Source organism: Embleya sp. NPDC056575 (assembly GCF_042793325.1).
GTDB lineage: Bacteria > Actinomycetota > Actinomycetes > Streptomycetales > Streptomycetaceae > Embleya.
In genome coordinates this window covers 184,316-241,986 of sequence record NZ_JBHTVA010000003.1, presented here as the reverse complement: position 1 = coordinate 241,986, position 57,671 = coordinate 184,316, and the positions used below count along the sequence as shown (strand labels likewise).

General features: G+C 70.2%; 47 protein-coding genes and 3 pseudogenes (1 of these 50 cut by a window edge). 20 read left to right on the top strand and 30 right to left on the bottom strand.

Going from position 1 to position 57,671, the window contains the following annotated elements; all coding sequences use genetic code 11:
* Positions 1 to 89: the beginning of a hypothetical protein gene (locus ACFRCG_RS03600; RefSeq protein ID WP_380028348.1), read on the bottom strand. 625 nt of this gene lie to the left of the window's left edge; the window shows 89 of its 714 coding nt (coding positions 1–89); its start codon is at positions 87 to 89; the stop codon falls past the left edge of the window.
* Positions 90 to 618: 529 nt separating this feature from the next.
* Here ACFRCG_RS03600 and ACFRCG_RS03595 point away from each other — a divergent pair.
* Positions 619 to 1,095, top strand: coding sequence for a hypothetical protein (locus ACFRCG_RS03595; protein WP_380028346.1), 477 nt, complete (start codon positions 619 to 621; stop codon positions 1,093 to 1,095).
* 156 nt (positions 1,096 to 1,251) lie between these two features.
* Here ACFRCG_RS03595 and ACFRCG_RS03590 read toward each other — a convergent pair whose 3' ends face one another.
* A complete protein-coding gene (locus ACFRCG_RS03590) occupies positions 1,252 to 1,779 on the bottom strand; it encodes a hypothetical protein (RefSeq protein WP_380028344.1) in 528 nt (175 codons plus the stop codon).
* An 819-nt stretch (positions 1,780 to 2,598) separates the two neighbouring features.
* On the opposite strand from ACFRCG_RS03590, the gene ACFRCG_RS03585 reads away from it, so the two are divergent.
* Positions 2,599 to 3,480, top strand: a complete 882-nt coding sequence (locus tag ACFRCG_RS03585; protein ID WP_380028342.1) for a hypothetical protein — start codon at positions 2,599 to 2,601, stop codon at positions 3,478 to 3,480.
* A 983-nt stretch (positions 3,481 to 4,463) separates the two neighbouring features.
* Here the strand turns inward: ACFRCG_RS03585 and ACFRCG_RS03580 are convergent.
* Positions 4,464 to 4,811 (bottom strand): hypothetical protein, encoded by a 348-nt coding sequence (locus tag ACFRCG_RS03580; RefSeq protein WP_380028340.1) that lies wholly within the window; start codon positions 4,809 to 4,811, stop codon positions 4,464 to 4,466.
* A gap of 715 nt (positions 4,812 to 5,526) precedes the next feature.
* Between ACFRCG_RS03580 and ACFRCG_RS03575 the strand changes: the two genes are divergently transcribed.
* Positions 5,527 to 5,838 (top strand): hypothetical protein, encoded by a 312-nt coding sequence (locus ACFRCG_RS03575; protein ID WP_380028338.1) that lies wholly within the window; start codon positions 5,527 to 5,529, stop codon positions 5,836 to 5,838.
* A gap of 134 nt (positions 5,839 to 5,972) precedes the next feature.
* Positions 5,973 to 6,593 (top strand): hypothetical protein, encoded by a 621-nt coding sequence (locus ACFRCG_RS03570; protein WP_380028336.1) that lies wholly within the window; start codon positions 5,973 to 5,975, stop codon positions 6,591 to 6,593.
* A 94-nt stretch (positions 6,594 to 6,687) separates the two neighbouring features.
* Here the strand turns inward: ACFRCG_RS03570 and ACFRCG_RS03565 are convergent, their stop codons facing one another.
* Both ACFRCG_RS03565 and ACFRCG_RS03560 read right to left on the bottom strand, forming a co-directional pair.
* On the bottom strand, positions 6,688 to 7,275 hold the full coding sequence (locus ACFRCG_RS03565; RefSeq protein WP_380028333.1) for an SMI1/KNR4 family protein: 588 nt from the start codon (positions 7,273 to 7,275) through the stop codon (positions 6,688 to 6,690).
* Between the two features lie 377 nt (positions 7,276 to 7,652).
* The gene (locus ACFRCG_RS03560; protein ID WP_380028331.1) at positions 7,653 to 8,090 is read right to left on the bottom strand and encodes a hypothetical protein; all 438 of its coding nucleotides are present in this window, start codon (positions 8,088 to 8,090) and stop codon (positions 7,653 to 7,655) included.
* 1,121 nt (positions 8,091 to 9,211) lie between these two features.
* Here ACFRCG_RS03560 and ACFRCG_RS03555 point away from each other — a divergent pair.
* On the top strand, positions 9,212 to 9,748 hold the full coding sequence (locus ACFRCG_RS03555) for a hypothetical protein (RefSeq protein ID WP_380028329.1): 537 nt from the start codon (positions 9,212 to 9,214) through the stop codon (positions 9,746 to 9,748).
* Positions 9,749 to 10,004: 256 nt separating this feature from the next.
* On the top strand, positions 10,005 to 10,922 hold the full coding sequence (locus tag ACFRCG_RS03550; protein ID WP_380028327.1) for a hypothetical protein: 918 nt from the start codon (positions 10,005 to 10,007) through the stop codon (positions 10,920 to 10,922).
* 953 nt (positions 10,923 to 11,875) lie between these two features.
* On the opposite strand, the gene ACFRCG_RS03545 is transcribed toward ACFRCG_RS03550, so the two are convergent.
* The 9 genes from ACFRCG_RS03545 to ACFRCG_RS03505 all read right to left on the bottom strand — a co-directional run bounded on the left by ACFRCG_RS03545 (position 11,876) and on the right by ACFRCG_RS03505 (position 21,215).
* Positions 11,876 to 12,763: an aminoglycoside phosphotransferase family protein gene (locus ACFRCG_RS03545; RefSeq protein WP_380028325.1), complete on the bottom strand. Its 888-nt coding sequence runs from the start codon at positions 12,761 to 12,763 to the stop codon at positions 11,876 to 11,878.
* A gap of 1,106 nt (positions 12,764 to 13,869) precedes the next feature.
* Complete coding sequence (locus ACFRCG_RS03540; RefSeq protein WP_380028323.1) at positions 13,870 to 14,241, bottom strand: hypothetical protein; 372 nt, start codon at positions 14,239 to 14,241, stop codon at positions 13,870 to 13,872.
* 661 nt (positions 14,242 to 14,902) lie between these two features.
* Entirely contained in the window at positions 14,903 to 15,769 is an 867-nt protein-coding gene (locus tag ACFRCG_RS03535; RefSeq protein ID WP_380028321.1) for a hypothetical protein, read from the bottom strand.
* Between the two features lie 664 nt (positions 15,770 to 16,433).
* Complete coding sequence (locus ACFRCG_RS03530; protein WP_380028319.1) at positions 16,434 to 16,973, bottom strand: S26 family signal peptidase; 540 nt, start codon at positions 16,971 to 16,973, stop codon at positions 16,434 to 16,436.
* On the bottom strand, positions 16,970 to 18,877 hold the full coding sequence (locus tag ACFRCG_RS03525) for an ABC transporter ATP-binding protein (RefSeq protein WP_380028317.1): 1,908 nt from the start codon (positions 18,875 to 18,877) through the stop codon (positions 16,970 to 16,972). The genes ACFRCG_RS03530 and ACFRCG_RS03525 overlap by 4 nt, the downstream gene beginning before the upstream one ends.
* Positions 18,874 to 19,419 (bottom strand): TlpA disulfide reductase family protein, encoded by a 546-nt coding sequence (locus ACFRCG_RS03520; RefSeq protein WP_126640962.1) that lies wholly within the window; start codon positions 19,417 to 19,419, stop codon positions 18,874 to 18,876. Before ACFRCG_RS03520 ends, ACFRCG_RS03525 begins: the two co-directional genes overlap by 4 nt.
* A gap of 18 nt (positions 19,420 to 19,437) precedes the next feature.
* On the bottom strand, positions 19,438 to 19,998 hold the full coding sequence (locus ACFRCG_RS03515) for a MauE/DoxX family redox-associated membrane protein (RefSeq protein ID WP_380028315.1): 561 nt from the start codon (positions 19,996 to 19,998) through the stop codon (positions 19,438 to 19,440).
* Positions 19,999 to 20,155: 157 nt separating this feature from the next.
* Positions 20,156 to 20,344: a hypothetical protein gene (locus ACFRCG_RS03510; RefSeq protein ID WP_380028313.1), complete on the bottom strand. Its 189-nt coding sequence runs from the start codon at positions 20,342 to 20,344 to the stop codon at positions 20,156 to 20,158.
* A 100-nt stretch (positions 20,345 to 20,444) separates the two neighbouring features.
* Entirely contained in the window at positions 20,445 to 21,215 is a 771-nt protein-coding gene (locus ACFRCG_RS03505) for a helix-turn-helix domain-containing protein (protein WP_380028311.1), read from the bottom strand.
* Between the two features lie 1,599 nt (positions 21,216 to 22,814).
* Here ACFRCG_RS03505 and ACFRCG_RS03500 point away from each other — a divergent pair.
* The 3 genes from ACFRCG_RS03500 to ACFRCG_RS03490 all read left to right on the top strand — a co-directional run bounded on the left by ACFRCG_RS03500 (position 22,815) and on the right by ACFRCG_RS03490 (position 25,301).
* Positions 22,815 to 23,786 carry a helix-turn-helix domain-containing protein gene (locus ACFRCG_RS03500; protein WP_380028309.1) on the top strand — a complete coding sequence of 324 codons (972 nt, stop codon included), beginning with the start codon at positions 22,815 to 22,817 and terminating at the stop codon, positions 23,784 to 23,786.
* Positions 23,783 to 24,685, top strand: coding sequence for a helix-turn-helix domain-containing protein (locus ACFRCG_RS03495; protein WP_380028307.1), 903 nt, complete (start codon positions 23,783 to 23,785; stop codon positions 24,683 to 24,685). Before ACFRCG_RS03500 ends, ACFRCG_RS03495 begins: the two co-directional genes overlap by 4 nt.
* 79 nt (positions 24,686 to 24,764) lie before the next feature.
* Positions 24,765 to 25,301: a hypothetical protein gene (locus ACFRCG_RS03490; RefSeq protein WP_380028305.1), complete on the top strand. Its 537-nt coding sequence runs from the start codon at positions 24,765 to 24,767 to the stop codon at positions 25,299 to 25,301.
* 371 nt (positions 25,302 to 25,672) lie between these two features.
* Here ACFRCG_RS03490 and ACFRCG_RS03485 read toward each other — a convergent pair whose 3' ends face one another.
* Positions 25,673 to 26,083, bottom strand: a complete 411-nt coding sequence (locus tag ACFRCG_RS03485) for a hypothetical protein (RefSeq protein ID WP_380028303.1) — start codon at positions 26,081 to 26,083, stop codon at positions 25,673 to 25,675.
* A gap of 1,074 nt (positions 26,084 to 27,157) precedes the next feature.
* Here ACFRCG_RS03485 and ACFRCG_RS03480 point away from each other — a divergent pair.
* On the top strand, positions 27,158 to 27,730 hold the full coding sequence (locus ACFRCG_RS03480; RefSeq protein ID WP_380028301.1) for a hypothetical protein: 573 nt from the start codon (positions 27,158 to 27,160) through the stop codon (positions 27,728 to 27,730).
* On the top strand, positions 27,727 to 30,579 hold the full coding sequence (locus ACFRCG_RS03475; protein ID WP_380028299.1) for a M48 family metalloprotease: 2,853 nt from the start codon (positions 27,727 to 27,729) through the stop codon (positions 30,577 to 30,579). Before ACFRCG_RS03480 ends, ACFRCG_RS03475 begins: the two co-directional genes overlap by 4 nt.
* Before the next feature lie 418 nt (positions 30,580 to 30,997).
* Here the strand turns inward: ACFRCG_RS03475 and ACFRCG_RS03470 are convergent, their stop codons facing one another.
* The 3 genes from ACFRCG_RS03470 to ACFRCG_RS03460 form a co-directional block, all read right to left on the bottom strand.
* The gene (locus ACFRCG_RS03470; RefSeq protein ID WP_380028297.1) at positions 30,998 to 32,197 is read right to left on the bottom strand and encodes a methyltransferase domain-containing protein; all 1,200 of its coding nucleotides are present in this window, start codon (positions 32,195 to 32,197) and stop codon (positions 30,998 to 31,000) included.
* Complete coding sequence (gene tgmB, locus ACFRCG_RS03465; protein ID WP_380028448.1) at positions 32,194 to 33,117, bottom strand: ATP-grasp ribosomal peptide maturase; 924 nt, start codon at positions 33,115 to 33,117, stop codon at positions 32,194 to 32,196. The genes ACFRCG_RS03470 and tgmB overlap by 4 nt, the downstream gene beginning before the upstream one ends.
* A gap of 869 nt (positions 33,118 to 33,986) precedes the next feature.
* Positions 33,987 to 34,808, bottom strand: coding sequence for a hypothetical protein (locus ACFRCG_RS03460; RefSeq protein WP_380028295.1), 822 nt, complete (start codon positions 34,806 to 34,808; stop codon positions 33,987 to 33,989).
* Positions 34,809 to 35,063: 255 nt separating this feature from the next.
* On the opposite strand from ACFRCG_RS03460, the gene ACFRCG_RS03455 reads away from it, so the two are divergent.
* Positions 35,064 to 35,555 (top strand): YfbM family protein, encoded by a 492-nt coding sequence (locus ACFRCG_RS03455; protein ID WP_380028446.1) that lies wholly within the window; start codon positions 35,064 to 35,066, stop codon positions 35,553 to 35,555.
* Here the strand turns inward: ACFRCG_RS03455 and ACFRCG_RS03450 are convergent.
* Positions 35,528 to 35,812, bottom strand: coding sequence for a hypothetical protein (locus tag ACFRCG_RS03450; protein WP_380028293.1), 285 nt, complete (start codon positions 35,810 to 35,812; stop codon positions 35,528 to 35,530). The two genes, ACFRCG_RS03455 and ACFRCG_RS03450, sit on opposite strands and share 28 nt — an antisense overlap.
* A gap of 207 nt (positions 35,813 to 36,019) precedes the next feature.
* Here ACFRCG_RS03450 and ACFRCG_RS03445 point away from each other — a divergent pair, with 207 nt between their 5' ends.
* Positions 36,020 to 36,382, top strand: coding sequence for a hypothetical protein (locus ACFRCG_RS03445; RefSeq protein ID WP_380028291.1), 363 nt, complete (start codon positions 36,020 to 36,022; stop codon positions 36,380 to 36,382).
* A gap of 812 nt (positions 36,383 to 37,194) precedes the next feature.
* Here ACFRCG_RS03445 and ACFRCG_RS03440 read toward each other — a convergent pair.
* Both ACFRCG_RS03440 and ACFRCG_RS03435 read right to left on the bottom strand, forming a co-directional pair.
* On the bottom strand, positions 37,195 to 38,016 hold the full coding sequence (locus ACFRCG_RS03440; RefSeq protein ID WP_380028289.1) for a hypothetical protein: 822 nt from the start codon (positions 38,014 to 38,016) through the stop codon (positions 37,195 to 37,197).
* 893 nt (positions 38,017 to 38,909) lie between these two features.
* On the bottom strand, positions 38,910 to 39,338 hold the full coding sequence (locus ACFRCG_RS03435; protein ID WP_380028287.1) for a hypothetical protein: 429 nt from the start codon (positions 39,336 to 39,338) through the stop codon (positions 38,910 to 38,912).
* A gap of 578 nt (positions 39,339 to 39,916) precedes the next feature.
* On the opposite strand from ACFRCG_RS03435, the gene ACFRCG_RS03430 reads away from it, so the two are divergent.
* Both ACFRCG_RS03430 and ACFRCG_RS03425 read left to right on the top strand, forming a co-directional pair.
* Entirely contained in the window at positions 39,917 to 40,258 is a 342-nt protein-coding gene (locus ACFRCG_RS03430; protein WP_380028285.1) for a hypothetical protein, read from the top strand.
* The gene (locus ACFRCG_RS03425; protein WP_380028283.1) at positions 40,242 to 40,451 is read left to right on the top strand and encodes a helicase associated domain-containing protein; all 210 of its coding nucleotides are present in this window, start codon (positions 40,242 to 40,244) and stop codon (positions 40,449 to 40,451) included. The genes ACFRCG_RS03430 and ACFRCG_RS03425 overlap by 17 nt, the downstream gene beginning before the upstream one ends.
* Positions 40,452 to 40,963: 512 nt before the next feature.
* Here ACFRCG_RS03425 and ACFRCG_RS03420 read toward each other — a convergent pair.
* Positions 40,964 to 41,290, bottom strand: a complete 327-nt coding sequence (locus ACFRCG_RS03420) for a hypothetical protein (RefSeq protein WP_380028281.1) — start codon at positions 41,288 to 41,290, stop codon at positions 40,964 to 40,966.
* A 997-nt stretch (positions 41,291 to 42,287) separates the two neighbouring features.
* Here ACFRCG_RS03420 and ACFRCG_RS03415 point away from each other — a divergent pair.
* A complete protein-coding gene (locus ACFRCG_RS03415) occupies positions 42,288 to 42,572 on the top strand; it encodes a hypothetical protein (RefSeq protein ID WP_380028279.1) in 285 nt (94 codons plus the stop codon).
* Between the two features lie 731 nt (positions 42,573 to 43,303).
* On the opposite strand, the gene ACFRCG_RS03410 is transcribed toward ACFRCG_RS03415, so the two are convergent.
* Positions 43,304 to 43,939: a hypothetical protein gene (locus ACFRCG_RS03410; RefSeq protein WP_380028277.1), complete on the bottom strand. Its 636-nt coding sequence runs from the start codon at positions 43,937 to 43,939 to the stop codon at positions 43,304 to 43,306.
* 579 nt (positions 43,940 to 44,518) lie between these two features.
* Here ACFRCG_RS03410 and ACFRCG_RS03405 point away from each other — a divergent pair.
* Both ACFRCG_RS03405 and ACFRCG_RS03400 read left to right on the top strand, forming a co-directional pair.
* Positions 44,519 to 45,157: pseudogene (locus tag ACFRCG_RS03405) on the top strand (pentapeptide repeat-containing protein); the annotation flags it as partial.
* A gap of 391 nt (positions 45,158 to 45,548) precedes the next feature.
* Positions 45,549 to 46,400 carry a hypothetical protein gene (locus tag ACFRCG_RS03400; RefSeq protein ID WP_380028275.1) on the top strand — a complete coding sequence of 284 codons (852 nt, stop codon included), beginning with the start codon at positions 45,549 to 45,551 and terminating at the stop codon, positions 46,398 to 46,400.
* On the opposite strand, the gene ACFRCG_RS03395 is transcribed toward ACFRCG_RS03400, so the two are convergent.
* Genes ACFRCG_RS03395 through aspT form a run of 3 tightly spaced genes read right to left on the bottom strand, consistent with a single transcriptional unit; the run spans position 46,397 to position 51,526 of the window.
* Positions 46,397 to 48,079 carry a bifunctional aspartate transaminase/aspartate 4-decarboxylase gene (locus ACFRCG_RS03395; RefSeq protein WP_380028273.1) on the bottom strand — a complete coding sequence of 561 codons (1,683 nt, stop codon included), beginning with the start codon at positions 48,077 to 48,079 and terminating at the stop codon, positions 46,397 to 46,399. The genes ACFRCG_RS03400 and ACFRCG_RS03395 overlap by 4 nt on opposite strands.
* 20 nt (positions 48,080 to 48,099) lie before the next feature.
* Complete coding sequence (locus ACFRCG_RS03390) at positions 48,100 to 49,800, bottom strand: aspartate:alanine exchanger family transporter (RefSeq protein WP_380028271.1); 1,701 nt, start codon at positions 49,798 to 49,800, stop codon at positions 48,100 to 48,102.
* Between the two features lie 43 nt (positions 49,801 to 49,843).
* The gene (gene aspT, locus ACFRCG_RS03385) at positions 49,844 to 51,526 is read right to left on the bottom strand and encodes an aspartate-alanine antiporter (protein WP_380028269.1); all 1,683 of its coding nucleotides are present in this window, start codon (positions 51,524 to 51,526) and stop codon (positions 49,844 to 49,846) included.
* A 496-nt stretch (positions 51,527 to 52,022) separates the two neighbouring features.
* Between aspT and ACFRCG_RS03380 the strand changes: the two are divergent.
* Positions 52,023 to 52,520 (top strand): annotated as a pseudogene (locus ACFRCG_RS03380) (L-threonylcarbamoyladenylate synthase); the annotation flags it as partial.
* A gap of 529 nt (positions 52,521 to 53,049) precedes the next feature.
* On the opposite strand, the gene ACFRCG_RS03375 reads toward ACFRCG_RS03380, so the two are convergent.
* The 4 genes and pseudogenes from ACFRCG_RS03375 to ACFRCG_RS03360 all read right to left on the bottom strand — a co-directional run bounded on the left by ACFRCG_RS03375 (position 53,050) and on the right by ACFRCG_RS03360 (position 56,172).
* Positions 53,050 to 53,544, bottom strand: a complete 495-nt coding sequence (locus ACFRCG_RS03375) for a YfbM family protein (protein ID WP_380028267.1) — start codon at positions 53,542 to 53,544, stop codon at positions 53,050 to 53,052.
* 65 nt (positions 53,545 to 53,609) lie between these two features.
* Positions 53,610 to 53,823, bottom strand: a pseudogene (locus ACFRCG_RS03370) (ATP-binding protein); the annotation flags it as partial.
* A 1,169-nt stretch (positions 53,824 to 54,992) separates the two neighbouring features.
* Positions 54,993 to 55,979, bottom strand: coding sequence for a hypothetical protein (locus ACFRCG_RS03365; RefSeq protein WP_380028265.1), 987 nt, complete (start codon positions 55,977 to 55,979; stop codon positions 54,993 to 54,995).
* The gene (locus ACFRCG_RS03360) at positions 55,972 to 56,172 is read right to left on the bottom strand and encodes a hypothetical protein (RefSeq protein ID WP_380028262.1); all 201 of its coding nucleotides are present in this window, start codon (positions 56,170 to 56,172) and stop codon (positions 55,972 to 55,974) included. Before ACFRCG_RS03360 ends, ACFRCG_RS03365 begins: the two co-directional genes overlap by 8 nt.
* A 232-nt stretch (positions 56,173 to 56,404) precedes the next feature.
* Between ACFRCG_RS03360 and ACFRCG_RS03355 the strand changes: the two genes are divergently transcribed.
* Positions 56,405 to 57,562 carry a hypothetical protein gene (locus ACFRCG_RS03355; protein ID WP_380028260.1) on the top strand — a complete coding sequence of 386 codons (1,158 nt, stop codon included), beginning with the start codon at positions 56,405 to 56,407 and terminating at the stop codon, positions 57,560 to 57,562.
* The last annotated feature ends 109 nt before the right edge of the window (positions 57,563 to 57,671 follow it).

Below are 57,671 nucleotides of genomic sequence, written 5' to 3'. Positions count from 1 at the left end.
ATCGCGTACAGATAGGCGAGCATGGCATTGCGCAGCGAGGGATCGTCGGGCCCCAGCAGGGGGTTGTCCAACAGCTCGGCGACCAGCATCGCCGTGGGCGCCGTTACAGGCCAAGCCCTACCTCACGGCGAAGGGTCTGCGACCACAGGTGCGAGTACCCCTCGACGAAAGCCCACGCGTCGTCGCCGAGGAGAGCCGCCAGGCACCGCGGCGTGTCACCGGCCGGGCCCGAGGCATGGAACAAGCCCGACCAGTCCACGTCATCCGTACGGTCGGCCACAACGAGGGTGCTGCCACAACGCCCCGACATGCCTACATGGCCTCGGACTCACTCCCAATCGCGGGACATATTTCCCCGGCCCGACCCCCGTTCCGCGCACGGACAGCCGAAGGTCGCCGGCAGGCGCTCGCGTTCGCTCTCGTCCTCGATCCTTTCCACTCGAACAGCATGGATCCCGCCTCGGGTCCATCGGCCGTTCGATCCGATCCGCGCCTTGCAGGTTGGCGTGTGGTGGACGGAGCGGTAGCCGTGATCGCCGTGGGGATGCACCACGTTCCGGGCCGGCGCGAGCGAATTGCGTTCGAGGCGGATTCCGTTGGGGGCCGGGCCTGGGACGCATGACTCACGCCCTTCGCGACATCGCGCCCGGGTTGGACAACTACCACGGTGCGAGGCGTGCGTTGGTCGATGCCGTCACGGCCGCCTTCCGATCGGGCACTCCCGCCCCGGACGTCGCGCGCAGCGTCGCACCCGCGTTGGGGCGTGATCGGGTGGAGGAGTATCTCGCCGCCGTCGCCGTGCACGACGCGGCCCGAAGGGCGTTGGACGAGGCCGGACTCGGTTTCGCCGCGGACGTGTCGGTATCCGGGATGGACGCGCCCCGTGAGGCGCGGTTGGTTGTCGTCGTCGACCCGGGGGATGCCCCCGACCACGACATGTTGGTCCGACGGGTCCGGCGCGCGCTGCGCGACCGGCACATCGCGGTGGAGCACCCGCGGGGTGCGCGCGGGGACGCCATCGACGACACCTTCATCGACGAGGCGCTCGTGAACGGGGAGACGATGTGCCTGGTCGAAGTCCGGCCGCGTGACTGAGCTTTGCCTTGCGCGGGAAGTGTCGCCCCATGGCGAGGCCGGCCGGTCGAGATCGCCAACAGCATCCATTTCGCGTCTCGGGGCCCACACGGGCGAGCCTCATCAGCCCTCCGCTCGATCCGGTGATGTTGCAGGAGGTGGTGAAACGGATCCCGGTCAGCGGGGCTCCAGGCTCTTCAGGATCGCCCGGACGACCGGGTCCGACTCGTCGATCTCCCTCGGTGTCACAACGCCGACCGCCGTTCGCGTGACCGCGCCTGGGGACAGCAGGCCCGGAGCGGGCTCCTCCCGCACGATCCGCAGAAGACCGTGGGTCGCGGAGCCCTCGACCCGATAGCCGGTCTGCAGACGGGACAACCAGGGGTGATCCACCGCCACCGCCCCGCCGTTCACCGCGCCGACACGCACACCGCGCAACACCCAGGCCGACCACGCCACGGCACTCCACCGGGCATCGTCACCGACCGGAATGACATCCGACAGATCCGGGTGTTCCTCGCCCACCCACCGCGACGGGTGCGTCTTGCGCAGGACCCATCGCCCGTCCCGCGCGAGCGCGGGGTCCAGACAGGCGATCGCACGCATGTCGGGCGCGACGTGACCATCGGTGATCCGCTCACCATGGATCCACACCTGATCCTTGTCGACGACCCAGTCGCCGAGCCGCTCCGTCGCCGCTGTCACCCGTCGCACTCCCCGGCAGAGATCCCCTTGATCCCTTCACCGTAGGGCAGCCCGCCGCCATCCGCCCGCCGACCCTCGCCACCCTTTGCGCGTCGCGGTCACCCTCGGCCGGGGCACCGTCCAACCCCGCGCCCAGCCGGAAGGTGGCTGCGCGACGATCCGCGTGGTCGAAGTCGGCGTAAAACAGCCGAGTCGGCTCCGAACGGGACTCGCAGATGACATGTCACCGGTTCGCTTCGTGTTCGCGACGTCGGGCGGGAGAATGGACCATGCCCCAACTCATCGGATATCTCAGCGCGTCCCCCGTCTGCGCGGACGGCCGTCACGCGTTAACCGGGCCCGAACACAACGCGGTGTTCGTGGATCCGGCGCCGACCGACGACGACCTCGTCGAACTCGCCGCCCGTCACGGCCTGGACAAGGTGGAGCGCCTGCCCGCACCCCGATTCCGCATGTGTACGGCCGTCTTCCTCGACGGCACCGATGGCCGGCCAGACCCACCCCTACGCCACCGACGAGCTCGGCTCGCTCAACCCAATCACCACCGCAGACCACACCGGGGTCTACGAGCTGGTCGCACTCCCCGACGGGGACCGGCCTCCGGCTCGTCGAACTCGACGGCTGGCCCGCGGCCCCGTAAAACACCTGCGGAACCCCACACCGGTCGCGGTGCACACCTGATCGAGCCACGTGCGCGGTGGCGCGGCACCGCGTCGAGGGCCGTCGCAGGCCGCGCTCGTCCCGACGCGATACCGGTCGCGCTGGGTAGCTCGCTGGCCAGGGTCGTGGGCGTGGTGGCGGGCCGGTACCCTCGCGGACGTGATCCACGAGGCAACGAAGGGCATGGATGAGGGCGTTCCGACGACGGCGCGCCTTCGCGGTGTACTGGACCGTGCCGGGCGCGTCGTGATCGTGGAGGGATCTCCCGGCGAGGCGGACTCCGCAGGCGTGGCGAGGATCGTGGTGACCGGTGCCGGGATCACCGGTTTGGCTCGCGTGTTAGCCGTCGTGGACGGCGGCACCGGCGACCGATGCCTGTGCAATGGCTGGCCGACGATCATGGTCTACGGCGTCGAGGGCGAGCCGGTCGTCGTCTGGACGTTGCACCACCAATCTCGTCTTCGGGGAATCGGTGACTGCGATGCCGAGCTTCGGGATGGTCCGGCGCTCACCGAGTGGCTGGCGGAGCGAGGCCTGACCGGGTCTCGGGACGTTCAGGCGGACCTGGTCATGCAACGGGCCGAGGATGAGCGGCGTCGGCTGCGTTGGCTGAATGCCGCGCCCGCCGGGTTGCGTGACGTGGCCACCGAGGTCTCCGTTCCGCCGGGGCGTGACCGCCGGGCATGGTCGGATCGGCTGCGCGACGCGGAGACCCGGCTCGCGACGCTCGTCCGAGATGGCCATCCCGACGGAATCGAGCGGGTCGGCGTCCTGTTGGCATGGGCCGGGGTTTCCGCCGGGGAGTCCGCCGGCGGCCTGATGTGGTACGACATGGTCATCGAGCGGATGCTGCTCGCCGAGGACCCCGACCTCGTCATCACGGCACTGGTCACCGGCGCGCCGAACGCGGCCCGACTGGACGGCGCGGCCCAACTCTTCGGCTCTCTCGAATGGACCCGAGCGCATGGCAAGGACCTGCCCGAGCCGCTGCGGTCGATGTTGATCGGGCACACATCCGGGCGGACAGCACCGACGCGATGAGGTTCCTGATGCGCCACGGCCACTACGGTGCCGAGCGATCCGCCTGACGGGACGCTGCAGACCGTCCTCCCGCCGCTCCACGAGTCGCCTGGACGCCACCGGGGCTCGCGTGGGAATCCGTCCTCGAAGGCGTCCGATCACGGCGGCACTCATTCGCTCGTGAGGCGAAATTCGAATTGTCGGTCACTCAGGTCGCTCCGCACGGCGCACAGGGGCGGGCGGCGTCGGGTGGCCTCGACGAGCACCAGCCGCCGCAGCCGCACCGCCGTGTTGATGCACACGCACCCTGGAGAGGCAAACCCCGGCCGGGCCGTCGGGACTTCGTCATTGTGCGACCGGCCGGGGTCGTCCGTACCGGCCGTGCGGGGGAGCCCTCACCAGGCTCACGTCACGCTCGCGCACAAATCGGGTGCTCCTACGGCGCTGCCGTGCGGCAGATCGTGGCTGCCCCTTCGTCCGCCGCTGTGACTGGGGTCGGCGTTGGGGTGCGCCCTCTCGGGTCGGGGTGGCGTCCGTGGCGGCTGGTTGAATGCGCTCCCATGACGGATTGGTCGCGGCTGTATCACGAAGCAGGGTTCCGGAAGGGGCCGGGTGTCGGGGTCGAGCATCCGCCACAGGGTGTGTGACAACCCGGCGACGCCCATGGCGTCGACCTGCGTCAGCCAGGGCTCGGAGTCGGTGAGTGCGCGCAGCCGGTGATCGTGGGCGTCCGAGGTGGCGGGCCCGAGGTCGTGGAGGGCCTGCGGCCGGGGCAGCGTCGCGGGCACAGCCCCTGCGGTGTCACCCGGGCACCCGGCGGGACTCAATGCCGGCACGGACCGAGGGCGCGATCGGCGTCGGGGGTTCCGGTCGTTCGCACGTCGAACCGGACCCGCCCGGGATCGGAGTTCGTCGGGGCAACCGGGCTGATCACGGCCGGGTTTCGCGTAGATGACGGCCGTTTCCCGGTGGCCTCGTTCTCCGAAGCAGCGACCCCGGTGGCGTCACCGGTCGATCGCGTCGAAGGGCTCGTCGTGCCAACGCCAATCGGCGGTACCGTCGTCGTGGATGTGCAGCAAGAACTCGGTGACCGGGCCCCCGCCGTCGGGAAACGTCATGGTGAGCGCGCTGCGGATCCGGGTGTAACAGGTGTCGGCCCTCTCCCAGTCCTGCTCGTCGACGGCCCGCTCCTGCTCGCCGAAGAGTGTACGGAACTCTTCGAAGTCGGGCAGCGTCTCGACTGCGGCGTACATCCAGGGCATGTCGACACCGGTCACGGTCAGCCGGGCGATCTCCCGGTCGCCGTGGTGAAGTCGCCAGATACCGCCGGTGGTCAGGTTCGGGTCGGCCATGGCTCCATAATGGCGATCACCGCCGACAGGCGGGGAGTGACCTCGTCGCAACGTGTTCGCCCCCTCCCGATTGCCCACCCACCAACCGCCGACCCGGGGCTTCACGCCCAAGGCGTGGCAGGCGCCCATCGAATCGACCTCGGCGACAAACCTCCTCTAAAGGAAGCGCTCGACCCGCCTCGCGATCCTTCGAGGGGCTGTCCGTGGAGATTCGCGCACGGCGCGTGTACCCGGTGGCGATCACTCGCGTGACGAACACGCCGGCTCCGGTGGGCGCTCTCAGGGAACTCGATCCGTACAGGCGGGTTGTCGCGGCCGTCGATGCCACCGTCCGGGCGCCCGTCGTAGCGGTGTGGTCCAGCCCTGTGGTCGAACCGCTCGAGAAGCCGCTCGCGTTGCTGGACCCCGAGCCCGCGCACACGACGCATCTGGGAGATGTCCAACTCGCCGAGGCGCGGAACTTCGTTTCGTTGCCGTCGGCGCCGACCTTCCACAGCTTCTCGATGCGTCGAGGCGCGGCCGATCGACTGCCTCGGCCGCCAACTGATCGAACCTGTATTTCCGCGTCTGTCGGTGGCCCCACCAGCGGCGCGGGAAACGCCGGCCGACCGGATCGACAGGAGTTCGCCCACGACGCTCGGGCACCACCGATCGTCGCCGGTGCCGTCCCGAGGCCCGCCTGTCATGCTGTTCTCTCCAGGACGGAGGGACGCGGGTGGGCGAGCCGATCGGTGGATGGATTTGGGGACGCAATCTGCGCGCGTTCCTGGAACTGCTGTCGCATTACGCGGGTTACGCGTTCGACGGCACGGATTGGGAGACCGTCGAGGTCGGCGTCGAGGACACCGACGACGAGGCGCCACACGGGTGGTACACGTACCCCCTCGCCGGCACGAACGCCACGCTCGTCGTCGCCCTCGCCCGCGCGGTCGACGGCGAGGAAACCTCCGTCCGGGTCACCGGGGCCGACACGCCCGAACTCCGGCTGCGCACCGACACGCTCCTGACCGCCCTCGCCGCCATCTGACGCCCCGACCACGCGACCGCGCACCACCCACAGGGCGGCGGGTGGGTCGAGGTCGGGATCACGAACATTCGGGCGCGCGCCTGTGGGGCCGGCAGGTTCGGGGTGTCCCGGATGTCGTGCGCGATCATGAGGGCATGCTCCCTCCGCGACTGCTGTGGCGCGATCCTCGGCCGATACCCCGCCTCGACAACCAGGACGTGGTGATCGAGGTCGTGCGGGACCCGTCGTTCCACGAGCCCTCCGAGACGGACGACTGCGGCTGGTTCGCGCGGGTGTGCCTCACCCACGATCGTGCCTACGATCGGGGCCGGTGCGGCGAGGGCGAGCACCTCCTGGCGTCGGTCTGCTCCGAGCACGGCCAGGAGAACCTCGAGGTGCACCCGCTCATGCACCGCTTCCCCACCGGGTTCACGCCCACCCTCACCCCGGAGCAATACGCCGAACTCGAGAACGACCTGTACCCGGAGGGCCGCCCGCCGCCCGCCGGACGGGACACGGACACGACCACCGGCCGAACCGAGGAATGGACCGCGACCTGGCACCGCGCCGCCAACACCCCACGACCCACCCGTGGCCCCGGCCCGAGAACCGAGCGAGGAGCGGATGCGGCTGTCCACCGAACTCGACGTGCGGTGGTAGACGGCGTGCGCGAGCCAATCGTCCCTGTCCGGAACGGCGGCGGCCCGTACACAGGCGCTTCGTGGGCGGGTTCGGCCTCGGTGAAGCCTTCGATGCCTGGCTTCGTTCACTTCTGACGACAGCGTTTGTCGAGGACTTCGGGCGGCGGTTGCGGATGCTCACGGTCGCGAATGTTCGCGGGTTCCGGCTCCGACCCGGTTGTGTGGTGTGTCACAGGAGTGGGGCCATGCGGCATCGCTCCGGATGGGCCCGGAGGGCAGGCGAGGTGAGTTCCAGGGCTCTGTTGTCCTTGCCCGCGGCCATGTGGTCGAGCCAACGTTCGTACCAGGCCAGGAAGTCGGCGGCCGACGAAACGTTCGGTCCCCACCACCCCGAGCCGTTGCCGATCACGACACGGCCGGTCAGGGGCCCCTCGAGTGCGATGAGGACCAGATCGAGACAGCCCGTCTCGGCGATGGACAGAAACCTGTCACGCGTGGTGCCGGCCGCGGGGACGAGATCGAATCCCCGGTTTTCGCCCGGGGGATCCATCGTGTGGATCGACGCCACAGGGCGGGCTGTCGGGTCGACGAGACCGTAGAACGGCCCGGCGCCCGAACCTCCGATGTGCAGCAGGAACTGCCTGTAGGCGGCAGGGAGAAGCAGGTCGTGCTCGGCTTCGAAGGCGCTCAATCGGGCAACGGCCAACCGGGCGCCCAGACGGAACCGGTGCCACTCTTCTCCGAACGAGTGGCTGCGATGTGGCCGGAAGGCGATGGCGGCCAGCTTGCGGCGGATCCGGGGAATACGGGCGTCCACGGCAATTCTTCTTTCGTCCCCGGCAGCCTACCGCCGCAACGAGACGGTCAACCGAGCACTATCCGCTTGGGTAGACGGGCAAAACCGGCGCGGCCGAACATCCGCAGTAGGCACGCCGCCGACCCGGACGACGGGACCGGCCCGTGAACACACCTCGGAGGGGCACCTCGCCCTGCGGCGGCCCGGGATGTTCGGGGGAGAGATCGCCATCCGGATGCTGTTCGACCACCTGCTGTTCGTCGAGCGGCGCCCGCAGGTGCGGAACGAGGAGCAGCACGCCCTGGAACGGCGCGGCGCTTTCGCCTCGACGGGGTGCAGGGGGTACTCGCGCGAATGCCGTGACACGAGGGCTGTCCTCGACGCGGCCGGAGGCGTCGTCACCAGGCCGGTCTGGGGTCGCGCAGGTGTGGCGGGGTCTGTGCGGGCAGGGCTCGCGACCCGTCGGTACGCAGGAGGAAGCCGGGATGCGGCGCGAATTCGAGAGTTGCCGGCGCCGGGAGATGGAAGCGACGTGTGCGCGGAAGCGGAACCTCGGCGCGTTTCCCGTCGTGGAGCATCCACAGGCCGAAACATTCGTCGTCCACGTCGTGCATCAACACCTGCACGCTGCCCGGAAGCGGCCACGCCAACGATTCCAGAGACCGCAACAACCCGGTCCTGCCGCTCTGACGCGGAAACTCCGCCGCCCACCCGTAACCGCCCAGCACCTCGATCGGCTCGAACCTCCCCCGCCACGAACGACTCTCGTCGAAACGCGTCAACGGCTCCATCACCTCGTGCGCATGCAGCGCCAACACGACAACCTCGGCATCCATACCCATCCCGGGATACCACCCAGCTCCCCCGCCCGATGCAAGCCGATTCCCGGCCGGGACCGATCCTCGGGACGCAGCCGGGTGATCTGCGCCCACCGAAGCGCCGCACCCACCGAACGCGACACACCGCGAAGCCGCGAATGTGACGCGAGCCGCGCCCGACGGGGATGGACCGCGAAGGGCCGCGGGCGCGTGGCAACGCGTGTTCGGAGCCGCTCGTTCGTCGCGCGGGCGATGCGGCCGAGGGGATCGGCTCCCGGTGAGCACGTCGGCCCACCTCACCCGGCCCGGTTCGCCCCGCCCTCGGCACCCCGGTCAGCCAGGTCTACTCCCGGTTCGTCACCGCCTGAACGGGTGTGTGTGGGCCGGGCTGTGGCTACGCCCAAGGCGCGGCAGCGGGTGCGCGAACAGAACGCCGCCCGCGCCCGCGCCGCCGGCGATCGTGGTGCTGCTGTCCTCGGCACCGGTCCCGGCAATTTCGCGGCCCTTGACCGGGGGGCGGGGGTGGCGGCAAGCCGGCGCGAAGTACCCATGCCGCGTGCGTTCCGCGTCCGGGAGGGTCAACGGCTCCTCGACCTCCTCCGCGCCGCAGGCGAGCACAACCGCGTCGGGTCCCTGGTCATGGCGCGATATCACCGCATCCACACGACCCGCCACAACCGCGATTGCGTCGGAGACCCCTCCCCCGAGGTTGGCACGACCCGCATCGAAGTCCGTGGCGGATCGGGGAAGACGTGCAGGATCACGGCTTCGGGCCCACCCCCACCGGGAAGAGTCGGACCACGCGGCAGGGGGACGCGGCGACGCCTCACCGGGGTCAGGCCGTGGAGAAGTCGTACAAGTCGTCGTCCCACCAGTCGGGTTCGGCGTCGTCCTCGTCCGCTTCGAGAAGGTCGCGCATCTCGTCCTCGGAAAGCTCCTCGTCCACGCATCCCATGGCGGGCGCCGCCGCGTTCCGCGATCCGGCCCGACTCGGCGAACAGCCCCGTCGGCCGCGGCGTCGCACGGAGCACCCGGTCGAATTCCCGCAGGGTTTTCGAAGTTCCCTTCATCGCGGTAGCCGGACGGCGTCGGTGCGTGACGCTAGGGTCGTGGGACTCGACGACCGCAGGAGGATTTCCGTGTTCACGTCGTTCCCACCCCCGGTGCGCGGCGCGGTGCTCGCCGTGACGGTGTCCGTCGTGTTCGCCGTCTCCTGCGACACCTCGAACGGCGGATCGCAAGAGGCGGCCGCGGCGAGTGCGCCGGCGAGCGTGCCCGTGCCATCGCGCACACTCGGCACCGACTCGCCCACCCCCGCTCGTACTTCGGCGTCCGCCGGTGCGTCGAGCGCGCCGTCGGCCGCGGTACCGAAGGTGAAGGTACGAGACGCGTTCGCCGGGCTCCAGGCAACCCTGAAGGAAGCCTGCACCCCGAGCAACTGCGCCTACTTCCTGGGGCGGGTCCACGACGAACTGCACCGCCTGGACCGGGCGATGAAGACCGATCCGAAGGGCGCAGGCCACTTCCCCGAACCGATCGCCCTGATCAAGGCACTCGACACCGAACTCGGCGGCGACCGATCCTTCGAGAACCTGAAGAAGCACCAGACCACGCTGCTCCACACCCGGGACCGGATCAACACCTGGATGCAGGGCCACCCCGACGACTACCGCTGACACGCCACCACCAACCCACGCGTCGACACCTCACCCGGGCGCGGATGAACGAATTGGGATGCCGGCGCGTGCCTCGTGGGGGTACCCGGCGCGGATCACCCCCCAACCTCGTGTTCCCGGGACGAGAACAACAAGTGGAGCGGGCAAGGGATGGCGGCAGTCCGCCGGGCGTCACGGCGAGACCCATTGGCGTGGGCAGGGTCCACGTCGGGCACGGGATCCGGCGAGGTCGAACCCCACACCGTAGGCTCGCGCCATGCCGATTGCGCACGGTCCCCGAAACAGCGTCAAGCACTGGAATGAGTGCACGGATGTTCGCGACTTCCTGGAGCAGATCCGCCTACGCCCCGGCGTCTGGCTGCCTGGCGGCTCGCTCCGGAACCTGGAGTCCATCCTGATCGGCTATCGGATCGCGCTCGGCGTTCACGCCGTCGACGAACCCTTCGACTTGTGGCCCGAAGGCTCCTTTGCTCGGTGGCTCGAGCAGCATCTCGGACACCACAGCGCGCTCGGCTGGGCCTCCGAGATTGAACGAGTGACACCCGACGGTTCCAGCCCGGTCGAGGAATTCTTCCGCCTGCTGGACCGTTACCGCGCCGAGTCGACCCCGCCCACGTTCGCCCCGCAGCCACGGCCACGGCCACAGCCACAGCCACAGCCACAGCCACAGATCGAGCATCCTTCGATGCAGGCCGTCCGCATCGAACTCGATCGCCACAACTGGGCCGCGCTGCAATGCGGTTGCGGCAGGTCCGCGAGTCACCTGCCCGATGCCCTCCTGCGGCTCATCGCCACCCGAACGCCCGGAGAGACGTCCCTGGTCGGAATCGACAACCACGTCGTGATCCAGTCCAACCTCATGGACCCCGCCCCGGCGGTCACCGCAGTCGTCCTCGCGGCCCTGGCCGACCCCAACCTCACGACACCGGTCACCCGCACGGTACTGCTGCAGCTCCTATTGGACTTCAGTGCCGGCGACACGCCCCAGCAGGTGGAGTGCGCAGAACTCATTCGCGGAGGGATTTGGATTCTCTACCGGGAGTTGGTCGCCCACCCTTCGATCGATGCCCGCGCGCATGCCTACGAGACCCTGAGCAATCTCGACACCGAGCAAGAACGGCTCGCTGGCTTCCGCCATGCCCTGCGCGACCGGCTTCCCGCGGACCTGTGCTGAGCCCACCCGCCGACAAGCGATCCTCAACACATTCTGGAAACACTGTCAGGACCACTCGTACGCGCCCTCTGACGGTGTCCGCACGGAGTGGACCGGATCATCCGAGATGCCGAGCGAATCGGACCGGATCATTTGAGACCGGGACCAGATCTCCTGAGACGGGACGACCGACCATGCTCCGCGAAACCCCGAAGATTCGACTTGGCTTGTGCGCGCTGTCCGTGACCTGGTGGGCGAGACAGTTGTCACCTGCCTCGCGTGTTCATCGTGGTCGTCACTCCGGTGAGGGCGATAAATCCCAACGCCGAACGACCTACGCTCGTTAATCTGCCGCTCGTGCCCGACGTCGCGAGCCCCGCCGAGACCATGTCCGAACGCTTGCTGTGCTGTATCTGCGGCCGGAGCACCTCCGACTCCGAGGACTACGTGCTCCTGGGATCAGCTCCCCCAGCGGCCCAGCCGAGCAATGGCTCGGCGCCCATGCGGAGCACCTCAACGACGTCCTCGCCCGTGGCTTTTCGGTCGAAGTGCACATGATGTGACCCCGGGGCGTGCGACATCCCCCAGGCTGTTTGCACGAGTGCCGATGCGCGCCGAACCGACGCAGGTGGCGATATCGCGACCAGGCGACGCCGATCTCGACCAGCCACAACACGGCGTCCACCCCTCGTGGGCTTCGGCGGCCCGAAGCGACTCCACCGGGTGGCGAATGACAGGACGGTCGTGGTGGATCACCCTCTGGACGACACTGAGGCCATCGACGGAAGCGCCGTTGCTGCAATCCGCAGCTCACGCGGCCAGGGACAGGTCGAGCAAGGGATCATCCGCCGCGTAGGGAGCGGGGATGGGTGAGGGCAGGCGATGGACCGCGGTCGCGCCCTCCGCGCCCGTGCTTGACCGTATCGGGCCCCGGTCCGGTACGGCCGTGGTCCTGGGTCGTGTGGCGAGCGGGGTCAGCGGGCCTGGTGTGCCATGCGGGCGAGGACGAGCCGGCCGCGCTCGATGAGGTCCGGCCGGTCCTTGGTGAGGCCGGAGCGCAGATAGGACACGCTCAGCCGGGCGGTCAGGAGCAGCAGGAAGCGCTCCTCGTCGTCGGACAGGAGGCGGCCGTAGCCGGTGAAGTGGGCGGCTTTCAGGTCGGGGCGGGTGCTCCACAGCGCGCCGTACAACCACACGAACTCGTCCGCGACGATGCCGTGGTCCGCCGTTTCGAAGTCGATCAGGCCGACGCTGTTTCGGGTGGCGTCGAAGAGCCAGTTGCGGGTGGCGTGGTCACCGTGCCGGTACACCATCGGCATCGTTTCGGCGAGCCGCGGCAACTCGTCCATCATGCACCGCACCACGGCGCGCTGCGCGTCGTCGAGATGAGCGGCGGTGACCTCCAGGCAGATGGCGGCCTCCTGCGCCTGCTCGGCGACGGCCGCGCGAATGGCCGCGCGGTCCCGGGCCGTGGGCGAGGGCGAGTGGTCGTGCCAGTGGCGGAGCAGCCGCCCGGCCTGCTCGTGCACCCGGCGCTCGGTGGCCCGCGTCAAGGGCAGGTCGCGCACGACGCGTCCCGGCAGCGGCGAGCTCATCAGGGCCCGCAGATCCGGATCCGCGGCGATCAGGCGTGGAGCCGTGTCCGGGCACAGGGCGCGGGTCGCGTGCGCGTAGCCGCGCACCTCGCATTCGTACTCTCGCGTGGTCGGGCTGATCTTCACGAACACCGCGTCCGCGCCCGCGGCCACCCGCCGGACCCTGGAGTTCTTCCGGGCCCAGGACACGTCCGTGACGGTGTCGGCGCCGGGCAGCCGGCCCGCGATCCATCGCCGCAGATCGTCCGGAAGAAGGTGCTGGGTCATCGGGGTGTTCTCCGAATCGTGCGGCGCCGTCACGAGCCCCCAGGGATGGGCGACACCGCGTCGTCATGGTGCGGGCCCGTCGAAGCGTACGCATCGCCGAAAGCTCGGCCGTGCGGTCGACGGCTTCCGCAAGTCTGGGCGGCTCGCGCCGGCGACGGACACACGACACCGCTCGCGGATGCCGCCTGTTTTGGGGTGGACGGGTTTGCCCGGGGCGTACGCCCCGCCCGTGCAGCGGATCTGTTCGTGCGGGTGGTGGTGGGTCGCAAGTCCGCCCGCCGCGGTTCCCGGTCTGCGGTGACCACCGGGAGGGGTGCGAGCGCGGGTCGCCGGCCGGCGCGACCGCAGCCGTGCTGCAATCCCCGCCGCTCTACCGGACGGCGAAGTGCCCCGAGTCGGCGTCAGTTGCCCTGGCCGGTCGCCGGGTCGAGTTCCGCAGCGCCGGCGGCGACGCGGAACATGAATCGTTCGGCGCGGGCGCTGTCCTCGGTTCCGGTTTACTCGCCGGCGTCCTGGGAGTGGTCGCGGACCATGACCTCGGCGCCGGTCTGGCGGTGGCTCTGCTCGGACACAGGGACCAGAATCGCGGAATCGCGAAACGCCGGCAGGGACGTACTTCCACGAGGAGAGCGAGCCGGATCCCGAAGGCGTGCAGGACCACATCCTGTCGGCTCCCGGCTCGAGTTCCTTGACGGGGGTGTCCAGGGTGAGCCGCCCGAGCGTGTCGCCCGGGTCGAGCGGGCTGAGGATCGCGTCCGTCGCGGACGTGGCGGCGGATGCAAGCAGCGCGCCCGAGGGAACGGGCAGGGCACCCGCCGCGGTGGCGATCCCGCGGAGTGCGTCCGCGCGTTTGTTCCAGTGGGCTTTCGTGTCCTCGTTTCGGGCGGCGAGACCCAGGTGCAGTGTGTCGGTGTCCGTGACGGGGCCGTCGAAGACGACGCGTTGGTCTGCCGGGAAGGCGAGTTCCCGGCCGTCGTCGATGGTCATCGGGATGGTCGGGACCGCCCGGGTCCGCCTCCCCACGACGACGGCTCCCGCGATGTGGAAGTCGTCGGCCCCATTTTCGTTCTCGGTCTCGAAGCACTTGACGCGATCGAGGGTGATTTTCAGGTGCATGGCACTGTTCCGATTCCGTTTCCGTCGTGGTGGTGGTCGCCGTGTGAAGGCCGATGCCGGTCGGTCCAGGCGGAGGCGCCGGAGTCCCAGGCCTCGCCGAGAGGCACCATGTGGTCGACGTCGACGTCGAACTTGTCGGTCTGGGTGGTCTCGTCGTACCAGGACCATCCCTGGCCGGTGTTCGCGGTGATGGTGCAGCGGCGGGTGACCTCGGGTTGGACGGTGGCCTCGGCGAGCAGGACCTCGGCGCGGGTGTCGCATCCGTCCCGGTCGGCGTCGATCCAGTGCTTGAACTGTTCGCGGCCGTAGCCGTCACGGCCGCCCTCGGGATGCACCGGCAGGGCGGCGATCAGTGACGACAACGGGGCGGTGACGGTCCCGGCGCCCGCACCAGCGGCGGCGGCCGGCGACGAGATCGGGGCCAGGGCAACATGGGCAGGGCGCGAACGGCGGCCGGCGCCGGCGCGCGGAAGCGTGTCATGCCCCCACAGGTAGTGGCCCGACAGCGACGGGCGCCGGGAACTCGCCCGCAGCGAGGACGAGTTCACCCGAATTGCTCACCCGGTCCGGTCGAACCGCACCGCCTGCACCCCGCACGCGCTCGCCCGTAGACCGGCATCGAGGCGACATCGACCGCCGTCCCCTGCGTCCGGGCCCGCACGAGGAGATGCCTCCTCCGTGCGCGGCTGCGCGGCGCGATCGCAGTCCGCGACGGGCGGGTCTCGCTCGCCCGCGGCCTGCCTTACATGTTCGGGTCGGCGCAATGCCCGCCGTGCGGGGGCGCGTTCGCGATCGCCCGGCGTTCGAGAACGTGTCGCATCCGACGGCAGGCCCAAGCTCCCGGGCACATGAACGCCCCGACCGCGCCCGGGAAACCACCGGCCCGGGCCTCGGCCACCGCGGTTCGGGCACGGGACGTCGGAAGGAGGGCTCCGGGCGCCGGCGCGCCGTGGCGGGCGCGGTGCGAAACCGGCCCCCGAACGGTCGGCCGGCGAGTCGAGACGGTCTTGCGCCCGGCGGGTATCAGCCGCCGAGGTCGAACACTCCCCACGCGGTGAACGGCTCGGCCTGGACGTGGATCCTGCTTCCCCGGCCGACGACGCGTCGGGGGCCGGGGGCGGAGCCGTCGGGCAGGGTGAGCACACCGACGTCCGTCGGCTCGACGGACGTTTCGGTGAGCCTTCCGTGGGCGAGTCGGTCCCCCTCCTCGCGGTAGCCGCCGTAGAAGGCAACCCGGTCGCCGTGGACGGCCAACGCCTTGGCGCCCCGTACGCCGTTCGACCACACCCTCACGGGCCGGTCGGTGCGGTGGGGGCGTATCTCGACGAGCGGGAAGTCCGTGTACGGGCACGCCCGGGCCGTGGTGCCCGACACGTTCAGGGCGTAGCAGTCGAACAGGCCGGGGATGCGGGCGCCGTCCGACGTCCAGGCGAGCCGGCCCGTGGCGCTCCAGCGGCGGATTCCGAGCGGGTTCTCGTCGAAGTGTGCGACCCAGAGGTGGCCGCTCTCGTCCGCGAGCAGGTGTTCGATGGCGTCCCCGACAAAGAACGATGTGCTCTCGCGGCCGAACGCGTCGAAGACCTGGACCTGGTTCGCGTCCTCGTCGCGGCGGGCGCGGGACGCGGCGACGACGAAGCGGCCGTCGGGCAGGCGGTCCAACCGCGGCCGGCGGGCGCGCACGGCGTTCAGTTCGGTGAGTTCGACGGTGTCGTCCGGGTGGACGGAGATGACCAGCGCGTCGAACGGCGGGAGATCACCGCCGGGCCGCAGGGCGGATTCGGTGAGCAGCCAGTGGGCGACGCCGAAGACGTCGACAGTGCTGGTCAGGACATGGTGGTCATGGTGCGCTCGAGGCAGATGGGCGTAGGGGACGAGGGCGGTCTCGTGCATGGGCGGGCTCTCCCGGGTGGGTGTTCACGGCCTTCGGACGCTGCGATGGGCGGCGGTCGGCGGGGCGCGAGCGGTGGAGAGCGGAACGGGGCGCCTAGACGGCATGGCCCTTTCTGGTGGTCACGAGGCGATCATCCTCGACGCCCCGACCCCGTGACAAACCCTTTCCGGGCATCCCGATGCGCGACTGCTGCCGGCACCAACCCGTCCGGTCGGTGAACGGCACCTGCGGAGCCGGTCGTTCGCGTGCCGGCGCCGGGTCCTGCGTGTCGCGCCGGCGCCCGATCGGTTCCCCGGGCCGAACCACGACTTGGGCGTCGACGGTGCCCCGGACCCTCGTCCGATTCACGGCACGCGACGCTTCGCAATCCCGAGACCGCGCCGGGGACCCTCAGCGGGCGGGCGTCCCGCCCGGCGCAGTGGTGGTCCCCGGTTGTGGTGCACGTTCTGGTCGATCGTGTCGAGGAGTTCGGTGCCGAACACGCCCGGGGTGTGTGTTCCCAGGGGTGGCCGAAGGTGCCTACAGTAAGCACCCGACGTCAGTCGATGGTCACCCCCGTGACAGTCGAAACGATCACGGTCATCCACACCCCGACCAGCACACAAACACCCACACCACACCCCCACTCGACTGACGACCAACCACCGCCACCACAACGCACACTCACAGGTGGCGAAGCACCGTCCCCAGCACGCGCTCCGCCGGAAAGTAGCCGGCTTGCCGGGAGTCGAAGCTGATCTCCTCGTTGTCGCCCAGCAGGACCAAACTGCCGGCGGGGACCCGGGTCTCGAGCACTCCAGCCAAGGCGGGGAACCGGTCGCGCGGTACGGGGTCGCCCGGTGCCGCCGCCACACGCTTGATCAACCACTGCCGCCCTGTGATGGCGGGCGCCCGTGCAGTGCGCCCCACGGGCGGGCCGTACCAGGCGGAGCCGAGAACCATCCCGGTACCGGGGTGTTCCATCACGATCACCTGCCCCGGCGATGGGGCCAGGTCACGACGTACGAGGACCCGGTCACCATCGCGGTACGCCGGTTCCATGCTCGCCCCACGCACGGTTACCACGACCAGCCTGCGCGCCTGCAGTACCGAGACGATCAGGCCTGCCAGGCCCAGAAGCGCTGCCGGTGCTCCGCAAAGCAGCGCGACCCTGGTGACTCCGGCGACTCGCAGCGTCCCGTCGCGCGGTCGCGTGGGGATCATCGGCTTCCTCCAGTGAAGACTGATTCGGCTTCCGGGTCGTCCTGGTAGCCGGTTGCCTGAAGCGTGAACAATCGGGCATACTCCCCACCGGTTGCCATGAGGGCGGCGTGGTCGCCCCGCTCGGCTACACATCCCTCGGAGAGCACGACGATAAGGTCGGCCTCGCGCACGGCGCCGAGTCGGTGCGAGATCAGCAGGCTGGTCCGCCCCGTGCGGTGCCGCCGCAGCTCGGCGTGGATCTCGTGCTCGGCCTCGGCGTCGAGTCCGGCGGAGGGTTCGTCGAGGATCATCAGGTCTCGTTTGCCCTGCTCGTCCCGCAGGAAAGCCCGAGCCAGGGCGAGCCGTTGCCATTGGCCGCCCGACAGCATCACGCCGGTGGCCGGATTGTCCTTGTCGGATTCCATGAAGAACATGCGAGACAGCAGCGTGTCGTAGCCGTGGGGCAGGCCTGCGAGCTTGTGGTGGATGCCCGCCCGTTTCGCTGCGGCCTGAATCGGCACACGGTCGTCGGGGAGGGAGTCCGGATTGTCGGAGGAACCCAGACCGCCCAGGGCTATGTTGTCCGCCGCCGTCAGGTCGTATTCCATGTAGTCCTGGAACACCGCGCCGATCCTCCGCCGCAGTTCGACCGGATCGGTGTCGCGCAAGTCCACGCCATCCCACAGAATCGCCCCCCGGGTGGGGTCATAGAACCGGCACAGGAGCTTGACCAGTGTGGACTTACCGGCTCCATTCAGCCCGACCAGTGCCACCGCTTGGTCATGGGGTATGCGCAGGCTGACGCCGCGCAACACCCAGGGATGCTCCTCCGAGTAGCGGAACCACACGTCACGCAGCTCGATCGCGTCGCGCAGCTCAGGCAGCGCGCGAGGTGCGGCGGGCACCGGCAGCTCCGGACCGGCCGTGGTGACCGTCGCGTAGTGTCGGAACATCAGCACCGCCTGGTGAGAGCGGGCCACCTCGCCGGCGAGTGCGGCGAGCGCGCCCTGCACTCCGCCGACCGCTGCCACGAACATGGTGATGCCTCCCACGGATAACGCCCCGGTCCGCGCCGCGCCAACTGCCCACAGCAGCCCACCGCCGGACACCAGGGCGGCGAGTACTCCCAACCCGGCCTGGACGACGACCTCGCGCCTGTCCATGGCCCGCTTCGCGGCGTTGGCCGTACGGCGCTCGGTCAGCATGCGGTGCCGCAGAAAGGCACCGGCGCCGAACAGCCGTACCTCCTTGGCCGCTTCCACACTGGACAGCAACTGGCCGTAGAAGAGTTCCCGCCGCTCGACGGGACCGACATCCCAGAACATCCGTGCCCGCCTCCGCGACAGCGCAATTTCCGCAAGCAGAGTCGGCACTCCCGAGGCGAGCACCAGCACGGTCATCATCGGGCTGAGCAGAATCAACGAGCCGAGGAAACCGGTGATGGTGAGGGCCGCCCGGGTCATGCCGAGGACTCCGTCCACCACCAGAGTGGGGGCCGTCCCGCCGGATTGCTGGGCCAACCGCAGCCGGTCGAGGAAACGCGGGTCCTCGAACCGGCTCAGTCCGACGAAACCCTCCACAGCGGTGAACAACCGGTCCTGGGCGACCATCCCCACCTCCCGGTCGATCCCCGCCCGCAGATACCGGGTCACCTGTGGAGCTACCGCGGTGACCAGTCCGGCCAGGGCGAGTCCCACTCCCAGCCCGGTCAGGGCCCCGACGTCGGCACCTGCGGCAAGGCGGTCCAGCACCAGCTTGGTCAGCCAGGCGACCACCACCGGAAGCAGACCCACGATCAGTGCCAGCGCCGCGTACAGCGCGAGTGTGCCGGGAGCTGCCCGGACGGCGAGCGAAAACGCGGCGACCGCCTGCCGCCCCGCGCCGGACCGCTTCTGCGGCTGCTGTTCGGTCACGAGGGCGGTCATGCGATGGCGAGATGGCCCAGCCGGACCTCGTCCTCTGTGACGACCAGCCGCCCGGCGCCGTCCCGGGCGACCATGAGCAAGGTCGGGTACGCCTTGGCCTGGAACGCGGCACTCAGCGCCCCGTCGTACTCCTCGACGATCACGCGCGCCACCGGAGTGAGCTCGGCGACGAGCGCGGCGGACGCTTCAGCGTCGCCGACCACCGTTGCCAGCACCCGGTCGCGCCCACCGGGCAGCGTCGCCGCGAAGTCCAGGAACTTCGGCAGCTTCTCCTTGCAGGGCTTACAGGTGGGCGAGAAGAAGGCCACCAGTGTCTCACCGACCAGGAGGTCACGGGCGAGTTGTTCACCGTCCACCGTGGAGGCCGTGAAATCACCGACCTCCTCCCCCACCGTGATCGAGGCCCGGCCGTTGCCCGCACCGCCCACGTTGGCCAGCATCTCCGTGTGCTCACGCAGCCGCTTGATCACTCCTACCGTCAGGATCAGGTTGAGCAGGCACAGCGAACCCACGAGCGTCAGGGCCGCGATCAACAAGGGCATCGTGAATCTCCTTCTGGGTCATGGACGTCTCCGGGCAGCGCCCGGGCCGTCGCCGAGGGGCTCGAACAGTTCGAGGATGTCGTCGAACAGCGCAACCACCGCGCCCAACAGCAGGCCGGCGAGTATGGCCACCACAAGTGCGCCGGGGTCCGAAGACGTATTCGTCGCCGGTACGGTGACCGCACCGAGGCACGCGACGGCCGCGAGGACGACGTTACGCACGATGTGCCGGGCACCGAGTGGGGTCGATGAGGCGCCGAAGCACCGGCACGGTGGACGGATGCCCCGACGGGCCGTGAGGGCGATCGCCGTCGCGAACATCACCAGCAACCCTGCCGCAACCAGAAATCCGGTCGCAGCGACCGTCGTCGAACCCAGCAACAGCAGCAACCACACGGCGTATTCGGCGACAACCACGAGCAGTGCCACCGGTCGGCATGCCTTCGCCGGCAGCAGTTCCAGACCACGCAGCGAAGCTACGAACGCGCCGAACGCGCCTCTCCCCGCCGTCTTGCCGACGGACGAGGCCAGGAACACCACTGCGATCAGAGAGCGGATCCCGAGCTCCAGATAGTGCACCGCACACCTTCCGTGTCGTCTTCCGTGTCGTCGTCCCACGGCTTGGGAGAGGGGGACCAGGGGCTCCGAGACCCAACCCGGTGCCCCTGGTCCTACGCCTGTCTTTGGTTCTACGCCTGCGTTGACGTGCGCCGCCGCCCCCGTCGAGGGCGAATGCTCAGCAGTCGCAGATGTAGAGGTTGGGAGCGCTGTCGCAGCGTGTGCAGGAGGCGTGGTAGCCGCACTGGTTCTGGCACTGGTAGCAGGCCGGCCAGCTCCAGCACCGGCGTACTGCTGCCGCCGCGTCGACCTTGGGGGCGAATCGTTCGAGGAGGCTGTCCCCCATCGATTCAAGCTTCTTGAACACGTCCGTACTCCTTCGCTTGATTCGTTCCGGGCCGGAAGCGCCCGCAGCACGAGACTCGCGCGAGCTGGCCGGTGACGTCTTGTAATTAACCGCACTCTCGTCAGACGGAGGTTGCGGTCCGGATGGAGGCAGGCATCGGCACGCCTGGGGCCTGCCCCTCGCTGCGGTCCGCGGACCAGGGGCCCGGACTGCCGGCTACCCGGCAGGCAATAAAGCGACCTGGGGCATGACCGGTCATCGCCTTGCAGTCATGGCCGAAGTGGGCCTGATCGTGGTAGCCCGCCAGCGTCGCCACTTCGGCCGAGGGAAGCCCGCTGTCGAGGAGTTGGAGTGCCCGTTGAAGCCGAAAGACGCGAGCGATGGCTTTGGGAGTGAGGCCGATCTGTTCCCGAAATCGTTTCTCCAGCTGTCGCTGCGACCATCCCACCCTTCGGGCGAGTGCCGGGATGGGAACGGCGCCGGCCCTATGGGCGAGTTCCTGCCAGGCCCAGGCCACGCGCGTCGAGGACGCAGGGCCACTCCGGGCCCATTCGGTGAGCACGACGTCGAGCAGAGCGAAGCGTTCCTTCCAGCCCACCGCGGTCGCGAGCGCCTCAGTGAGGTCGTCGGCGCGGGGGCCGAGCAATGCGCGAGGCTCGATGGCCACGTTCGCCAACTGCTGCAGGGTTGTACCGAAGATCGTGAGAGCGGCCCAGGGGGCGAAGGTCACCTCCACTTCGGACCAGCAGCCATTGTCCTCCTCGCCCGTCCTGCTGGTCTTCGGGCCGCCGATCGGGGAGGTCGAGGCGTTCGCGTCCACCGGCCCCGAAGGTAACTGCGACGGGGTGAGTTGCAGTTTCTCGTCGAAGGGGATCACCAGGGCCACCGCCATACCTATGGGCACTTCCTTGGCCCTGTGCAGTCGGTCCGGGCCGAGCTGGAACCCCCGATAGCAGCTCACACCTGGGCGCAGCCTGGGATGAGGTGAGGCGGATGCCACTTGCCATGTCCCGTCAGTGCATGCCGAATTGCGCACGATCGGTCCTCTCGGCCGGAGATGGATGGCGCGAACGCGCCAGGAGGGTGTCGCCGCCGGGCACCGGCGGCCGGCGCCGATCCGGAGTCGTGGGTGCAGAGCAGGAGTTCCAGGGTTGCCACGTGGTGCGCGGGGAGCGTCGACGGCGCACCGGCCCGAGGCAGCCGCGGGTCCTGCCTCGCACGCAAGCCCTGGGTCACGACATGACGCAACCAGGGCCCGCTGCCCGTCGGCCGATCCGCGCATCCCCTTGCACCTACCGGAGGACATCCCGGTGGCCACCGTCCCCATGTCTGTCTCGCTGGTTGGGGGATGGCGGGGGATCTCCCGTCGACACGGATCCACTCTCTTCCGGGCCGGCCAGGAGTTCTCCCACGCTTCGGCTTCGGTTCACCCTCGACCGCACCGAGGAAGATGTCTCGAGGTGGTCAGCCGTGGGCTACGGAAGGGCTGCTGCGGCGCAGGCCGCTCCGGCGACGAACGGCATCACGAACGTGGATGTGAGTGCGACACCACATGCCGCGATCGCGCTTACGGTGCCCACCGTTCCCACGGAACAGGCAGCCGCCCTCGCGTAGTACACGGTGTAGCCGGCTGCGCTGAGGACGTCTGCGCATTCGCCAAAGCCAAGGGTCCCGACGCGACCGTCGGTCCGTTGGACCCGAGTCGTCGCCGCAGTGCTTTGCGACTCGGCTTGCGCCGGTGGAGCCACGAAGGCAAGCGCGACCGTGGTCGCGACTCCGGCGAGCGTGCCGGCGAGAATCCTTCGACAGGCTTCCATGTTCTCTCCATCCGTTCGGCGCAAATGGGTCCGGTCCCGTGGTCGGGCCGACCCGTTGGCGTCGCTCAGACTGGCAAGCGGGCCGGCCGGGAACAGTTCCGGGCCTGTTCGAAACATGTTCGGGACGTGTCCCGAACATGACGGACTTCTTGCACGCCGCGGCCGAGGAGACGGACTCCTCGGCGGTGGCGGTCGAGCCGGCCGCGCCGGCCGGCAGGGCGTTGCCCGTCAGGCCTGCCAGGGCCATTGCCGCGCGAAGAACGGTCTTTGTGATGACACACATCGGTCTCTCCGTTTTCGTGTGGGTGGGCGTTGACCGGGCCGCGCCTGCCCGCCGCGTCCGCGCGCCCACCCCCGTGGGGTACGCGGTCGAGGGATGCGAGGACGATGTGTGGTGGATCGCGCCGTCCGGCTCGCACCACCGAGCTTGCCGGCCATTCCGGAGCCGGATCGGCGAAGTCCGGCCCGTTGGGACACCGTGGGACGCTCGGGGCGCTGACCTGCGGGGACGTCCGGTGGAACGCGGCAGCGCCGGGACGTCCGTACCGATGCGCGGCCTTGCGATGGAAACGGCGCGGCGTCTCGGCCGGGCCCGTAGCGTGTGCAGACGGTGTGCCACCGGAGAACAAGAGGGTGAAGACCTTGGGGATCCTTGACGCCGTACGGGGTGGAGCATGTCGCGTTGGCAGGAATTACCGGATTCGCTGGACCGGAGGGTTCGGCAACTCGTGGTGCAGTTACGGAGGTTGAAGGACCGCAGCGGGCTGAGCCTGGTCTCGCTCGCGGCCGGGACCGGATACAGCCGCTCGTCGTGGGAGCGCTGCCTCAACGGCAGGGCGCTGCCGCCGCGGCACGTGGTGGAGGAACTGGCACGGATCGTGGGCGCGGATCCGGTCCGGCTGCTGGTGCTGCACGAGGTGGCCGAGGAGGCCTGGCGGCAGTCGACGGCACCGACCGCGCCCGTCGTGCGGGACGAAGGCGCGCCGGGAGCACGTGGCGGGGCCGCGGCCGAAGGGCCCGGTCCGGCCGAGGATTTCGGTACGGCAGAGCACTCCGATGCGGTCGAGGGCTCCGCGCCGGCGCAGGATCGCGCGCCGGCAAAGGAGCGAGCCGGCGCCTCGGAGGAGCCCGCCGCCTCGGAGGAATCGCCCGGCACGGCCCGACCGCCGGGCATACGCCGGCCCGTCGTCCTCGCCGCCGTCGTGATCGCCGCGCTCGTGGGGGTGGGCGTCGGCATGCTGATCGGCCGGCCCCCGGGCGACGACGACGGACACCGCAGGGTCACGACGGGGGTGGGAACGCCGGGCCCGCGCCCGACCGACGGTCCTCCGACCACCGCCGGAGGGCCCGGCCGCTACCACTTCCAGCCGGGCAAGTCCTACCCCTGCGAGGTTCGTAGGGCCGACGCGGTGGGCGGGGGGCTGTCCGCCGGATACAGCGCCACCCGGACCGTCGAGCTCGCCGGACCGGGCTGGGACGTGGTGGAGGCCCAGTGCCTGCTGGACCATCACCGGATGGATCCGGGCATCGTCGACGGGGTGTACGGGCAACAGACGATCGCGGCCGTGATGCGCATGCAGAAGGAGGCCGGATTGCCGGCGGACGGCATCGTGGGCCCCCACACCTGGCAGGTGCTGCGCGGATGAGTGCTCCCGCACCGGAGTGCGCGGCACTGGCCGAAGGGCTCCGCGAGCTGAGGGCGCGTACGGGCCTGAGCCTGGCCGCGCTGGCCGAACGCACCGCGTACAGCAAATCGTCGTGGGAACGCTGTCTCAACGGCAAGACGCCGGTACCCCGCCACGCCGTCGAGGCGCTGTGCGCGATCGCGGGCGAACCCACCACACGACTGCTCGCGCTGTGGGAACTGGCGGACGCCGAATGGAGCGGACGCGCCCGCCAGGCCCGCCCCGCCGGCCCACCCGCACCCTCGTCCCCGTCACCGTCCCTGCCCACGCCCGCACCGGTCCCCACCGTCGCCACGGGCAGCACGGGCAGCACGGGCGCCTCGGGCGCCTCGGGCGCCTCGGGCGCCTCGGGCGTGCAACGGCGGCCTCGGCGCAGGTGGTTGTTCGTCCTCGTCGCCACCGGCGTGGCCGCGGCGACCATCGCCTCGATCCCGGTGCTGACGGCCCCGCGGAGCCACGACGCGGGACCGCCGCCGATCCTGCGCTCCCCCGTGCTGGACCCCGCTCCCGGATGCCGTGCGGACTCGTGTGACGGGAGGGACCCCGACGAGATGTCCTGCGGGTTGCCCGGCCGGGACGACTCGCTCGGAGCACAGCATCACACCGCGACCGGTACGCGCGTGGAGGTCCGCTACAGCTCGGTGTGTGCCGCCGCGTGGGGCCGGATCTGGCACTCGAAGGTCGGGGACACGATCGAGATCTCCGCCCTCGGCACCCGTCCGCAGCGATTCGTCGTCACCCACACCACCGACACCGACGCCTACCGCTTCACCCCGATGATCGGCGCCCCGGCCCGGACCGGACTACGACTGTGCTTCGTTCCGGCGGGCGATACAAGCAGGGAGTGCTTCGACATCTGAGGACACACCCTCGAAAGGCGGTTGTCGTATCCCTGTGGTTGGGGCGATGGCGGACCGCCGGTGAGGAAGGACGGGGACGATGGGTGAGCGCATGGCGGGGCGGCCGTTTGTGGAGCGGTGGAGCGAGGAGTGGGTCGCGGGGCACGATCCGACGCGGGGCGGGCCGCTCGCGGAGGAGGTCGTGCGCCACACCTGGCTCGGGTTCGCGCCGGCGGACGAGGCCAGGGTCCCTGCGGCCGAGCCCTGGACTGCGGCGACCCGGATCGCCGATCATCCGGCCGCCGGCTCAGCCGCACCGCTGCCGCATCGGAACCCCGGATCCGGCGGCCGTCGGCTACCGCGGGTGGTGGAAGTCGACGATCTCCCCGACGCAGACCGTCATGACGACAAGGCCCACCGCCCACGCGAACACCGCGCCGTAGCGCACGGCCCGCACCCCGGCAACGATCGCGGCCGTCCCGGCGACGCCCAGGAGCGGCCCGCCGATATCGACTCTGCCGGCATCGACGGGGCGTCTGTCACCGTGCGTTCGTGGACGGGGTGCACCCAACGGTCCGACCGCCGCATTCCGAGCAATCCGCCGGGCCGCCAGGCGTCCGGGCCCACACGCGAATGACCTCGCCCTCGTCGGCAACCTCCTCGACCACCAGCGGCGCAAGCCTCGAAAACACCACGCCCACAAGCTCGTTCGCGTTCAGCATCCGCACATGATCACGGACTTACAGTCCGTCACCACCGGATGCGAGGCAGTTTCGTCAGTCTCAACAGTCCCCAGGTCGGAGGCCCTGCCGCCGAGCCCAGTGGGGTCTTCTGCCGTGCTTCTTCTTTGTCGGGGTCGCTCGCCCGGGGTCGAGGCACGGGTGGCGCCCCGGCCCCGGGCGGCGGTCTATGAATCACGCGAGGTCTCGCCCCCAGGCCACGATCGTGGCTGTCGGCGGGGATGACATCCCGGCGTGTCCGAGGAGTTCCGCCTCATGCGCGGCCGAGTCAGCAACGCCGCCAACTCCCGGGCCACTCCCCGTGGTCACCTCGCGGACGCCACCAGCAGTTGCCGTCGGTTCCGATGGTCCACGCGCCGAGCCCTTTGCCCTTCTCCCGCGCGTCCCTGACCACTACGGTGTGCCGGTTCGACGTACCTCCGAGGCTCTTCCATCCACCGGAGTTCTTCCAGATGTGGTAGATGGCGTAGTTGGTGCCCACGACGAAGTATTCGATGTTGCCACCGCCCCAGTCGTAGGCGAATGCCTGTGAGGGGCACAGTGTCCGACCCTTGTGCCCATACGCCTCCACGCCGCAGGGCGTCGGATCCGCGGTTTCCTGTTGTCCCTCACCGAATCGGAGCTCGGTGACGACGGGTTGTTTGTCGAGTTCGGCCGACGCGGACGGGGAACCCGTCACGGGGGCGCTGAGGCCGTCCCCGCGACGCCCGTCAGGGTGCCTGCGATCACGAGTGAGAATGCGACCGCCCGCGCGGCTTGCCATGAATACCTACGGGTGCGCATCGCGCATCATCTCCAGAGAGTTCGGTTGACCGTGGTTGTCTGCCAGGGGCCGTCTCATCGATCGCCTCGCCGTGCGGAGTAGGCGGGGCACCGGATCGGCGCCCCGGGACGAATTCCCGTTCCCTGCCGTGCACCGCTCGGCCCCGTCGATGGTGGCCGTGGCAATGCCGCCCCGTGTTCGGCTGCCGACTCGGTCGGCCGACGTCCGGTTGTGCCGCTTGTCGTCGGCCTGGCCGAGAGTGGTTCGGGCAATCCGTGTGGGTGGTTCGGGTTTTCGGACCCGGGACGACGTGTTGAGGTCTGCCGCGTCCGCTGGCATCACGGAGCCTGCCGGCCATCTCGATGCCCGGCCGGCGAAGTCCACGCCGCTGGGACATCGTGGGACGCACGGGGCATCGACCTGCCGAGACGTCCGGTGGAACGCGACACCGTCGGGACGACCGGCGCCGGTGCGCACGGCCGGAAGACGTGATCGAGCTCGGGTCCCTCGGGTGGCGCCGGACGGACGCGCATCGGACCGAAGTCCTCCTGGATCCCACCGACACCGGGCTACGGGTCGATGCCGCATGCCCGCCACGCGTCCGGGTCACGTCCCAGACACCGAGCGCGGTGGCGCCGATGCCCAGGTTCCGGTACGACGATCGCCGGTGCCCGGCTCCGAACGAGCAACTCCTCGTCCAGCGCTCCGGCACGCAAGCACTCCTGCTCGTCCCGAGCCTTCGCGGCCTCCGCGAGGCAGGGCACGTGTGCGGCGACTCATGAGGGGCTCCGTTTCGGTGTCGGCATCCCGACGGGCGGGTGTGCCGGGCCGGTACCCACAGGTCGCGCCCGGGTTCGCTCGCGCGTCCACCCGACGCATCTCATGTGGCTCGTCCGGGAGGGAGTCGACGCCGCGCAGAAGGACGGCGTGGACGAAACCGGACGCGTGGATCGGTCGCCCCGGCGCCCCTGCGAGGGATTACCCCCACGGTTGGCGAATCCGGTGTTCCTCGCTCGATGGAACGTGCTGGAGTGGACTCGACATGCCTCTGTGGAAAGGGAGTTGGCCGTGGCGCGAGTGCGGGATCTGGTGCGCGAGGTGATTGCCGAACGTGCGCCACAGGAACTCCCCCTGGTCGACAGTCTGCGCACACTCGACGATGACCAGGTCATCCGCACCCTCACCCGACGACGACAGGGCAGGGAACCCCTCGGCTTCGGATTCGCCGAATTGGCCGTTGTGCTCACCCCGGTCGTCTGGGTCGTTCTCGACCAGGTCGCCCGGCGCACGGTCGACGCGGCCACCGACGGTGCGATCGCGCGAGGTCGTACGCGGGTGCGCAAGCTGCTGGGTCGCGATCCCGTCCCGCCGCCCCGGGAGTTTCCCGAGCTGACACCGTCCGAGCTGGACCTCCTCCGGAGGCATATTCTCGAAAGGGCTGCCGAGCGGGGCATCGGTCGCCGGGAGGCCGAGGCCCTGGCGGACAGTGTGGTGGCGCGCATCGCGACGGAATCGGATCACGACCGGCCCGACGCGCCCGAATCCCCGGACACCCCCGCGTGAGCCTTCCCACCGCGATCCGGGACCGCTCCGGGACGACGGCTCGCTTCGCGCTCCTGCTGGTTCTCTTGGCGGTGTCGAGCGTCTTCACGCTCGAGATACTGGTGAGCGCGGTGTGGGAGTGGATCGATCCCACCGCTTCCGGGAAGGGTGCCAGGCCCTGCCTGCTCGCTGCCGGCATCGATCCGACCGCCGGCGATCGGGCGAACACCCTGCACCTGGGTGGCGTGCGGGACGCCTTCCGGAAATGCGTCGCGGACCGGTCGAGCCGGCCCTATCGAGGCATGATCGCCACCGGGGTCGTGCTCGTGGTGGCGGGGTTGGTGTACTGGCTGCAGCCGAAGGTACGCGACCGGTGGCGCGGAACGGTGCCGGTCGACGCGGTCGACCCGGACCGCGCCCTGAGGGCGGAGCTGGACGCGCTGCGCGAGCGCACCGGCATCCGCGCGAACCTCGACTTCCGGGTCGATCCGGCCCGGATGACGTCCGGCGCCGCCGTCTACGGACGCACCGGCCGATACACCGTATGCCTGCACGCGGGACTCCTGGCCCGACGCGCCACCGACGTCGACGGCTTTCGCGCCGTGGTCCTGCACGAGCTCGCGCACGTGCATCACCGCGACGTGGACTACGCCTATGCCAGTACGGCACTGTGGCGGGTCTACGTCACCCTCGTCCTGATACCGGAATTCGCCTACTTCGGGTGGGAGTTCGTCCGGACCGAGCGGGCCGCCGCGGAGTCGCCGTGGTGGCCCGCCGCCGGGCCGATCTTCGTCGGGTTCGTCACGACCGGCGCCCTGCTCGCAGGGCTGGTCCATCTGGCCCGGGCGGACCTGTTGCGACATCGTGAACTCCACGCCGACGTGCGGGCCGTGGCCTGGGGGGCGAGCGCCGCCGGCTGGGATCGCGCGGACTCGGGCGAACCGAGGGCCCACCCGGTACGTCGGCTGCTCGCGCCGCTGCGGACCCATCCCGGCTGGGCGGAACGCCGACGGGTACTCGCCGACCCCGCTCTCCTGTTCCGAGCCGGCGGGCTGGAGATGTTCCTTGCCGGTGTCGCGGCGATGCTGCTCTCCGGCTCGTTGGTGATGGTGGACCGGTCGCAGGCCCGATGGGTGACGATCGCGCTGATCACCCCCGTGGTGTGCCTCGCCGTGGGCCTGTCCATCGTCCGCTCGCCGCGTACCGACGGGGGGACGGGCTCCGGCACGATCGCCGGCCTGTGGCTCGGATGCGGATTGTTCGTCGGCGAGTGGGTGACCGACATGCGCGCCCGGTTCGATTGGACGCTGTCGCAGCCCCAGTACCTTCTCACGTTCCCGATCATCGCCGCCGTGGCCGTGGCCTGGTGGTCCCAGACGCTTCGGCTGGCCCTGGGCCTGTCGACGAGGACGCGGCGACGGTCCGCGGCGACGCTCTGCGCGATGGTGACCGCCGCCGTGCTGTGGGGCGGACTGACGTGGTGGGAGAACGGGGGCCGAGCCCTGGCGGTGGGAGTCGACCTCGACCGGGACGTCCCGACGGTCTACGCCGCATCGTTTCCGGGAACGTGGCAGGACTACTCCGCGGACATGACCGTCTTCATGCGCCTCACATCCATGTTCGAACCGATCTTCGAGCAGGAAGTCCTCGCAGCCGCCACTCTGCTGATGTGGCTCGTACCGATGATCCTCATGAGTGTGCAGGGCACGGAGACGAGATCCCGGCTGCGCCCGACGCTGGTCGCCGGGCTGGCGGGAGCCCTCGCGGCGTGGGCCGGGCTCGCCGTGATGGCGATCCTGCTCAACACGCGCCGTCCCGCCACGCTCGAGGAGCGTGGCGGTGCCTTCACCTTCGCCCATGTGGGGTGGATGATCACAACGGTGTCGGCGGCCTGCCTACTAACGGCCATGCTCGTCGCGGCCACCGCCCGCGAACACCGGTTGCCTCGGGCGCTGATCGCCGCCCAGATGGTTCAACTGCTCACCTACGCCGCCGTCTTCCTCCTGTCCTCGACCGACGGCTGCGTGGGCCCGCTGAACATGACGTTCGACACCTGCGGCTGGCGGCCGGAGTGGGGGGAGGTCGTCGGCAGAAGCGTCGTTCGCATCACTCTCGTCACCGCGGTGCTCGGCGCCGGCTTCGGTGCGCTGATGGGCGCCGGCATCGCGAGAACGATCCGACGCACACGCGGGGTGCCGACGCCGAACGTGCCCGTCACCCCGCGACGGGTGGCCTCGCGCGCCCGGTGGCTCAGGATCGTCCTCGTGCCGACGGTCCCCGCCGTACTGCTGATCGCCGACCTGCACACCGCCACGCTCCCACCCGAGGCGGCTCGGCTGGCGAAAGACGTTGTGGAATCCGTCACGAGCGGGCCCCGCCCCACCGGGCTCGACGGGAACCCGCCGACGACGAAGGACCTGCGGCTCCGGACGATGCAGATCCGGTCGTGGTGGGACGCCGGCGGACTCCGACACGGACAGGAAATCACGGCCGCGACCAAGGCGTTGACCGACGCGCTGATCGAAACCGACGCTCGACTGCAGCATCCGGGCCGCGCCCCCGCGTTCGACCCAATCGCCTTCGCACGTGCCTGCGGCGTGCTGGGCACGCGCGTCGAGGAAGCCCGGGCGTACCTCCCCGTACCGCACCCGGACCTGCAGGTGTCCTGGGCGAACGCGCTGGCCGACCTGCACAAGGGCGCGCTCGACTGCCAGACGGCACTGGCGGGCAAACGGTGGCTGCCGAACCCGGACGAGGCCCTGTGGGACCCGGACTTCTCCGACAGCCTCCAGGAGATCGGAACCGGGTTCGAAGGCTATGTCGTCTGCACGCTGGACCTCCGGAACGCCATGAACCACACGCCCGAATAGGGGCCGTTCCCGAGAAGACCCGAGATGAATCGACGAGATCCCGCACGAGCCTTTGGTTCGTGTGGGATCTCGGCGTTTCAGGGGCTGTTCTCCCTGGTATGCGGGCCGGGGCCGTGCGTTGTCGGTGCCGATCGCGTGGTCTCGGAGAGTGCCGAAGCGCCTCGCAACGGGCAGCCGCGAAGCGCGTGGTGGTCGGTGTCGGTGCGCGGTTCGGCGGGCCTCGGTCGGTGTCCGATGCCCGGCGGTGGGACATCCGGCGCGTCCGACGCATGCGAGCGTACGAGGGCGAGGGGCAGACCCGCGACAGGTTCACGACCCGACGGCGTGGACCGCCGAACCCGCGGTGGGGTCCCGTCGCACCGGTCGGCTCGGTTCACCGGGCGCCGGACGACACACTCGTCGGACACCACGCTCCCGCTCACAGCGCCCAGGCGTACGCACGCCCGTCCGGGGCCGCAAGCCGAACGTATTGGCCGGCCGGGCCCGCCTCGAGGGTGAACCACTCGCGGCGGGGCCGGTTCAGGTCCAGCCACAGGCGGTGCGCCCGCTCGATCGCCGCCCACAGGTCCCGCCCGCCGAACCGGGCGACCTCGGCTCCGGAGTCGGTCTCGGCGACGACGGTGGCGCAGCCGTCGGGTGTGCGCAGGGTCGTGACGTGGCGGCCTGCGGTGTGGGTAAAGGTGCGGGTGGTGTGGGGGTCGAGGTGGAGTTGGGCGAAGAAGGAGAACGTCCAGTCGTCCAGAACCCTAGGCGTCAGCGGTGAGGTGCGAACCCGATCTGCGGCGTGTTCGACCTCCCGGTAGGCGAGCCGAGGGCCCCCTTCGTCGACCTCGGTGTCGGGCAGGAGCGGCATGAACGCGGCCGGGGTGTGCATGAGGCGGCCCGCAGCGGTGCCGTCGGGGAGCTTCTTCAACCAGGCGATCGACCCGCCCGCGAGGGTGCCCTTGAGCGGGACCACCAACACCGCGCCCGGCGCGCACTGCTCGAGCCACGCCTCGGGGACACGCGGGACCGAGGCGGTCGCGATCAACCGGTCGTACGGAGCGTTCGCGGCCCAGCCGGTCGTGCCGTCCGCCAGGACGACGTCGGGGGTGAACCCCGCGGTCTTGAGGCGTTCGCGGGCGGTGCCGACCAGGTACGGGGTGTGGTCGACGGTGGTGACGTTGTCCGCCCCGACCAGCCGGGAGAGCAGGGCGGTGTTGTAGCCGCTTCCGGTGCCGATCTCCAGCGTTCGGGCGCCGGGAGCCGGGTCGAGCGCGTCGAGCATGTCGGCCATCAGATCCGGCGCCGTCGACGACGACGTCGGCACCCCGAACACGCCCTCGGGCGGGGCGTGTTCCGCGTGCACGCCGTCGACCTCGGTAATCAGCGACTCCCCCGAATACATCGCCTCCCACCACTCCCCGCCGGCGCCGATCTCGTCCGGGTCCTCGGCGCGCCACGGGACGAAGCGGTCTCCGCCCGCGCGGCGGTAGAACACCGGGGTGAACACGTGCCGGGGCACGTTGAGGAACGCCTCCGCGATCCGCGACGACAGCACCACGTCACCGGCGGCGATCCGCTCCACCAGGCGCACCCGCGCGGCGACCAGGGCCTGCTCGTCGTAGAGGACCTTCACGTGGCTCCTTCGAGGTAGTCCGCGATCGCCGCCGTGATCGGCAACCCGGTGGCCTGTTCCACGAAGCCGTATTGTCCCGACGGATTCAACTCCAGCATCACCCACTCGCCGGCCGGGGTGATCACGAAATCGAACGCGCCGTACGGCAGACCGAGCGTGTCGAGCATCGCCAGGACGCCCCGGGTCACGTCCGGCGGCGGGTCGCACACCTTGTAGGTCAAGCTGTCGTAGTCGCGCCGCCAATCGACCCGGGCCGCGGCGGACCCGGCGTGGATCTCGGCCGCGAACACCCGACCCGCCACCACCGTCAGCCGACACTCGTACGCCTTGGGGACCGCGGCCTGGAACAGGTGGGCGGTGGTGGCGATCGCCGGATCGTCCAGCACGGCCGGGTCGACGACGCTCGCGTACACCGCGACGGACGAGCCGTCGACCACGCCGCGAACCGGGCCGAACGGCTTGTACACCACCGGACCCGCCACCTCGGCCGCGAACGCCCGCGCGGCCGCCGGGTCGTTGGTGATCGACGTGCGCGGGACCGTCAGACCGCACTCGGCGGCCACCCGCAACTGCAACGGCTTGTACTCGGCGTCCGCCGCCCGACCCGCAGGCGGCAACGCCGCCAGGAGCCCACTGAAGCCCAGACGGGCCTCGCGCTCCGCGACCCGCCGCGCCGACACCGCCATGCCGGCTGGGAAACGCGGCCGGGTCAGGCGGCGGTAGTAGACCGAACGCACCGCGGCGAGATCGAGCTCGCGCCGGGCGTTGCGCAACGACCCCCTCCAGGCCACGCCGTCGAACGACGCGGCCAAGGACAACTCCATCGGGAACTCCGCCAGATCCGCCCGGAAGACCGGCACTGCGCGCCGGTTCAACTCCTCCACCACCAAGTCCGCCGTCGGATCGAAACGACCCGACAGAACGAGGACATGGCCCTCACGGCGCAGCGGCGGGGCGGTGCCGTGGGTGGCTGTGTGGGTGTGGGTGGGTTGCCGGGTTCAGTCGTCACTGGTGCCGGGGTCGTCGGGGGCGTCCATCTGGCCCGACGGCTGGGTGGGGCCGTAGGTCTTGGGCAGGTCTTCGTCATGTAGAGGTGATGACGCCACGAGCATGCCCACCCACCGCCACCACAAGAGGAGGCGGGGCAATGATGCGGGCGACGCCCGAAACCGGCCCCGACGAACGAACACACCACCCGCCACGGGAAATTCTCAATCACGCTGCGCGGCCTTCTCGAAACCTGCCGCATTGCAGGTCAACCGTCCCTCCCCCGAGAACATCCCTGGCGTCATACACCGAAGCCCCAGGCCCCACGACACGGGCCAGCGTTCTCGAACCGTGCCGCATCCCAGGTCAGAGCACCACACCCGCACAACCCGGCCGAGACGACGCACCCGGCGGGACGAGCCGTACATGCGACGCGGCCCCGCCGGGCGCGAGCCAAGGCCGCGATCGACCGACCGACACCGGCCTCCTCGTCGCACCCGACGGCGGGACGCCCTGGCACCGGAGCGGCATCGGCCGAGCGGGATGTCTCGATCGGTGTTCGCTCCTTGGAGAGCACATCCGTGAGGTTCGATCTCGGTTCGCGGGTCGCCCGAATCGCCGTCGCGGGCGCGTGGAACGATGCGATCGTCGCCCTTGCGAACGGCGCGGGGCCCGGCGACGGGCCGGCGCGGCAATCGGGTGTGGGCCGTGGGGTCGCCGGCGGCGATGGGGTCGGTCGGGGCGGTGGGGAGTGCGGGCAGTCCACGCCCGGTCGGTGGTGGGTGGCCGGGTCCCCGGGGGGCTACTGTCCGAGGGCTGCCGCGGGCCACGGCACGATGGTGTCGGGGGCTGGTGGGGCGTGCAGGACGACCAGGTCGAACGCGCTCCACTCGGTGACCGCGCCGGGCACGCTCTTCCCGGTCTCGGGGTCGACGTGCGCGGCGACGGTCAGGCGCGTGGGCAGGGTGCGGGTGCCGCGGGCGGGGAAGTGGAAGACGCCGTTGCCGGTGCTCGGCGGTGCCTGGAACAGGATCTCGTCGCGCGGGCCCGCGTCCGGGCGCGGGGCGGCGCGGGTGGGGCCGGTGGCGATCAGCCGGGCGATCGCCGGGAGGTCGCCCATATCGGCCAACGTGTCGACACTCGACGCGGGTTGACGACCGGTGGGGACCTCGACGAACGAGCCCGCGACGGCGTCGACGGCCGCGGGCCTGTCGCGGAAGTCCTCGATGCCGCGCCAGTAGCCGCGATCGCCCTTGACGTACAGGGCCTTGGCGGTCCTGCGGAACTCGGCGTGTCCGGACGGGGAATCGGCCACGCCCCGGTACAGGCCCTGCGCGCGGATGTCCACATCCAGGGTGACGGTCCACGCGGCCGCCTCGGACGGCGCCCCGTCGGTCGTGCGCAGGGTCAGCCGCACCGAACGCACCTCCCGGGCCTGGGCGGCGAGCCTGCGCATGAACGCCGGGTGCACCAACTCCGCGTTGTCCAGACCTGCGGCCCCGTCCTCGTCGCCCGCGTGGCCCCCGGACGAGGAACACCCCGCGACGGCGAACGTGAACGCCGCGACGAGCGCGGCGACCCGCCGCCGCGTCCTCCCGGTTCCTGTGCACGCCGACAACGCCATGTCTGGTCCCCCCGGAGACGACGAAGGTTGCGACCCCACCGACCACAACCGTGCACCCATGATCACGGCGACACGAGAACGACTCGACACCGGGGTGACATCCCACCCCACCATGAGGCCATCAACGCCACACCCCCCCACCAACGGCCCCGACCCCGACCGGAAACCTCCAAGGACGTATGGAAATACCCGCCAAAGGCACGCCACCAGACCTCGAACCTGTCGGAGGTCCTTTGTATGTTGCCGCCCGTGAGCATGAACGGCGAGTACCTGCGCGTCACCCGTGAAGAGTTGAATCGCGCCGTCGAGAATCCCGATTGGGCCCTCGAGATCGCCGACAAGGTCCGGGACGCCCAGGAGGAGAACGAACCCGCACCGGCCGACGCGCGGCACTTCACCACGCACCGGACCTGGGACCTGCTGAGCTTCCTCTTGCGTCGCGCGGCATTTCCCGTCGACATCGTGTTCGGCGAGGAACCCCTCACCGAGGACGACTGGGGCTACGGGCCCCCGCGATACCTGACCGCGGAACGGGTGCGGCTTGCAGCCGACACCCTGCATCGGATGACCTACGACCAACTGATCGACGGCGTCGATCCCTCCGAGCCCGCCGAAGCGGGAACCTACCCCCAAATCCCGGACTCCCCGACCTCGCTGGAGTGGGCCCGCGACCTGTTCACCCCACTGACGTCGTTCTTCGGAGCCGCCGCTTCCGACGATCACGGAATGCTGATCTGGATCGACTGAGGAACCACCCCACCATCGACATCGCGCCGATGATGGGGAGTGTCCCGGTCCGGATTCCACGAATGACGTGATCGACCCGCCTCCGCGACCGTCGATCGACGGACACGCCTCAAGGCAATGATCCGCGAGATCTTCACCGCGAACCACGAGACACCTACGGATATCTGTGATGCCTGGCCCGTGCCCGTGAAGTCCTTGCTCTTGGCGTCGCCGGTCATGACCGCGGGCGCGGTCGAGTCCGGGTCGACGTACCGCATACCGCCGGTCGTCAGGTCGACCTCGAAGGTGACGGGGCCGTAACGGAACCTGGCCGCCGCCGCGTTCTCGGCGGGCTGTTCCCGGTCGGCAACTTGATCGAGGCGAACGACCCGGCGGGGGCCTCGGTTCGTGGCGGTGGGCCGCCCCGAGCGTCGTCTTGTCCGGTTCGACCATCGGGCCGGGCGTGGCGGAGAATACTGCGGGGCATGGACACCGTCTCCACGGCCGTCGTTTCGGCACTCGTCTCCGGCGCCATCTCGCTGAGCCTCGCGCTGGTGGCCAACCGTCAGCAACGACGTGACGGAAACCGGGCGCAACGAGAGACACAGAACATGAAGTATCTCAATCCCCTGCGCTGGCACACCGCGGAGACCCACCACCGGCTTTCCCTGTTCGCCGTCAGCGTCGACCGGTATGGCTCCTATCGCGCCGCGCAGGTCGTCCGCGAGCCTCGGGACATCGACGGCAAGGACGCGAGCTGGTTCGCGGGAACGGGATGCGCACTGGTTTCCAGCGTGTGGATCACTGCGTGCCTCACGACTCCTGGACGTCGGCCCATCCGCCGCTGATCGGCGGTCGGCCGGGGCCGTCAGGACAGCCTACGCAGCCGCGGTGGCCAGTCGATCAGAGGGCTGAGATCGACTGCGCAGGAAGGAGCTGGACGATCCCCACCCATCGGCAGTCGGGGCCGCCGGGTGTCGGCGGCGAACCCGCGGTGGCTGGCCGGGTATCGACATCCCCGCAACGGGGGTCGCTCGGGGCTGACGGCCTCGGCGTTCCAGCCGTTCACACGAGAACGGCCACCGATCGAAGGCATCGAGGTGGTCGGCGACCCGCTCGAAGTCCTCCCCTGCGTCTTCCACGCCCCGTGGCACGGGTGGTTTGACGGCAGCGAGCACACATGCGAGTGCGGACGGGGTCGAGCACGTCGCCGGCGGCGCCGACGACCGGACGCTATTCGCTACGCTTCAGCCGGGGTGGGGAGAAACTTGCCGGCGGCTGGCCGATGTCCGGCCCGCCGGTGTGCGGCACGAGCGCGTATCTCCAGCTCGCGGGTTGGCCGCCGGGCCGACTGCGGGTCACGATGTCAGCGCATTGGGTTCCGGGCACGCGCCGATCGCCCTCACAGTCGGTGACGTCGCCATGGCGCGGACGTCGTGGACGTCGGCCGTGCGGCGTTTACCCGGTACAAGGACCGGAGACTGCCCGAGCTCGCGGTTCCGCGCCTGCCGGCTCGCGGTTGCGCTCGGTGGCGGCCTCCGGACGCCGCAACGAGGATGCTTCGGTGGCCCGCCGTCGATCGGGGACCGGTCGGGGCGGTAGGCGGTGCGGTTCGGCCGCGCCCCGTCGGTGGTGGGTGGTCGTGTCCCGATGCGCAGGGCTACCGTCCGAGAGCGGCCGTGGGCCACGGCACGATGGTGTCGGGGGCTGGTGGGGCGTGCAGGACGACCAGGTCGAACGCGCTCCACTCGGTGACCGCGCCGGGCACGCTCTTCCCGGTCTCGGGGTCGACGTGCGCGGCGACGGTCAGGCGCGTGGGCAGGGTGCGGGTGCCGCGGGCGGGGAAGTGGAAGACGCCGTTGCCGGTGCTCGGCGGCGCCTGGAACAGGATCTCGTCGCGCGGGCCCGCGTCCGGGCGCGGGGCGGCACGGGTGGGACCGGCGGCGATCAGCCGGGCGATCGCCGGCAGGTCGCCCAGCTCGGCCAACGTGTCGATACTCGACGCGAGTTGGCGGCCGGCGGGGACCTCGACGAACGAGCCCGCGACGGCGTCGACGGCTGCGGGCCTGTCGCGGAAATCGTCGAGGCCGCGCCAGTAGCCGCGATCGCCGTTGACGTACAGGGCCTTGGCGGTCCTGCGGAACTCGGCGTGTCCGGACGGGGAATCGGCCACGCCGCAGGACAGGCCCCGCGCGCGGATGTCCACGTCCAGGGTGACGATCCACTCGGCCGCCTCAGAAGGCGCCTCGTCCGTCGTGCGCAGGGTCAGCCGCACCGAACGCACCTCCCGGGCCTGGGCGGCGGGCCTGCGCATGAACGCCGGGTGCACCAACTCCGCGTTGTTCAGACCCGCGGCCCCGTCCTCCTCGCCCGCGTCCACGCCGGACGACGAGCCCCCCGCGACGGCGACGGTGAACACCAGGACGAGCGCGGCGACCCGCCACCGTGTCCTCCGGGTTCGCGTGCGCGCCGACAACGCCATGTCCGGTTCTCCCGGAGACGACGAGCATTGCGACCCACCGACCAAAACCGTGCACTGATGATCACGGCGACACACGACGATTCGACACCGAGGTGGCTCCGCACCCCGGATAACTCCCGATCCGCATGCCTCGGCATCGACTACGACACCCCGGCCGGCACACCCTGCCCCCGCACCCCCGGCACGTCCGTCGTGAACACGCCACCGAACGCCGGGGCCTCCACCACCAAGTCCCCCGACCGATCCGCTCCACGACGAACGACACATGGTCGAACGCGCCGCGACGCGTTGTTCGACCACGCGTTGGGCGCCCCCGTCGTGACCGCCATCATCGCCCGGTCGCCGCGACCGCACCCGCTCCCGGTGCGGCCCGGGCTCGGGCTCGGGCTCGTCAAGCGAGCAATCACGGTCTACGGGTCGAGCCACCCGACAATCGTCCCAAGGCGTCAATCTCGAACGCGGTCTCGGGCCCGACTTGCAAAGTGAACCGAAGGATCCGGAAGGTCACGGCTGTTCCATCCGATTGCCCTCGGCTTCGACGATCCCCGAGTAGTCCCCGCGGCGGATCCGCTCGACTGCGGCGTCCGCGTACGCCTTGGCCGGCAACGTCCAACCGATCGACCGACGCGCCGGGTACTCCAGGAAGTCGCGTACGTCTCCTCGTCGAACTCCGCCCGACGCTCCGGCGGCAACGCCGCGCGGATCTCCCCGAGCGTGCTCGGCAAGGTCCCCACCTCGCCCCGCACCACATGCGTCAACTCCGCCACCACACACGTCCGTACGTGTGGCGCGTGGTGGCGCGCGAGCCATGCCGTCGGTACCGGCGGAATCCCGGTCCGCGGAGTCCCCTCGTGGTCGATGCGATCCGGGCGCATGGCCGGGCCGACGCGGCTTCACGCGTCGAATCTCGCCACGCCGAATTCGTCGAACCTGTGACTCTCGCCCAGCAACGGACTCGGGTCGAAGGCGCCGAGGCTCACGTTCGCCCAATACACACCCTGGCAAATCACCCAACCGATGTCATTGCCGTCGTCCCGGAGAACGAAGAAGCCCGACTGCGGTGCCGGCAGAGCGACGGGCGAGTCCGCGTCGTCCCCGCGCGCAACCACCAGCGAGCGATAGGCCACGTTGGAGCGGAACTCGAAAACTCCCCAGAACAGCAGATCGAGGAACTCGGAAGCGATGAAGACGTCATCCGGACCCGCCATCCTCGCTGCGGGATCGTCGAGTTGACAGCGAAACAACAGCCGCTGATGACTCGGATGGAACCCCCACATCTTCATCGCGCCGAACGACGGCGGCAGATCCCTCTCGAGCGCCAAGACCGCCCACCCCTTCCAACGAACGCACGCCAACCATATCGACGCAGCACCCGGCACACAGGGAACGGATCGTGTCCGACGCCGTGACCACTCTTCAGCGAACATGTCGTCACGAAGCGACTGCGCCGGGTGTTGGATCGACGATGTCGGCTGTCGGTGTCAGTGATCTCGCGTAAGGAGGATCATCTCCCGGCGGGCCTGGATCACGGCCGTGTGGAACAGGCGGAATCGCCTCCGATGTGTACGCCGGTGCAGCACGCTCGACGTCACGACGGGGCCGTGGACGGCGCGAACCCGTGATCGAGACAGGCCCGGGCGCGGGAACCGAATTGTCAGGCACGGGAGTTCGGGGCCGCGCACGAGGGTCGGGTCGCGGTGGAGCTCGCCAACGGTACGACACCGCGTCAGATGTTCTTCAACTTCGGGGCGGCACCAACTTCCACGAGAGCATCGACCGGCGGTACCACGACGGGTCGGAGAACTCGCGACAGTCGATGGCGCGACTTCGCCGACCTCGACCCCGTCCCGTCGCCCCACGTCCGCCGGGCGTCTCGAGAGGCGCGGCGCTGGACGCGTTGGTGGCGGGTGAGCCGTGGCATCCGCCACACTGGCCGGCGGCGTGGCAGCGGCATTTCACCCACGCGGCCGAGTACCCGACCGAACAGGCCGGGCGGGGTGAGGGCGGCCGCCTTGACGACGTGGGCCTGGACGTCGTTCACCGCGGGACGGTGATCGGGCGGTGGGTGGCCCGGCAGCAATCCGGGTGGGACGGGCAGAACGCGGCGCAGCGCGAGCAGCTGCTCGCGCTCGGCCTCACTCCGCCCGCGACGGTCGACACCGCAGCGACCGAGGCCGAGGCGGCGGTGCCGGAGGGCCTCGGCCGAAACGCACGCGCGAACAGGCGTGGACGATCGCGGTGAGCGCGGCGGCGGCCTACCGGAACCGGATCGGACACCTCGAAGTACCGCGCGGGCACGTCGAGTCGGTGGTGGCGCTCGACGGAGGGAGGACGTACGACTCGGTGTATGGATCACCACCATCAGAAGCAGGCGAGCGAAACTCCCGGACGAACGCATCGCCGCCTTGGACGCGTTGGGCATGCGCTGGACATGAGCGAGGCGGGTCGGGCCGGCCGGTGGGTGGATTGGGGTTACTCACGATGAACCCCATATACAGGCCGCGCACCGACGGGGGTGCTCATCCGCCCCGACCGGCCCGGACGCGGTCGCGGCCCCGTCGTTTCCCGGCGCGACGGGGCGGGCGACGCCCGGTACGACGGGCCATCGGTCCGGGCGGGGCGACTGCCCGTTGTGCGCTGCGGATGTGCGGTTCCTGTGGGGTTCGCGGCGGGTTCGCGGTGATCGCGGGCGGTGGGGCGGCCGGGCGGTCCGGCGCGCCGGCGTCGTCGGTCGGGTCGGGATGTGGGCTCCGTCTACTACGGGAGGGGCAGGCCGTGGCCGAGCGCGTCGAGGATCGGGAGCACGAACCGCCCGGTGGTGGGGGTCTGGCGCAGGGGGCACGTGCCCCGTTTCCGGCCGGGGTTGTTCCGGAGCCTCGCGGGCACGGCCAACCCTCCCCCCTTTCCCGCTTCGTGGACGGGGAGGGGGTTCCGGGCTGGAGGGCTGCTACTTGTCGCGCTCGCACAGGGCGACGGCCTTCACCGACCACGTGTGGAACTTGGCCACCCACGCGTTGGGCGTCGCACCGGACGGACCGTTGACGTCGACGAAGTCGGCGGGCGAGCCACCGTTCGTGAACGCCGGCTCGCCCTGGTAGCCGCCACCGATCAGGTGTGATCCGTCGGGACACTGAGCCAGCGAGACACCGCCGTTCGAGGACAGGGGCCCGACCACGGAGAAGGTGCTGTCGTCGGCCGACGCGGCCCCCGCGGTGACGAGACAGGCCACTGCGGCGAGGCCGGCGACGGCCACGACACCCGGTACACGACGCATGTTTGCTCCAATCAACGAACGGTGAGGGCGCGAAAGCCCCTGCCACAGGTAGAACAAGAACGCATTCGGCGCCCCGCGGGCAGCAGCCGCGCCGCGCGGCCACCCCTTCGGACGAACGCCGCGCTGCGACGAACACCACCCTCGACGCCCCGGTCGGCTTCCCGGACCCGGCCCGCCGACCGGAGTGTTGCGACAAGCGTTAGAACCCAAGGGCCTCCTGGGGGTCAGTTTTCAGGAACCAGCGACAGCTCACGTCGCCTTCATGCCGGACACCACCTGGCCAATGGACGGGCACCCGCCAGGCTCATCCCGGAGTCGTCACCACACCCCGGTTTCGATGTCGCGATTCACTTGCGTTCGTCTTCCCGATCCCCACCTGACGCCTCTTACGATGCCTTTCCCCCATCGCTCACCACGACAGTCATCAGCCAACGCAGCATGAGGCGATTTGAAGCCTCCCCCCGTAGGGCGACTCCGAAGGGCCGCAACCTTCATCTTCTACACAGCACCGCGATCGCAAGCTGTCCTACAACCAACTCCTTCTCACATTCAGGACACACGGCGACGGGTAAACGGTCGGGCGGTTCGGCGGCCGAGCGTGTGGGTCGGCGGCGGGGCGGGAGTTGCCCGTTCGGCCGAGCGTGGGGTCTTCTCGTCGGGGGATGTGTGCGTCTGGTTCGGGTGAATCGTGTGCGGTGGGGGTGGGTTGCCGGCCGGCAACGGGAAGGCGTCGACCACCTGTGCGGTCGGCGCCTTCCTCGCGTCCGACCCGGGGCCTCCGCGGGCCGCTTTCATATTCGCGACCTCGTGTGAGGCCCGACCGCGAGGAAGGTTCCGACGGACGGTGAGGGGGCCGGGACGCAACGGGCCCACGCGCACGGCGGGTTCGACATGGCGCCGGACGCCGAACTCGACGGCCGCCCGGTCGATCACGTACTCCTCGGCTCGCTGGTGGGCGCGGCGGTGGACGGCTGCGTCTCGTGTCAGGACCCCGTTGGTGACGTTGTTGGTCGAGGCTGCGGTGTCCACGGCGTGGGTGGTCGAGATGGCGTGTGTGGCCGCGCGGCTCGCGTTCGGCGCGCTGCCGGCGTCGATGACCGACGACCACGCGCCGGGCCCCAGTCATCCGGCGTTTCGCCGGGCCGCCCGCGCCGGGCTCGACGGCGCGCACGAGGGGCTGCTCGCGGCGATCGTGGCGATGCCGCGCGAGGATCGACGGGCCGCGGCGGACACCGCGTTGGACACGCTGGTCGGCTTTCTCGGGTTGGCCGGCCCGCTGTGAACCCTCGGCCGCGCCGTCGTGAACCTCGCCCGCCGAGGGCGTCCGGTGTGGCTCGGCGCCGTGGCGCGGCGGGGTCGGTGCCGTCACGTCCCGAAGCGCGCGGCCCGATCACCGGAGGGGGGTGGCCGGCGTCGGGCCGCGCGGGCGCCGACCACGGGGAAGCCGACACACCCCCACCACTACCCCCGTCACACACGGCGATACTCCGAAAGCCTTGTGTGCGCGGCCGGTTCCGCCCCCTGCGGGCAACCCGCGTGCCGCCGGCGGCAGCCGGTCTCAATCGGCGCCCCGAACGGCGGGGCGAACGGCACCGATTCCAGGGCCCGGCGGCCCGGTGCGGCGCGGTCGCGCGTGCCGGTCCTCGCGGCGGCGGCACGGCCGGCGCGACACCGTGTCCCGCCCGGCCCGGATCGACGGCGCCGGGAAGAGGCACTTCGCGCGCTCACGATCCCGCGCAACGGGGCGGCTTTCAAAAATCCGACCCGAATGAGGCGATCTCGGCCCGGCCGGAGCGAAGGGGCGGGTCGGAGCGGGGCTCGGGGCCGGGTGCACGAAGGTGGCATGGAGGTGGCACGGCCCGGTGGTAGGGGCCGGCGTCCCGTCCATCCGGTCAACGGGCGACATGGCGCCCCCTTGTCCGCTACCCCGACCCCCGTCACCCCCACGCTCAAGGCCCCCGGCCTCGGCCGGGCATCCCGGGCGGCGTGGAACGGCGGCGGGGCGTCAGGGACTCAGGTCAGGCGCCATTTGACGACGGGCTTGCCGAAGCCGGGCAGGAATTCGACGGTGACGGGCTTTGCGTTCTGCGGGAGTTGGTAGACGAGGAAGGCTTCGAGGGACTGGCCCGGTGGAATCCGGACGGCGCTGGGGAACGTGCCGCCGGCCGCGATCGTCGCGGGGGCGGCCAGCTCCCACCCGCCTTGGTCGTCGACGATGTGCGAGCTGAAGACATCGGACGCATTGAGGGTCGTCGACCCGGTGTTGTCGATCTTCCACAGGAGGGCGACGTAGCGCTTCCCGGACGAGGCCCCGGCATAGGGGTTCGCGGCGGGCGCGGGATCCACCACCCGGCGGAGCGTCGCGCCGAACACACCGCCGGTCGAGCTGTCGACGGTGCCGGGCTCGCCGATGCCCACCACCGTCGCCGCACTCGCCGCACTCGCCGCGGCCGTCGGAGACGCGCCTGCACAACGCTTGCGCCACTCCCCCACGGGCATGTTGGGGTCACCACAGCTCATGCCCTCGACGGCGTTGGCGGCGGTGTTCTCCTTCGTCCCCGAGCTCGGTCGGCCCGAGCCGCCGGAACAGGCCACCAAGGCCACACTCAGAACAGCACCTATGACATACGTGAACGCGCGGGTGCGCATGATTCCCCCCGATCGGCCGACGTGCACATGATGCCAACCCGCCGACACCCCCGCACACCACGAGGGGGCGGCAGTTCCAGGGTCACCGTCGTCGATCCGCCGGGCGGCCTGTCCACGGGGAGGACACCGTCGAACGTGGCGAGGCGGCGCTGGAGGCCGCGCAGGCCGCGGGTGATGTCCGTGCCGCCGTGGCGCCCGCACGGCAGGACGGCCTCGGCCGCATGGGGCCCTTGCCGCCGCCCACCTCAACATCCCAGGGGGGCGGGGCAGTTCAAAGTCGATCACCAATCGAGCGCGAAAATGCGGCGGGGTCGGTGCCGGGGTCGCCGGTCACCGTGATGGTGAGGTGGCCATCGAGGACGCCGGGCCGGCGCCCGGGGCGATGCCGTGGTGCCGGGCGGCCTGGACCATCGCAACGGCCCTGGAAGACGGCGCCCCCGCGACCGGTGCGTGATCCCGACCCACGAGCGCACCGACAAGAACTTCGCCGCAGTATCGCTTTCTTCGCCTTCGACAGCGGTGCGTCTTTGACCAACAAACGTCGGTGCGTCGGCTATCGGACGTGTCGGTGTCGACGGCATGCCGTCGCTGCCTCCCGTGCCTCCGCCCAATCGTTCGTGGCCGCACTGCGCCGAGGGAGCCACTCCGGCCAATCCGGCCGGCTGCCAAGGCGTCCACGTCACCGGATACACCCGATGCCTCGCCCACCTCGGCCCCGCCGACCGGGCCACATACCTCGCGAGCCTGGCCCCCGGCTCCGACGTCGACCACCGCGGCACCACCCTCGACGGACCCCTGCTGACCGAACTCCTCGACGCACTCCGCGACCCGGCCACCATCCGCCCACGCGTCGGCACCGCCCGATTCGACGACGCGACGTTCCCCGACAACGCCGCGTTCGGCCATGTGACGTTCTCCGGCGAAGCCCGCTTCGACCGCGCGACGTTCTCCTACGACACCGAGTTCAGCGGCGCGACGTTCTCCGCCGGCGCCTGGTTCCACGGCGCAACGTTCTCCACCTACGCCTGGTTCAACGGCACGACGTTCTCCGCCCACGCCGACTTCCACGGCGCGACGTTCTCCTTCGAGACCTGGTTCGAGCGCGTGACGTTCTCCGCCGAGGCCCAATTCGGCGACGCAACGTTCCTCGGCGCCACCGTATTCAGCGAGGCGACGTTCTCCGCCGCGGTCCGATTCGACGGCGCCACATTCTCCGCTCGCGGCGCCTGGTTCATCGACGCGATGTTCTCCGCCGACACCATGTTCCACGAGGCAACGTTCGTCGGTTTCGCCAAGTTCGACCGTGCGACGTTCTCCGCCGGCCTGGCGTTCGGCTGGGTGATCGTGGGCTCTTTCGCCGGTTTCAAGGGCGCCAGGTTCGAGTCGGCGGTGGCGTTGGGGCCGCTGTGGTGTTGGGGAGTGTTGGACCTGTCGGGAGCGGTGTTCGCCGCGCCGATGGCGATCGAGGCCGCGACGGCGAGGATGCGGTGTGTGCGGACGCGGTGGGAGGCGACCGCGATGTTGCGCCTGTGGCACGCCACCCTCGACATGAACGGCGCGGTCCTCAACTCCCCTGGCGGTAGTCTCGGCCGCCGCCGAGACCGACCCCGTGCGGGTGGAGACAATCGGCGGTGTCGACGCCGCGCACCCGGTCCTGACCGACACCGACCTCACCGCCTGCCGCTTCCTCGGCGCGTTCCACCTCGACCGACTCCGGCTGGAGGGCGACACCCACTTCGCCCGCACACCACCCGGAACCGACCCGCTCCGGGTAATGCCCCTGCGCTGGACCGACCGCCTGGCACTGGCGGAGGAACACCACTGGCGCGCCCTCGCGTTGCCCGGCCGCCGCCCGCGAGAACGCGCCGGCTGGACACCCACCCCCACCCACCCCGCCGGCGCCCCGGCGGCCGGCGTCCCCGGCCCGGCCGCGCTCGCCGCGCTCTACCGCCAACTACGCAAAGCCTTCGAGGACGGCAAGGACGAACCCGGCGCCGCCGACTTCTACATGGGCGATATGGAGATGCGCCGCCTCGACAACCGCCCCGGCCGCCCCCGCGCCGAACGCGGACTCCTCACCGCCTACTGGGCCCTGTCCGGCTACGGCCTCCGCGCCTCCCGCGCCCTTGCCTGGCTCGGCCTCGCCATGACCGCCACCGTCCTCGCCATGATGCTCTGGGGACTGCCCACCAGCGACCCCAAACCCCTGACCACCGGCACCCAGGCCGCCCCCGGACAACCCGTACTGCTCACCACCGACAACCCCGCCCCCGTCCTCACCGGCCCACCCCACACCCGACTGACCACCGAACACGCCGAGAAAGCCACCCGAATCGTCCTCAACTCCGTCGTCTTCCGCTCCTCCGGCCACCCGCTACGAGCAGAACACCGAGACCTGCCAGGCCGCCGTCACCCTCGCCGCTCTGCTGATGTGCACATGACATTTGACGACAACTCCTAGCCGTCACCATTGTCGCCGGGATTGCCCGTATCCACCCATTCATCATGATACTGGCGGAAGATGTCGCGGATCGCGTGGCCGATGCGCAGGTAGTCGAGGTCGTTCAGGTTGGCGAGAGACACTCGGATCGACCACTGCGGGCCGTCGAATCCCCCGCCGTTGAGAAGAACCACCGAGGTCTGTTCGGCGAGTCGAAACAGCGGGTCGACCGGCTCGTAGTTGTTCTCCAGGAACTTCGCGAAGCCCGGGCCGTACACGCGGCCGGCCTCGGCCAGCAGGTCGAGTTCGACGTAGTAGCAGGCACGTTTGGGGTCGGCGGAGATTTTCATGCCACTGCCTTCGAGGAGCAGCCCGAGGCGCCGGTGCACGGTCTGCTTGAGGAGCTCCTTGTAGGTCTGTCCTTCGTCCAGCAGGCCGAACAGGGAGAACAGTGCCATCTGGGCCTGCTGCGGGCAGCCGAGCCCGGCGGTGTGGTTGAGCGCGACCTGACGGGAATCGGCGACGAGGCGGTCGATGAACCGCATGGAGTCGGGATCGAGGGAAAGTGTCTCGTATCGTCGGTGGAGGCGCTGTTTCTCGGCGTCGGGGAGGGTGGCGATTCGCGCGTCGATAACGTTGTCGTCGTGCAGTCCGATGACGCCGAGCCGCCAGCCGGTGGCGCCGAAGTGCTTGGAGTAGGAGTACACGAGCAGGGTGTTGCGTGGGAGGTCCGCGGCCAGGGTCCGGAAGTCGTCGACGAACGTCCCGTACACGTCGTCGGTGACGATGACCAGGTCGGGGTTCTGGTTCGCGACGATGTCCTTGATCTGCGCGGTGACACGGCTCGACAACGCCAACGAGGGCGGGTTGCTGGGGTTGACCAGGCACACCATCTTGATCGAGGGGTCGGCGAGCTTGGCGATCTCGGCTTCCGGATAGCGCCATTCGCGGACCCCGGCCTCGGTGAATAGGTCGGCTTCGATATCGACGACGTCGAAGCCGTACGTGTCCAGTTCCGGGATCTCGATGTATGGCGTGAAGACCGGCACCATCAAGGCGATGCGGTCGCCGCGGTGCAGGATGCCGTTCTTCGTCAACGAGTCGAAGATGTAGCACATGGCGGCGGTGCCACCCTCGGTCGCGAACAGGCTCATCCGACCCCCCTGGGGGACCGCGCCGTCGAAGATCTCGTGATGAAGAAAGGCGCGGACGGCCTGCTCGGTGTGGACCAGGATGCGGTCCGGCCCCGGGTAGTTGTCGCCGATCCAGGCGTCGACGAGTTCGTGCACCCACGGGTCGGGCGCGAAGCCGAGCGTTTCGATGCCGTACCGCACGCACTTGTGCAGCAGTTCGACCCCGGGGAGGCCCGGGTGAGCGGCGCGGAAGGTGTCGAAGCGCGCGGCGACGCCGTCGGGTGCGGGCATTCCGGCCAGGTCGTCCGAGCTCCATACGCGCCGGCTCTCCTCGACGGCGAAGTGGCCGAGCGCGAGGAACGCTTCGCGCGGCCCCGCGGCGTTCCAGTTCGGATTTCCCCGACCGGCGTTGAGCATGGCGAGGGCGGCGACGTGCTTTTGTCGGTCGGCCGGGGGCGCGGACGCGGCGTGGTGCTCGGCCAGTCGAATGAACTCGCTTTTGAGTTCGAACGGGCTCAGTTCGGAGAGCGCGCGCATCTTCTCACGGCTGTAGGTGGCTTTCGGCATGGTCGGAATCCTTCGGCTTGTCAGTGGGTCAGCAGGACGATGACCGAGCCCCAGATGGTCAGCAGTACGTTCCCGACGGCGTACGGCACCGTGTAGCCCAGGGTGGGGACTTGGCTCTTGGCGTTCTCGTTGAGCGCACCGATCGCCGCGGTGGTGGTCTGTCCGCCGGCGAGCACTCCCAGGAGGATGGGGAGTCGGATCCTCTGGACGAAGTGGCCGACGAGGAATCCGACGACGAGGGGCACGACGGTCGCGACGGCGCCGAACACCAGAAGGCCCCATCCGGCCTGTCGGAGGCCGCTGGTGAAGCTCGGCCCGGCGTTGATCCCGACCACGGCGACGAACATGCACAGCCCGAGGGTGTCCATGAACCACTGCGCGCCGGGCGGCACGTTCCCGTAGGTCGGGTACTTCCCGCGCAACCACCCGAAGACCAGGCCCATGATGAGCGCGCCGCCGGACGTGGACAGGCTGATCGGCACACCGCCCGCGTGCAGCGCCGGGATGCCGAGGCAGCCGCCGAGGAAGATGCCCAGCCCGATCCACACCATGTCGGTGACGTAGCTCGTCGGCACCGGCGTCCCCAGACGCCCGGCCGCGGGCCCGACGAGCCGTTTCGGTCCGGTCAGGACCACGGTGTCGCCGCGGTCGAGGGTGGTGCCGAGTTCGAAGGGGAACGCGGATCCGGCGCGGTACAGCTTCTCGATGTAGACGCCGGCCATGAACGGCTCCCTGCGCACGTCGGTGATGCTGCGTCCGATCTGCTCCTTGGCGGAGACGACGACGTGCAGGTTCTCGGTCGGATAGCTGAGCAGCGAGACGTCGTCGGCTTCGGGCCCGAGAGCGGCTTCGGGGTCGAACGCCACCAGGTCCTCGCGCAGCGCGCTGACCGCGAGCACGTCGCCGCGGCGCAGCGGTGTCTCGTCGACATGGTCGAGCAGGCGCCCGTCACGCCGCATCCGGGTGATGTAGATACGGCGGCCCGCGGCCTGCTGCGCGGCCTCGAATCCGGCCACGGTCAGGCCGTCGTATCCCGGCCGCGTGAGGGTGTAGGCGCGCAGGACCGTCTCGTAGTACCCCTCGCCGAGGTCCGGATCGTCGCTGGGAACGTGCCGTTCGCGGGCGAGCTTCGCGCTCTCGTCGGCGAGGTTCCGGCGCAGCAGCGCGGGATAGATGTTGGCGAGCAGGACCGCGCACAGGATGGTGCCGAGCGGGTAGGTGACGGCGTAGCCGACGGCGACCAGGTTGCCCTCGGACTGGCCTTTGGCGCCGCCGTTGCCGGGGAGTTGGGAGATGGCGTCCTGGGCGACGCCGATCACCGCGGACTGGGTCAGCGCGCCGCCCAGCAGGCCGGCGCTCAACCCCGGTCCGTAGTCGAGGAGTTCCGCGAACCCCCAGCACACCAGGAGACCGGTAACGCAGACGATGAGGGCGTTGACGACCTGCGGGAGGCCGTCCTTTTTCAGCCCGCGGAAGAACTGGGGGCCGACTTTGTAGCCCAGGGCAAACAGGAACATGATGAAGAACAGCGATTTCACCGTGCCGTTGATGCCGACTTCGATCAGCGCGCCGAGCAGCAGCCCGCCGATCAGGCAGCCGGTCACCGCGCCCACCGCGATGGTCTTGTATCGGATCTTGCCGAGCAGGAACCCGAAGGCCACGGTCAGGAAGACCAACAGTTCCGGGTAGGGCTTGAAGATCTCGTCCTTCAACCACCCCATGCGCACACCTCCTGTGGACGACTGCGCGGGTGGTACGCCGCCGTCACGTCCTGAGTCCGATGATCCCGACGAACACCGGCCCGGTGAGGGGCAGAAGGAAGTTCGAGAGGGTGTATGTGATCGTGTAGCCGAGCATGGGGACGGAACTGTTCGCGGTGTTGGTGATCGCGGTGATCGCCGGTGTCGAACACTGCTGGCCCGCGATGGCTCCGACGAGGATCGGCTTCTCGATCTTCAGGAACCTGCGCCCGATCCACAGGCCCAGGAACGCCGGTACGACCACCATGAGGATCCCGGAGAGCGGCAGAAGCAGCGGGTACTGCTTGAGCAGCGGCCCGGCATCGGGGCCGGCCGCCATGCCGGTGACCGCGATGAACATGGCGAGCCCGAGATCCTTCATGGTCTGGGCCGCCACCGGTGGATAGGCGCCGAACGTGGGTTGTGTCGCGCGGAACCAGCCGAAGACCAGACCGGAGATCAGGCAACCGCCGCCGGTGCCCAGCGTCAGGTTGGCACTGCCGATGTGGATGACCACCTCGCCGAGCAGCACGCCCAGGCAGATACCGAGCCCGATATAGATCCAGTCGGCGCTTTCCGTCCGGACTTTCGCGCCGAATTTCTTCTGGAACCGGTCGACCTTCGACGCCATGCCCACCACGGTGAGGGTGTCACCGTGGCGCAGCGCGGTCTCGCCGGTCGCCGGGAGGTCCTGACCGACGCGCTGGAGGGCGGTCAGGTACACGCCTTCGGTCTCGACCGGGTGGGCGTGGTTGACCGCGGCGACGGTCTGCCCCGACAGCTTGCGGTCGGTGAGGACGAACTCCCGTACGGTCATCGGGCTTTCCAGCCCAGGAACGCCCGTCGTCTCGGGACCGAGCGCGTCGCCGACGCGCATGACCGCCTCGCGACGGCCCACGACCAGTACCCGGTCGCCGGTGGCGAGCATCAGGTCGGGGGTCACGGACAACACCTTCCGCCCCCGCTTGACCCCTTCGATCGAGGCGCCCCGCTCGACGGCGTCCTCCAGAGCGGCGATGGTGCTGTCGTCGCCTTGCGCGACCTGATACGTGCGGCCCACCAGCGCCGGCATCGAGGCTTCCTGACCCTGTTCCAGACCGGCGTCGTCGCCGCGCATCTTCTGCCACAGCTCGCGGCTGGCATCGGCCAGGTTGATCTTCATGAGACGCGGAAACAGCTGGCTGGTCAGGATCACGATGGTGATCAACCCGAACAGATAGCAGACGGAGTAGGCGGTCGCGACGTGCGCCTGCAACTCCTTGGACTGGGCAGGGGTGATCCCGCTCAGATGGGCGATGGCCTCCTGCGCGGTGCCGACCGCGGCGGATTCGGTCGCCGCGCCGGCGAGGATCCCGGCCCCGGTGCCCACGTCCAGTCCGCCGATCGAGGTGATCGACACCGCGAGGACGACCACCAACACGGCTTCCATGATCGACAAGGCGCCGAACCGCAGACCCTTCGCGTTCAGATTGGCCACGAACCCGGGACCGGCGATGTAGCCGAGGGAGAAGATGAACAAGGCGAAGGCCACGTTCTTCACATCGGCGTTGACGCCGACGTCCTGGGCACCGATCAGCATCGACACGATCAGCGTGCCGCAGATCCCGCCGAGGGTGATGGGACCGATCCGCAGTTTCCCGACGAGGTGGCCCAGCGCGAGGCAGGCGAAGAGCGCCAGGACGGCGTTCTCCCGTAAGAGGTTGAGCACGTGGATCCTCCGTGACGACGCGCGGCTCACCCACGGGACGTGGTTGGTGATTTATCTGAATCATCACATTCCACGCGGAATTCCGAGATCACTGTCGGGCATGTCGAACGGGTGAAGCCGGCAGGGCCCGTCATCGAGTCCGTGCGGAGTTTGGGCCCCGAAGCCACCGCGCATGAGGCCGGCGCGCGGTGCGGGTGTTGCCGCGCGGGGCGCCCGGACACCGATTCCCGCGCCGGTGGCCGTGATCGCGACCGGGGCCGCGTATGCGGCCGGTCGGGCGCAGGCCCACAGCGCCTTCCGAGGCCCGGCGGCCGCAGTACGGCGTCAGCATCAACACGAGGCGTACGCAGCCCTGGTCACCGCAGCAAGGACGTACATCACCCGGACGGAGCGGGGAGTGCCTCGAGGAGACACACAATCGCGTCGGGATCGCGTTGTTCCCGACGACAGCAGAGAGCGGGAGGTCAACCAGGGTGCCGCCCGCGTCCGGGCAGGCGTTCCACTCGAACCGATCCGCGCCGCCGCCTCCGTGGTACTCCTCGAAGGCCCGGAGCACATCGCCGAACTCGCCACGGACGTCGTGGTGTGCGTCGAACTGGCGGCCTTCGGCGGGGGTGTGACGGCTCCGTCCGCCAACCGGTTCGGCCGGGTCAGTCCCACCACGGCGGACGACGTGCGTGCCGAGTTCGGGGAGGCCGTCGACTTCGTCCTGGACGGCGGTCCCTGCGAGGTCGGTGTCGAGTCCACCATCGTCGACGTCACGGGGGATGTCCCGAGCATCCTGCGGCCCGGCGGGGTGACGCGCGAGGACCTCGAAGCGGTGCTGGGGTTCCCGCTCGCGGTCCCGTCGACCAGCCCTATTCGAGTACCGGGCCGGCATCCGTCCCACTACGCGCCGCAGGCGCGCGTCGTCCTCGTCGAGCCCGAGAAGATCGTCGCCGAAGCGGAACCGGCCCGGGATCTGGGGCACCGGGTGGGCGTCTTCGTGCCACCTCCTTGACCGACGCCCCGGTGACGGCCACGCACCGAACCGCTCCGGCACCCGCGTCTTACGGTGGGTCTCGCCGTCGATGAGCACGGTCCCGCAGACGTGCCCGCGCCGCAGCGCGAAGTCGTCCACGCCGAGCACGCGAGGCGTCGCCGGCGGCGGATCGGGCAGCGCGGTGACCAGTCGCAGCAGCGTAGTGCGGTCCACCGGATGGCGCGGGTACCACCCGTGCACCCGTCGCGACCGCCATCCGCACAGCGCCGGCAGATCTCGGATTCCTTGCGAACACCGCGGCGATCCAGTCCGCTCCCGAAGTCTCCATGCCCAACACGTTCGCGACGCTCAGCACCCGAACCCAGACCACCTGACTGAGCTGATGGAGCGTCAGAGCGGTGACGGCGTAGGGCGCACGCGCCACGGCGCACGTTCAGGAGCCAAGCGCCGGAACAGCATCGGTAACACTCCGCGACCGCTCCACGGAAAGTGAGCCTGAACCCTCGTTTGGCTCCGGCTTTCGGTCTGATCCGGCCCCGGTCTACTGGTCGACGGTAAAGATCGCTGCTTGGCCGTTGGCCGCGGCTGTCCGGTAGAAGTCTTTGAGACCGGGCAGGAAAGCCAGGGTGTAGGTGATGTCGTTCTCGTCGCCGGTGCCCTGGTAGTCGTCGAACGTCAGTGTGGCGAACCGCTCTCGCAGCCAGGGTTCATCGAGGCCTGCGAGGGCGGCGGCGATTTCGCGGACCTGATCCGGATCGACGTAGGACACGATGTAGTCGTCTCCGTCATGCAGCAGCCGCCCGCCGAGGATGGCGTGGGAGAGCGGGTAGTCGCCGTTGCCGAAGGCAAGGTCACCGTCGGTGAGGCAGCGGTGCAGCGCGTCCCAGGACTTGTCCAGGTCGACGTGCTGTTCCCTGTCCCAGGTTCCCTCCTCGATCTCCTCGATCAGGTCCATCACCTCGCCGTCGTTCCCGGCTGCCAGCAGGCGCTGTGCGTCTTTGGCGTCCAGTGCGAAGATCACCGCGCGGCCTGCCATTGGGGTCTCCCGTTCTGCGAATATCCGGTCGGGGCGATCCAAGCACATGGATCCGACGGTGCCGGCTATCGAGCGGTGTTCTGCTGCCGGGCTTTGGTCTGGGCGAGGCGGTAGGACTCGGTGCCGGTCTCGATGATGGTGCCGTTGAACGTGAGCCGGTCGACGATGGCCGCGCAGAGGAGGGGCGATGGCCACGCTGTTCTTCTCCTCGCGCTCGGTCAGGACCTGGAAGAGCATCTCGGCGCCGCGGCGGTCGAGTTCGAGGTAGCCGAGTTCGTCGTACCCGTCGCACCTGCTACTCCCCGCGCTCGAACAGCCCTCGCGCACCCCGAGGTGAATCCACCCCACTGGCAGAGGGGATCCCGGCGTGCGGAAGGCCCTGCGCGGATGTCCGTGCGAGGCCTTCCGACTCACCAACGTTCGCGCCCAACGATTCGAGCGCTCGGTCACCGTCGCTGTCACTCGAAACTACGGATGTCGAACGCGACGAGCGGGAAACCCCGGCGCGAGAGGACGTCGACGACGGTGTTGCCTTGGCGGGTTCGGCTCGTCCGACCCCGTCCGGCGGAGCCGACCGTGTCCGGGCCCGCGCCGACCGATGCGCGGCTCGAGCTGCGAATCGGTCCGGTGGCGTCGGGATCGTGGGATCGGGTCAGGCGCGCACGCGGGGTGTCGGGGTGGCCCCGGCTCGGGTGATGGGGTCGAGGGACATGTGTGCGTCCAGGAGGGTTTCGAGTTCGGGGTCGGGCCAGGGGCGGGTGTCGGCCAGGTGGGGCGCCGGTGGCCGGTGGCGATGTCCTCGTTCAGGTCGGCGACGGTGACGTCGGTCCCGATGTCTCGGGTGCCGGCGGGCGAGGCTCCGGTCCAGGCCCAGCGGATCGCCGCGGCCAGGCTGTACCGCTCCGCGGCGTCGGTGAGTTCGAAGTGGGTCTCGGGCGGGGTGTCGAGGATCAGTCGGGCAGTCTCGGGGGCGGTGGGCTGGTGCATGCCGCCGCGGTAGGGCACGGTCGGCGCCAAGTCGGCGTGTTGGGCGAGGTCGTGGTCGATGAACGCGATGGTCTTCTCGTCGTCGGCGATGAGGATGTTCGTGGGTTGGATGTCGCCGTGGTGCCGGCCGGCGGCGTGGAGGGCGTCGAACGCGCGGCGGGTGATGGCGCACAGGCGCGGTCAGGCACCACATCCACAGGGTGGTTCCGGCACGCCACGGGAGCGCGGTCCACACTCCGTCGCCGACGCGTCCGCGGGCGCCGGTCGCCGGGTGGAGGGCCCTGGGCGTGGAGGAGGTCGACGGCGCGGGCCTCGTGCAGGAGGTTGCCGACGGGGACGGGGTCGGTGGCGGCTTTGATCTTCCAGTCGCCGACGCGCCAGGCGAGGGTGTGGTGTTCGGTCAGCGGCTGGGGGGGTGTCGGTGAGGTCGAGGGTTGCGATCGCGGCGGCGAGCAGCGGGTTCATGTCCCCATCCTGGCGTGCGGGGGCGGGGTGTCGGTGTCGTTTCGCCCGGCGCGGCCGTGGATCAGCAGGTCGGCGATCGCCTGTGCGATCGGCTGGTCGGCGAGGGCCTGGACGAACCCGAACTCGCCGTTCGGATTGGTCTCCAGGTACGACCAGCCCGCGGCGTTGACGACGAAGTCGAGTGCGGCGTAGACGAGTTCCAGGTCGCGTACGTGCGCCACACAGGCGCGGGCGATGGCGGCGGGCACGGTCAGCGGCGTGTAGTGGCAGCTTCCGTCGCGGACGGTGCGCCAGTCGAGGGCACGGTCGTCGGTGGTGATCCGGGCGCCGAACACGGCGTCGTCGACCACGGTCACCTGGGCGTCGAAGACACGGTCCTCGATCAGGGCCTGGAGGTAGTGGACGGTGCCGGCGACGCGGTCCAGGTCGTCGCCCGAGCCCACGCGGGTCGTCGGCACGAGGGGGATGTCTCGCTGGGTCAGCGCCTTGACCACGGTGCGGTCGTGGTGGTCGCGGATGAACGCGCGGGCGCCGGCGGGGGCGCTGGTGAACAGGGTGTCGGGCACGGCGAGACCCCTGTGGTGGGCGGACGCGAGCTGCGCGGGTTTGAGCGCGGCCGCGGCGACGGCGAGCGGGTCGTTGCACCACACCTTCAGGGGACCCGCCTTCGGGAGCCCGAGGAGCGCGGTGGTGTTGTCGTGGGCGCGCCACCGGTCGACGCAGGCGTCGAGTGTGTCGGGCCGGGTGGGCTTGCGCCAGTACACCGCGCACGCGCGGTCCAGGGGCGCCACGCGGTCGCCGTGGCGCACGGCGCCGTGCCAACGGCCGGCGTGGAACCGCCCGTCGATTTCGATGGCGTCGCGCATGCGGCCCGGGTCCGGGCGCACGATGGTGGCGCGGCCGCCGAGTCGGTCCACCACCAGGTCGGCGGTGAGATCGTGCTCGGCGGCCACGATCACGACCGAGGGCCGGTCGTCAGTCATCCGTCTTGATGCCCTTCGGCTCCTGGGCGCCGGCGTAGTCGGCCACCAGCGACGGGTCGACGGCGTGGATCAGCAAAACCCCGTCCGCGGTCACGTTCACGGCGAGGTCGGGGTCGAAGTGGTGCTCCGGGAGCGGCCGTACCGCGTCGGCGGGGGCGGTGAGCGCACGGTCGAGGATCAACGGTCGCGTCATGTAAAGGTTCTTCTTCGTCCGTTCGTGTGGGCGTCGGGCCCGCCGCGTCGGTGTCGTGGTGGCCCCGAACCCCACGGTCCACCCGCGCGCGGCGGACCGGGGAGGTCAAACCGACGGACCGTTCACGGACATCGCGCGGACATTCCTTCGCGCTGCAACGAAGGCGGTGACGGCCGGTCGGGTGTGGTCCTACCGTGGAGGTCGGGTTCGTCGCAGCCGCAGGGGAGCGCCCATGGGCAGCACCACCGCGACCACACGAGGCACCGAACGGGTCGCGAACACAAGCCTGCGCCGCGAGGCCGGTGCGCGCGGGTGGTCCTCGGCCCGGGAGTTCGCCGCAGGTTTGGACGCGGAGGCACAGCGCCTGGAGTTGGGTGTCGTGTTCGACGAGCGCACCGTGCGGCGCTGGCTGTCGGGGCATAGTCGGTGGCCCCAATGTGCGCACCGCCTGGCGCTGGAACGGATCTTCGGACTCCCCTGCGTCGTCCTCGGGTTCGTCTCGCCCATGGGCGCCGACACGACGGTGATCGCGGGGCCCGCGAGGGTCTTCGGCGGGCGGGACGGCGCGGATATCGTGGCGGTGTCGCCGGCGGCGGGAGGCTCGGACGTGGAACGGCGGGAGTTCCTTGTCTCGACGGGCGCGGTGCTGGGTCTGCTGTCCCTGTCGGACACGTCCGCCGCGTCGGCGGTGCCGCTCGCGCACACCGGGACGATCAGGGTCGGCGCGGGCGATGTCGCCCGCGTCCGCGCCATGACCACGGCGCTGGGCGACGCGGCGGCCGAACTCGGCGGCGGCGTCGCGCGCACCGCGGCCGTCCGGTACCTGACCGACGAGGCGTCACCGCTGCTGGACGGAACCTACACCGACACCACCGGCCGCGAACTCCACTCCGCCGTCGGGGAACTCGCGCACCTGATCGCCTGGATGGCCCAGGACGAGGGCGCCCCCGGCCTCGCGCAACGGTACTTCGCGCAGGCCCACCGGCTCGGCGACCTCGGCGCGGATCGCGAACTCGCCTCGACCGCGCTGCGCGGCATGGCGGTACAGGCGATCGACGCCGGCCGGCGCGCCACCGCCACCCGATGCCTGCTCTCCTCGCAGACCCACATCGAACGCGCCCTCGCCCACACCTCGGGAACGTCCTGGGCGAGCCACTACAGCATCGGCCGGTGGGCCCACGAGAGCGGAATGGTCCTCGCCCGTCTCGGCGAACTCGACGAAGCGCGGGCCCATCTGCGGCACGCCCTCGACGTCCACGGCCTCGACCGCAGGCGCAGCCGCGTGATCGTCCTGGCCGACCTCGGCGAGATCCACCTGCGCGCCGACGGCATCCCCGGCGCCGACGAACTCGAACACCGCGCCCACCTCGCCTGGGCATCGGACGTCTAGCCCGCTCCGCGCCCCCCCGCGCCCCGCTGGGGGACGGCGTGAATGGAGGGGCGGCCGGGGTGAGGTTCGTGTGGGTTCGGGGCTGTTCCGTGTCGTTTGGTTCGGGCGA

Coding starts and splice junctions, on each gene's coding strand:
- ACFRCG_RS03560 (WP_380028331.1), bottom strand. CDS start 8,090: ATGGATGCCGAGGTTGTCGTGTTGGCGCTGCATGCGCACGAGGTGATG.
- ACFRCG_RS03580 (WP_380028340.1), bottom strand. CDS start 4,811: ATGGCCGACCCGAACCTGACCACCGGCGGTATCTGGCGACTTCACCAC.
- ACFRCG_RS03545 (WP_380028325.1), bottom strand. CDS start 12,763: ATGACCCAGCACCTTCTTCCGGACGATCTGCGGCGATGGATCGCGGGC.
- ACFRCG_RS03595 (WP_380028346.1), top strand. CDS start 619: ATGACTCACGCCCTTCGCGACATCGCGCCCGGGTTGGACAACTACCAC.
- ACFRCG_RS03530 (WP_380028319.1), bottom strand. CDS start 16,973: ATGATCCCCACGCGACCGCGCGACGGGACGCTGCGAGTCGCCGGAGTC.
- ACFRCG_RS03535 (WP_380028321.1), bottom strand. CDS start 15,769: ATGCACGAGACCGCCCTCGTCCCCTACGCCCATCTGCCTCGAGCGCAC.
- ACFRCG_RS03360 (WP_380028262.1), bottom strand. CDS start 56,172: ATGACGCGACCGTTGATCCTCGACCGTGCGCTCACCGCCCCCGCCGAC.
- ACFRCG_RS03450 (WP_380028293.1), bottom strand. CDS start 35,812: ATGCGGTACGTCGACCCGGACTCGACCGCGCCCGCGGTCATGACCGGC.
- ACFRCG_RS03455 (WP_380028446.1), top strand. CDS start 35,064: ATGAACGGCGAGTACCTGCGCGTCACCCGTGAAGAGTTGAATCGCGCC.
- ACFRCG_RS03495 (WP_380028307.1), top strand. CDS start 23,783: ATGAGTGCTCCCGCACCGGAGTGCGCGGCACTGGCCGAAGGGCTCCGC.
- ACFRCG_RS03355 (WP_380028260.1), top strand. CDS start 56,405: ATGGGCAGCACCACCGCGACCACACGAGGCACCGAACGGGTCGCGAAC.
- ACFRCG_RS03440 (WP_380028289.1), bottom strand. CDS start 38,016: ATGGCGTTGTCGGCGCGCACGCGAACCCGGAGGACACGGTGGCGGGTC.
- ACFRCG_RS03520 (WP_126640962.1), bottom strand. CDS start 19,419: ATGCCCTTGTTGATCGCGGCCCTGACGCTCGTGGGTTCGCTGTGCCTG.
- ACFRCG_RS03375 (WP_380028267.1), bottom strand. CDS start 53,544: ATGGCAGGCCGCGCGGTGATCTTCGCACTGGACGCCAAAGACGCACAG.
- ACFRCG_RS03390 (WP_380028271.1), bottom strand. CDS start 49,800: ATGGGGTGGTTGAAGGACGAGATCTTCAAGCCCTACCCGGAACTGTTG.
- ACFRCG_RS03445 (WP_380028291.1), top strand. CDS start 36,020: ATGGACACCGTCTCCACGGCCGTCGTTTCGGCACTCGTCTCCGGCGCC.
- ACFRCG_RS03365 (WP_380028265.1), bottom strand. CDS start 55,979: ATGACTGACGACCGGCCCTCGGTCGTGATCGTGGCCGCCGAGCACGAT.
- ACFRCG_RS03395 (WP_380028273.1), bottom strand. CDS start 48,079: ATGCCGAAAGCCACCTACAGCCGTGAGAAGATGCGCGCGCTCTCCGAA.
- ACFRCG_RS03420 (WP_380028281.1), bottom strand. CDS start 41,290: ATGCGTCGTGTACCGGGTGTCGTGGCCGTCGCCGGCCTCGCCGCAGTG.
- ACFRCG_RS03570 (WP_380028336.1), top strand. CDS start 5,973: ATGCTCCCTCCGCGACTGCTGTGGCGCGATCCTCGGCCGATACCCCGC.
- ACFRCG_RS03460 (WP_380028295.1), bottom strand. CDS start 34,808: ATGGCGTTGTCGGCGTGCACAGGAACCGGGAGGACGCGGCGGCGGGTC.
- ACFRCG_RS03550 (WP_380028327.1), top strand. CDS start 10,005: ATGCCGATTGCGCACGGTCCCCGAAACAGCGTCAAGCACTGGAATGAG.
- ACFRCG_RS03525 (WP_380028317.1), bottom strand. CDS start 18,877: ATGACCGCCCTCGTGACCGAACAGCAGCCGCAGAAGCGGTCCGGCGCG.
- ACFRCG_RS03500 (WP_380028309.1), top strand. CDS start 22,815: ATGTCGCGTTGGCAGGAATTACCGGATTCGCTGGACCGGAGGGTTCGG.
- ACFRCG_RS03505 (WP_380028311.1), bottom strand. CDS start 21,215: ATGGCGGTGGCCCTGGTGATCCCCTTCGACGAGAAACTGCAACTCACC.
- ACFRCG_RS03490 (WP_380028305.1), top strand. CDS start 24,765: ATGGGTGAGCGCATGGCGGGGCGGCCGTTTGTGGAGCGGTGGAGCGAG.
- ACFRCG_RS03410 (WP_380028277.1), bottom strand. CDS start 43,939: ATGCGCACCCGCGCGTTCACGTATGTCATAGGTGCTGTTCTGAGTGTG.